36 protein-coding genes and 2 pseudogenes are annotated in these 44,377 nt (G+C 62.4%); 24 read left to right on the top strand and 14 right to left on the bottom strand.

Annotation, left to right across the window (positions count from 1 at the left end):
- Positions 1-273: 273 nt before the first annotated feature.
- From C8J30_RS16585 to C8J30_RS16565, 5 genes are all read left to right on the top strand, one after another.
- Positions 274-888, top strand: coding sequence for a plasmid pRiA4b ORF-3 family protein (locus tag C8J30_RS16585; protein ID WP_245909881.1), 615 nt, complete (start codon positions 274-276; stop codon positions 886-888).
- 476 nt (positions 889-1,364) lie between these two features.
- A complete protein-coding gene (locus C8J30_RS16580; RefSeq protein ID WP_146227945.1) occupies positions 1,365-2,342 on the top strand; it encodes an HD domain-containing protein in 978 nt (325 codons plus the stop codon).
- On the top strand, positions 2,339-4,129 hold the full coding sequence (locus C8J30_RS16575) for an ORC-CDC6 family AAA ATPase (protein WP_110806985.1): 1,791 nt from the start codon (positions 2,339-2,341) through the stop codon (positions 4,127-4,129). Before C8J30_RS16580 ends, C8J30_RS16575 begins: the two co-directional genes overlap by 4 nt.
- Positions 4,122-5,129 (top strand): hypothetical protein, encoded by a 1,008-nt coding sequence (locus C8J30_RS16570; RefSeq protein ID WP_110806983.1) that lies wholly within the window; start codon positions 4,122-4,124, stop codon positions 5,127-5,129. The genes C8J30_RS16575 and C8J30_RS16570 overlap by 8 nt, the downstream gene beginning before the upstream one ends.
- Positions 5,126-6,181, top strand: a complete 1,056-nt coding sequence (locus C8J30_RS16565) for a DNA cytosine methyltransferase (protein ID WP_110806981.1) — start codon at positions 5,126-5,128, stop codon at positions 6,179-6,181. Before C8J30_RS16570 ends, C8J30_RS16565 begins: the two co-directional genes overlap by 4 nt.
- Positions 6,182-6,291: 110 nt before the next feature.
- On the opposite strand, the gene C8J30_RS16560 is transcribed toward C8J30_RS16565, so the two are convergent.
- Positions 6,292-7,641 carry a hypothetical protein gene (locus C8J30_RS16560; protein ID WP_245909879.1) on the bottom strand — a complete coding sequence of 450 codons (1,350 nt, stop codon included), beginning with the start codon at positions 7,639-7,641 and terminating at the stop codon, positions 6,292-6,294.
- A gap of 278 nt (positions 7,642-7,919) precedes the next feature.
- Here C8J30_RS16560 and C8J30_RS16555 point away from each other — a divergent pair, with 278 nt between their 5' ends.
- The 4 genes and pseudogenes from C8J30_RS16555 to C8J30_RS16545 all read left to right on the top strand — a co-directional run bounded on the left by C8J30_RS16555 (position 7,920) and on the right by C8J30_RS16545 (position 10,603).
- Positions 7,920-9,266 carry an IS5 family transposase gene (locus tag C8J30_RS16555; RefSeq protein WP_110806977.1) on the top strand — a complete coding sequence of 449 codons (1,347 nt, stop codon included), beginning with the start codon at positions 7,920-7,922 and terminating at the stop codon, positions 9,264-9,266.
- A 145-nt stretch (positions 9,267-9,411) separates the two neighbouring features.
- The gene (locus C8J30_RS19485) at positions 9,412-9,693 is read left to right on the top strand and encodes a hypothetical protein (RefSeq protein ID WP_449421200.1); all 282 of its coding nucleotides are present in this window, start codon (positions 9,412-9,414) and stop codon (positions 9,691-9,693) included.
- Positions 9,626-10,069: pseudogene (locus tag C8J30_RS16550) on the top strand (IS5/IS1182 family transposase); the annotation flags it as partial. The gene C8J30_RS19485 and the pseudogene C8J30_RS16550, both read left to right, overlap by 68 nt.
- A 306-nt stretch (positions 10,070-10,375) precedes the next feature.
- Complete coding sequence (locus tag C8J30_RS16545) at positions 10,376-10,603, top strand: sulfurtransferase TusA family protein (protein WP_342767554.1); 228 nt, start codon at positions 10,376-10,378, stop codon at positions 10,601-10,603.
- A 5-nt stretch (positions 10,604-10,608) separates the two neighbouring features.
- Here the strand turns inward: C8J30_RS16545 and C8J30_RS16540 are convergent, their stop codons facing one another.
- The 5 genes from C8J30_RS16540 to C8J30_RS16520 all read right to left on the bottom strand — a co-directional run bounded on the left by C8J30_RS16540 (position 10,609) and on the right by C8J30_RS16520 (position 18,769).
- Positions 10,609-12,153, bottom strand: coding sequence for a DndE family protein (locus C8J30_RS16540; RefSeq protein WP_110806975.1), 1,545 nt, complete (start codon positions 12,151-12,153; stop codon positions 10,609-10,611).
- Positions 12,150-14,228, bottom strand: a complete 2,079-nt coding sequence (gene dndD / locus C8J30_RS16535; protein ID WP_110806973.1) for a DNA sulfur modification protein DndD — start codon at positions 14,226-14,228, stop codon at positions 12,150-12,152. The genes C8J30_RS16540 and dndD overlap by 4 nt, the downstream gene beginning before the upstream one ends.
- A gap of 4 nt (positions 14,229-14,232) precedes the next feature.
- Positions 14,233-14,433: a hypothetical protein gene (locus C8J30_RS16530; protein ID WP_110806971.1), complete on the bottom strand. Its 201-nt coding sequence runs from the start codon at positions 14,431-14,433 to the stop codon at positions 14,233-14,235.
- Positions 14,430-15,593 (bottom strand): DNA phosphorothioation system sulfurtransferase DndC, encoded by a 1,164-nt coding sequence (dndC, locus tag C8J30_RS16525; RefSeq protein WP_110806970.1) that lies wholly within the window; start codon positions 15,591-15,593, stop codon positions 14,430-14,432. Before dndC ends, C8J30_RS16530 begins: the two co-directional genes overlap by 4 nt.
- Positions 15,594-16,504: 911 nt before the next feature.
- On the bottom strand, positions 16,505-18,769 hold the full coding sequence (locus tag C8J30_RS16520; RefSeq protein ID WP_110806969.1) for an adenosylcobalamin-dependent ribonucleoside-diphosphate reductase: 2,265 nt from the start codon (positions 18,767-18,769) through the stop codon (positions 16,505-16,507).
- 126 nt (positions 18,770-18,895) lie between these two features.
- Here C8J30_RS16520 and C8J30_RS16515 point away from each other — a divergent pair, with 126 nt between their 5' ends.
- Entirely contained in the window at positions 18,896-19,318 is a 423-nt protein-coding gene (locus C8J30_RS16515) for a DUF1489 family protein (RefSeq protein ID WP_110806967.1), read from the top strand.
- A complete protein-coding gene (locus C8J30_RS16510; RefSeq protein WP_110806965.1) occupies positions 19,318-20,469 on the top strand; it encodes an amidohydrolase in 1,152 nt (383 codons plus the stop codon). Before C8J30_RS16515 ends, C8J30_RS16510 begins: the two co-directional genes overlap by 1 nt.
- Here the strand turns inward: C8J30_RS16510 and C8J30_RS16505 are convergent.
- From C8J30_RS16505 to C8J30_RS16490, 4 genes are read right to left on the bottom strand one after another with little or no spacing between them, the layout of a single operon-like run.
- Complete coding sequence (locus C8J30_RS16505; protein WP_110806963.1) at positions 20,466-22,556, bottom strand: hypothetical protein; 2,091 nt, start codon at positions 22,554-22,556, stop codon at positions 20,466-20,468. The genes C8J30_RS16510 and C8J30_RS16505 overlap by 4 nt on opposite strands.
- Positions 22,553-25,285: a DUF4159 domain-containing protein gene (locus C8J30_RS16500; RefSeq protein WP_110806961.1), complete on the bottom strand. Its 2,733-nt coding sequence runs from the start codon at positions 25,283-25,285 to the stop codon at positions 22,553-22,555. Before C8J30_RS16500 ends, C8J30_RS16505 begins: the two co-directional genes overlap by 4 nt.
- The gene (locus C8J30_RS16495) at positions 25,282-26,190 is read right to left on the bottom strand and encodes a DUF58 domain-containing protein (RefSeq protein ID WP_110806958.1); all 909 of its coding nucleotides are present in this window, start codon (positions 26,188-26,190) and stop codon (positions 25,282-25,284) included. Before C8J30_RS16495 ends, C8J30_RS16500 begins: the two co-directional genes overlap by 4 nt.
- The gene (locus C8J30_RS16490) at positions 26,187-27,200 is read right to left on the bottom strand and encodes an AAA family ATPase (protein ID WP_110806956.1); all 1,014 of its coding nucleotides are present in this window, start codon (positions 27,198-27,200) and stop codon (positions 26,187-26,189) included. The genes C8J30_RS16495 and C8J30_RS16490 overlap by 4 nt, the downstream gene beginning before the upstream one ends.
- Before the next feature lie 72 nt (positions 27,201-27,272).
- On the opposite strand from C8J30_RS16490, the gene C8J30_RS16485 reads away from it, so the two are divergent.
- Positions 27,273-27,860, top strand: a complete 588-nt coding sequence (locus C8J30_RS16485) for a DUF1285 domain-containing protein (RefSeq protein ID WP_110806954.1) — start codon at positions 27,273-27,275, stop codon at positions 27,858-27,860.
- On the top strand, positions 27,857-28,630 hold the full coding sequence (locus tag C8J30_RS16480; RefSeq protein WP_181420925.1) for a TIM barrel protein: 774 nt from the start codon (positions 27,857-27,859) through the stop codon (positions 28,628-28,630). Before C8J30_RS16485 ends, C8J30_RS16480 begins: the two co-directional genes overlap by 4 nt.
- Here the strand turns inward: C8J30_RS16480 and C8J30_RS16475 are convergent.
- Positions 28,627-29,904, bottom strand: coding sequence for an Nramp family divalent metal transporter (locus tag C8J30_RS16475; protein ID WP_245909877.1), 1,278 nt, complete (start codon positions 29,902-29,904; stop codon positions 28,627-28,629). The two genes, C8J30_RS16480 and C8J30_RS16475, sit on opposite strands and share 4 nt — an antisense overlap.
- 172 nt (positions 29,905-30,076) lie before the next feature.
- On the opposite strand from C8J30_RS16475, the gene mntR reads away from it, so the two are divergent.
- On the top strand, positions 30,077-30,505 hold the full coding sequence (mntR, locus tag C8J30_RS16470; RefSeq protein ID WP_110806948.1) for a manganese-binding transcriptional regulator MntR: 429 nt from the start codon (positions 30,077-30,079) through the stop codon (positions 30,503-30,505).
- Positions 30,506-30,738: 233 nt separating this feature from the next.
- Here mntR and C8J30_RS16465 read toward each other — a convergent pair whose 3' ends face one another.
- Together C8J30_RS16465 and C8J30_RS16460 are read right to left on the bottom strand one after the other, a co-directional pair.
- Positions 30,739-32,223 (bottom strand): alpha/beta hydrolase, encoded by a 1,485-nt coding sequence (locus C8J30_RS16465; protein ID WP_110806946.1) that lies wholly within the window; start codon positions 32,221-32,223, stop codon positions 30,739-30,741.
- A gap of 145 nt (positions 32,224-32,368) precedes the next feature.
- Positions 32,369-33,358: a TerC family protein gene (locus tag C8J30_RS16460; RefSeq protein ID WP_110806944.1), complete on the bottom strand. Its 990-nt coding sequence runs from the start codon at positions 33,356-33,358 to the stop codon at positions 32,369-32,371.
- Positions 33,359-33,698: 340 nt separating this feature from the next.
- Here C8J30_RS16460 and C8J30_RS16455 point away from each other — a divergent pair, with 340 nt between their 5' ends.
- Both C8J30_RS16455 and C8J30_RS16450 read left to right on the top strand, forming a co-directional pair.
- The gene (locus tag C8J30_RS16455; RefSeq protein ID WP_110806943.1) at positions 33,699-35,612 is read left to right on the top strand and encodes a potassium transporter Kup; all 1,914 of its coding nucleotides are present in this window, start codon (positions 33,699-33,701) and stop codon (positions 35,610-35,612) included.
- Between the two features lie 127 nt (positions 35,613-35,739).
- Positions 35,740-36,261, top strand: coding sequence for a hypothetical protein (locus C8J30_RS16450; protein WP_245909876.1), 522 nt, complete (start codon positions 35,740-35,742; stop codon positions 36,259-36,261).
- Positions 36,262-36,282: 21 nt separating this feature from the next.
- On the opposite strand, the gene cowN is transcribed toward C8J30_RS16450, so the two are convergent.
- Positions 36,283-36,561, bottom strand: a complete 279-nt coding sequence (cowN, locus tag C8J30_RS16445) for a N(2)-fixation sustaining protein CowN (protein ID WP_110806941.1) — start codon at positions 36,559-36,561, stop codon at positions 36,283-36,285.
- Positions 36,562-36,728: 167 nt separating this feature from the next.
- Here cowN and fdxD point away from each other — a divergent pair, with 167 nt between their 5' ends.
- The 8 genes and pseudogenes from fdxD to C8J30_RS16405 all read left to right on the top strand — a co-directional run.
- Positions 36,729-37,100: a ferredoxin FdxD gene (fdxD, locus tag C8J30_RS16440; protein WP_110806939.1), complete on the top strand. Its 372-nt coding sequence runs from the start codon at positions 36,729-36,731 to the stop codon at positions 37,098-37,100.
- Between the two features lie 281 nt (positions 37,101-37,381).
- On the top strand, positions 37,382-38,269 hold the full coding sequence (gene nifH / locus C8J30_RS16435) for a nitrogenase iron protein (RefSeq protein ID WP_110806937.1): 888 nt from the start codon (positions 37,382-37,384) through the stop codon (positions 38,267-38,269).
- A 70-nt stretch (positions 38,270-38,339) separates the two neighbouring features.
- Positions 38,340-39,845 (top strand): nitrogenase molybdenum-iron protein alpha chain, encoded by a 1,506-nt coding sequence (gene nifD / locus C8J30_RS16430; protein WP_110806936.1) that lies wholly within the window; start codon positions 38,340-38,342, stop codon positions 39,843-39,845.
- Between the two features lie 94 nt (positions 39,846-39,939).
- Positions 39,940-41,478, top strand: coding sequence for a nitrogenase molybdenum-iron protein subunit beta (gene nifK, locus C8J30_RS16425; RefSeq protein WP_110806934.1), 1,539 nt, complete (start codon positions 39,940-39,942; stop codon positions 41,476-41,478).
- Positions 41,479-41,707: 229 nt separating this feature from the next.
- Entirely contained in the window at positions 41,708-41,995 is a 288-nt protein-coding gene (locus C8J30_RS16420; RefSeq protein ID WP_110806932.1) for a HesB/IscA family protein, read from the top strand.
- Positions 41,996-42,005: 10 nt separating this feature from the next.
- A complete protein-coding gene (locus C8J30_RS16415) occupies positions 42,006-42,440 on the top strand; it encodes a NifU family protein (protein ID WP_110806930.1) in 435 nt (144 codons plus the stop codon).
- Positions 42,441-42,578: 138 nt separating this feature from the next.
- On the top strand, positions 42,579-43,865 hold the full coding sequence (rpoN, locus tag C8J30_RS16410) for an RNA polymerase factor sigma-54 (protein WP_110806928.1): 1,287 nt from the start codon (positions 42,579-42,581) through the stop codon (positions 43,863-43,865).
- 297 nt (positions 43,866-44,162) lie between these two features.
- Positions 44,163-44,377 (top strand): annotated as a pseudogene (locus C8J30_RS16405) (nif-specific transcriptional activator NifA); the annotation flags it as partial.

The raw sequence follows: 44,377 nt of genomic DNA, 5'->3' as shown, positions 1-44,377 counted from the left end.
CCAGCATTCCATGCACCGTCCATAAGGAGCCCATATGGACGGTCCACTAACCCCGCACCCGCCTCACTCAAAGACGGCCCTCGCCGCAGGCTTACAATGCGAAAATGTGGCGGCGCGATTCATGCCCGGGACATCCGCGATGCGAAAAGAGGCGTCGCGCGTGGCTGCTGGCCGGGCACCCGCCCCATGCCGCCCCCGCCCGGCGCCGAAACAGGTGACAACGCCGCCCCTCGCCGCCATGATCAGCACCGGGCATCGGGGAGGAGAGAGAAGGTGTTTTCGCAACGCAAGGTCGCGCAACTTCACGTCAGGCTGATCGAAATCGACCCGCCGATCTGGCGCCGATTGCTCGTCCCGTCGGACTGGACCCTTGCCAAGCTCCACCGCGTTCTGCAGGCGGCCTTCGGTTGGACCGATGCGCATCTGCACGAATTCCAGATTGGCGGTCTACGATATGGCGATCCGGATCTGCTGGATGATGGCTTCGACGGCCCTCGGGTTTTTGACTATGCCGATGTGCGCCTTCTCGATTTTCTGGGCCAGCCCGAGGCGGTCTTCGTCTACGTCTATGATTTCGGCGACAACTGGCAGCATGAAATTCGGATCGAAGCCTGGCCCGAGGTCGAGGCTGCTCCGAAACAGACGCAGTGCCTTGACGGTGCCCGGGCGCGCCCGCCCGAAGATGTCGGCGGACCTTGGTCCTACGGCGATTTTCTGGAAGTGATCCGCGATCCCGAACACGACGATCACGCGTCGAACCTCCGCTGGGCGGGCGGGCATTTCGACCCGGAGTGGTTCGATCTCGAGGTGATCAACAAGGACCTGCGCAACGCGATGCGATCCAACGCCGCGCGGCGCCTACATCAGCCGAAGCCGAAGAAGGGGTGAGGATGTGTGGCCGCGGCAGGCGCCCGGCTACAAAGAAATTGTGGGCTCAATGGGCAAGTTCAGCGAGCAAAGGCGGCCCGTGCGGTTGCGGCATTGCATCTGAAGGACCCTGGGAAAGCCGCCGTTCGCCAATTCTTCTCCGAGCGACGCGGTGCGCAGTTTGCGGACCTTGCGCTCAGGATCACACGCCTTGCGCGACCAACGCTGCTAACACCTTACGACGCATTCACCGAAACGGCTGCCAGTGACACGCGAGGCTCGACAGTTGCGATAAACGATTTAAGAAGGTCATCGCGATAACGGTGTGAAACATTCGACCGTAACGACATTATCCTTGTTGGCGAACGAAGCGCGTCGTCCTACAAAAGGGCTCCTTTGAGGGTGATAGACCAATGAATCTAGTTGGCAACGACATACTGCAGGAAATTACAGCAGAGTTCGCTCGCAAGAAGAACAGTTTTCCCCGGAGTGGAGCCTTGGATTACCCTACAGTAGTTCACGGTTGGATAGGGCAACTTGAGGCGTTTTTGCTTCCTTACGTGACCGCTGGCGCGATTGCCTTAGACGGCCGCGGCCATCTGACGATGCACGATCGCGAACATGTCGCGCGGGTTCGACAGGTCGCGTCGAATCTCATTGCCCAGTCCAGTTCGATCGATCTCACCCATTACGAACTCACTCTACTTTTGATCGCTATCTACTTGCATGACATAGGGAACATCCTTGGGCGGACTGGGCATGAGCGGCGAATCCACGAGGTGCTGACTGCAGCCGGAGCTAATCTACCAGTTGATCAGATCGAATATGCGACTGCTAAGCAGATTGCAGGTGTGCATGGCGGTCTTGTGAATGGGTCGAAGGACACTATCTCGACTCTTCAAGAAAAACCGGCAGTTTACGGCGAGCACGTGCGCCTCCGGTTGCTCTCCGCCATTCTGCGACTTGCCGATGAGTTGGCAGATGATCCCGCGCGTGCCAATCGCGTCCAATTAGCGGCAGGAGCGCTGCCTCCAGAATCGGAAATTTATCATGTCGTTGCCTCCGGCCTCCACTCGCAAATGCCGGACATTGGTTCTCGCGAAATAACGCTGAATTTCACGTTCCATGATCCCGACCTTTTTAAGCGGAAACTTGGAAAGGGGGAAGGACAGGTTTACCTACTTGAAGAAATTTTTGACCGATCGATGAAGACGTTCAACGAGGCGCGTTATTGCTCGCGGTTCATGCGCCCGTACCTTGAGTTCGAGCGGGTCAAGGTCGACATCATGATCTTCGACGACCGATTGGAGCCGCTCCACAACATTGTTTACACCATTGCGGAGCATGGTTACGGTGACCAGTGTTTGAGCATCTATGAGATGGCGCCAGAACTCTGCGCATATAATGGCAATGGAAAGCTGACTCCTGCGTACCTTGAGCGGCTCATAGTCACAGCGGAGAAGGAGCGGGCATGATCAACAATCCGTTCGCAGTCTTTACGCCCGAAGGCCTTACTGCCGATCGAGTGGTCGCGATCTTCTCTACCGAGATGCCGGGATTGGGGAATATCGAGAGCGCGGGTCATGCCTTCGTAATTGGCACGCGCGGTTCGGGAAAGAGCATCCTCCTTCGATACCTCGAGCCCGACTGTCAACGACTTGTCACGAATATGGCGTTGAACGAACTCCCATTCTTGTCTCTTTACGTTTCATTCCGGGAGACGCAGGCGCAGATCAGCGAGCTTGCACGCTTTGATAATCATCATGGCGAAGTCTTTTTCAATGAACATCTACTCGTCCTCGCCATCGGCGCGCAGGTCGTCCTGCGGTTGCTTCGGAACAATAACATTGCTACCGACAAGTTGAGCCCTTCGGCGAGAGAGCTACACGAAGAATTGTCCAAACTGCTTGGTGGAGACGTCTTTGACCCGTCTGTAAACGTTGGAGAAGCCCTTAAAGCGATGGCTTCCCGGCTTCAGGCTGCCTATCGTAGCGCAATCCAATATGTGCGCAAGCACGGCTTTATGTCGGAGACTCTGGCATACAATGGCGAACTCTACGGCTTCGATGACCTTCTGCTACCGCTAATCGACTTTCTTCGCGCCGCGCTCCGAATCCAAGAAACTTCGCCCATTCTGCTGCTGCTCGACGATGCCGACAGTCTGACAGAGACGCAGACTCGGATCATTAATTCTTGGGTGGCGCGCCGTCTATCCAGCCGTTGCAGCCTCAAGATTGCCGCACAGATCACCGCCTACAAGACGATGGTCACGGTGTACAATACCCGGATAGAGGCGCCCCATGATTATCAGGAGATCAACCTTTCCGATGCCACTAGCCGAGCAAGTGAAAAGGCTTACAAGAGCCGCATCGCAGGGATCGTGCAGCGGCGGTTGAACGCTGTAGGCGTCGTAAAATCGGCCGACAAGTACTTCCCTGAGGACAACCGGCAGCGCATCGCGATCGAGCGGGAGGAGCGCCGTCTCGTGGCGGAGTGGGAAGCCGGACATGGGCGGGGATATCGCGCGCGTGACGATGCCTATCGTTATGCGCGGCCAAACTACATCACGAAGTTAGGTGGAGATCGGAAAAGTCGCAGCACCTACAGCTATAGCGGTTTCGATCAGCTCGTTCACATTTCCTCGGGCGTAACCCGGTTCTTCTTGGAGGCTGCCGCCGACATGTATTCCAAGTCGGTGGTGCTAATGCCGCACGGGAATAAGGTCGTTGGGGAAATTGAGCCTCGCATACAGAACGAAGTCGTGCGAGAGCACGCGAACCGACAGATGATCGTGGACCTCAAGGATCTCGAGCGGGACGTTCAGCGGCTGAAAGGTGATCCACAGCAAGCCGTCCAACTCAGCAACCTGATCAAGGGATTGGGCTCGATCTTTGAGAGTGCTTTGATCAACGAGGATGCGGCTGAGCGCAAGCTGTTCAGCTTCGCATTATCAGAGGAACCAACGCGAGAGATTGAAGAGGTACTGCGGCTGGGCGTTCGCTACGGCTACCTTTTTCAAGGCGTGATCGGACGCAAAGAGGGGACGGGTAGAGCTCCGCTTTTCATCCTCAGCCGCCGGTTGGCGCCGCTTTACAATCTAGATCCTATGGGCTTCTCCGCCTACAAATTCCTCTCTAATCGCCATGTGAATCTGCTGATGAATAACCCGGAGGAAGCGCGGCTCGGTCTACGGCGCAGTCGCGCACGCCGTGATGAGCAACAGATGACGATTAACTTCCCTGACGGAGGTTCCGATGCGTGAAGTCACACGAGAGGCCCTCGCGGAGCAGATGCAACGACCTGTTGCCCTAATAAGCTGCATGAGTTTCGAAGATCGAAGTCTCACTGTAGCGGAGGCGATCCCGTCATTCAGGCTGAGTCGCTGGCTCATCATTGTCAACGAGGACATCGAGACTGACATCAGTTCCATTCGCGACAGGGCTGAGACTATTGCGGCCAAGGCAGGCGTCGCGATCGAGTACCTGAAGGCGTCGAAGCAGAATCCGCTGCTACTCGCGGATGCGTTCGTTGACCTAGCCAAAAAGGCCGCGCCAGATAATAGCTTCGACTGGATCGCCGACATCACCACCATGACCCACGAGATGCTGCTCATCCTAGTGGCAGCGGCCGACGAAATCATCACCCCTTGGCGCGACCTGAACCTCATCTACAACTTGGCAAGTGCCTATTCTGTTGACGAACTACCTGCAAACAAGTGGATCAGTCGCGGAATCCATCAGGTTCGGTCCGTGGTCGGCTTTCCCGGCGCATGGTCGCCAGGCGAACAGACCAAGCTTGTCGCGCTTCCTGGGTTCGATTCCGAGCGGATGCGCAGGATGGTCGAGGAGATCGAGCCAGACCAGTTGATCGTGGGGATCGCTTGCCCAGTCGGCGAACGGCACGCTTGGAGTGCAGAGAAGAACCGGGGCATCGCTCAGAAGCTCTTGGACACACGAAATGGTACAACTTTCGATTATCCCGCGCTTGACCCGTTTGGGGCGGTCGACGCATTGATCAACGTGCTGCAGGATACGACCAGCAACGTTCTCCTCGCGCCGCTGAATAGTAAGATTTCCACTGCAGCGATTGGTGTTCTGGCTCGCCTAAAGCCTGAGTGGCAGATTTGCTATGCGCCGGCTGTTATCTACAATCTGAAATATGCTACCCCTTCAGATTGCTTTTTGACTTTCACTTTGGGTACAATTCGCGCTCACACCGTGGCCCGGCTCGCTGCATTAGACAATGAGGGCCGATCGCAGTGATTGGCATTGATTTGTTCGCTGGGGCAGGCGGGATGTCTCTTGGCGCCAATATGGCGGGTGTGGATACGAAAATTGCCGTTGAGATGCACCACGCCGCGTTCGAAACCTATCGATACAATCATCCAGAATGCACCGTGCTTCAGATGGGGGTGGAACACCTACAGAATCTTGCGACGCCCTTTCCTGCGGACGATCTGATCGTATTCGGAGGCCCGCCCTGCCAAGGATTTTCCACTTCAAATCAGCGGACGCGGTCGGCGGACAACAAAAAAAACTGGATGTTTCGGGCTTTTGTCGCATTTGTAAAGCGGACGAAACCTGCTTGGGTCATATTCGAGAACGTGCGCGGGATCTTAGAAACGGAAGGTGGTCTTTTCGCCAGAGAGATTCGTAAGGACCTCGAGAAGCTTGGTTATCGTTGTGAAGAAGGAGTTCTGAACGCGGCGGATTTCGGTGTTCCGCAGTCGCGAAGCCGTTTTTTCATTATCGGGCGTCTCGGCGCGATCCCTCCGTCACTGCCGTCTGGCGGCGACTTACCCAAGGTATCTGTCGACGAGGCGATTCACGATCTTCCGGTGCTCACCAATGGCTCAAATGTTGATGTCTTGACTTACGCTTCCGAGGCGCGGTCCGATTATGCGCGCACCATGCGAAACGGGCTGAACGAATGTAGCGGTCACATCGTCACGCGCAATGCGGACCATATCGTCGATCGCTATCCCTTCATACCGAAAGGTGGAAACTGGGCCGACATCCCTGAGGAGATGATGGCAAGCTACAAGGATCGCACGCGGTGCCACACGGGCATCTATCGCCGTCTTGATCCTGAAAAGCCTTCCGTGGTGATCGGAAACTTCAGGAAAAACATGTTGATCCACCCGCATGAGCACCGGGGCCTCTCTGTGCGCGAGGCTGCGAGGCTCCAGTCGTTCCCGGACAACTTTGTGTTTAAAGGATCCATAGGGCTTCGCCAACAGCAGGTGGGGAACGCCGTTCCTCCGTTGCTCGCAAAAGCAGTATTTCAGGCGGTTATAGAGGCTCATTCGTCCTAGACAAATGAACAGCTAGTTTAGCGACATTGCATGTGCGGGCAAGCCGCCAGAAATCAATTTCATACACGTGAAAATACCCGAAGCGGAAACCATCAAGATATGGCTCGCCACTAGTTTATTCTCCCGAAACGAATCGCCGAACCTTCAAAATCTGCGAGCGCTTTAGCCACATTTACGCCGCCTAGTATTTTTGTACTCGATGCTAGAGGATGGAAGCGTGGAGCGGTTGTCGTCCAGTTGCCTTCCGCGTCGCAATGGTGATGCGCAGCCCCAGGTATGATATGTTCCGCAAGCGGAATGATGGCGCGCGGATTGTGATAGACATTGAGCCCTTCTACCCAACTCTCATGGTACCCTTTGGCGTTTACAATCGCCTCAAAGAGCAGCGGGCTCGTCGCTTCGGGGTCGATATCCACAAGAGTTCCAGTACGAATCATCAAAACGTCGCCCGCATCGAACCCGGCCAGAATCCCCATTCGATTGAATTTTGAAATCGTGCCCGCGGTGGTGGAGATAATGGCGCTAATATTTTCCGATTCCGGAATATTAAAGAAACCGGAAGGTATCACCTTGTCCCCCCATCGGTGCTCGATGATTTTTACGGGTTCCGCTACGGTTCTTCCTTGCTCGTCGCGCACCGCATCAAAGGAGTACCCGTAGAGATATCGCTCGAGCGCGGGTCGGGTATGGATCATGGAGCCGGGCGATGAGAAATCCGCTATTGCAAACACCAGTGGCATACCCGCGATCTGCTTCTTGTCCCAGTATTTGTTCCGCAGCTTGCTGAACAACGGGCTGCCGAACTTGATGGGCATATAATCTCGAAGATAAGCTTCCATCTGTTCCTCGGTCTCAACGGGCGGCGGCGGAACGAGTTCGGCACCTCGCCGGGTCGGCCCAACCGTCACCGCTTCAATGGCGATTGACCCGAACAAGCTTGTTCCAATGAAGTCTGGCACAGCATGCGTCGCGTCCAGGGAAAACCCGAGTTCTATGAGCATCGCAAAAAGGTAAAGCTCCCAAATCCGCTGATCGAAAGCGGTGGACTGGAATTGCTCTACAAAGTTTCCATCGAGATCTTCGTGCCACCGCATCATGTGTTCGATTATGCCCCGGGCAGGAAAAAATCCAAGCTCAGACGCGACCTGCTGGAAGTCTGGGTGCAAAACTTCTGGTGAGTGTACCGGAGTGAAGAAATCGACTGGCTCACCCTTTTCATCACCTTGGTGATGAAACTCGTCCGGTTCATCGAGTAAGCTGGTAATCAGTTTCTCCAAAGCGTCGTGTGCCAGCTCGCGGCTCTCGAAGAAATCAGTCATGGACGTCCACCGGAAGCGCAGTTTCGCGTCCGGGCCAAAGGCCATTCCCGCAAAATCACGGTCTGCTCGGTCCCTGATGAGCAGGCCGAGGATGCTCCCATCATCGGCCTCGTAGTAGGCTAATTCTTCCCCCGTCAGCACCGCCCTCGGGTGTCGGGCGTAGCCGGCAATTGCGTTGAACCGGGTTACAGAAATTTCCCTCACATCAAATCCCTTAGCCTTGTCAATGATGTTCCCGTACCATCTCAGATTGAACGCCGGTTGCCAAGGTCCGCTTTGGCTCGGCCTACTGCTCTCATTAGTTCGCCCTGAACAACCGCGAAGCCCTTGATTTGGCGCTTGGAATAGGCGGTTTTTCTCGCCATGTCCTGCAGGGTTTCCTATGATTCCGCTCGAAACCCTGCAATTCGGTCCGCCGCATGAAGCATCACTCCCGCCCGCCGGAACAAGACGACCTGTTGCGCCCGCGCCCGATCGACATGATCGACCCGCGCCACGAGTTGGTGAAACTCGCCGCGCTGATCGACTGGGAGGTGTTCGAGCGCCAATGGTCCGGGTTCTTCCCCTCGGGCACCGGCCGCCCGGCCACGCCGCCCCGGATGGTCGCCGGGCTGCTCTATCTGCAGCACGCGTTTCGACTCTCGGACGAGGCCGTCGTCGCGCGTTGGGTCGAAAACCCTTACTATCAGCACTTCACCGGCGAGACGTTCTTTCAGCATCGCCCGCCGATTGACCCTTCGTCGCTGACCCGTTGGCGGCAGCGGATTGGGGAGGAAGGGGTGGAATGGATGCTGACGCAGACGATCCTGGCCGGACAGAAAGCCGGGGCGATCGATGCGGGCAGCCTGAAGCGGGTGGCGGTCGACACCACCGTCATGGAAAAGACCATCGCGCATCCCACCGACGCCCGGCTTTACGAACGGGCGCGGGTGCAGCTGGTGGCGCTGGCCGCCGAGGCCGGGGTGGAGCTGCGCCAGAGCTATGCCCGCCTCGCCCCGCGTCTGGCAGTGCGCGTTGGCCGTTACGCCCATGCCAAGCAGTTCAAGCGCATGCGCAAGGCGTTGAGAACGTTGAAAGGTTATACCGGAAGGGTGCTGCGCGACCTGCGCCGCCAGCTTGACGATATCCCCGAAGGGGAGCTGCGCGAGCGCATCCTCGACCGGTTGGTCCTGGTCTCGAAACTGCTGAGCCAAGAGCCGAAAGGGCGCGACAAGATCTATGCCCTGCACGAACCCGAGGTCGACTGCATTTCCAAAGGCAAGGCGCGGGTGCGGTATGAATTCGGCTGCAAGGTCAGCATCGCCACGACGCTCGACGAGGGTTTTGTCGTCGGCATGCGCAGCTTTGCGGGCAATCCTTACGACGGTCACACGCTGGGCGCCGCGCTTGAACAGGTGGAAATCCTGACCGAGCGCCTGCCCGAACTGGTGGTTGTTGACCGCGGCTATCGCGGCCACGGCGTCGACAAAACCAAGGTGCTTATCAGCGGCACGAGGCGCGGTCTGACCCCGGCATTGGCGGCCGATCTGCGGAGGCGGGCGGCGATCGAGCCCGAAATTGGCCACATGAAGACCGACGGTCGTCTTGCCCGAAGCCCGCTGAAAGGCACGATCGGCGATGCGCTTTTCGCGGTGCTTTGCGGCTGCGGGCACAATATCCGCAAGATCCTGGCCTGGCTGCGGGCAGTATTGGTGCGCCTGATCGCGCTGTTCATCGCGGCGATGAGGGGCGAAGGAGGATGCAATCAGATCCCCGAGGTGGCGTGATCGGGTTGTTCAGGGCGAACTCATTAGTTCGCCCTGAACAACGGCGAAGCCCCTGATTTCCTGCGCAGAACTGGCGGTTTTTCTCGCCCTCGCCTGCAGGGTTTCCTATGATTTCGCTCGAAACCCTGCAAATTCGGTCCGTCGCATGAAGCATCGCTCCCGCCCGCCGGAACAAGACGACCTGCTGCGCCCGCGTCTGATCGACATGATCGACCCGCGCCACGAGTTGGTGAAACTCGCCGCGCTGATCGACTGGGACGTGTTCGAGCGCCAATGGTCCGGGTTCTTCCCCTCGGGCACCGGCCGTCCGGCCACGCCGCCCCGGATGGTCGCCGGGCTGCTCTATCTGCAGCACACGTTTCGTCGTTGGCATGCGCAGCTTTGCGGGCAATCCTTACGACGGTCACACCTTGGGCGCCGCGCTTGAGCAGGTTGAAATCCTGACCGAGCGACTGCCCGAACTGGTGGTGGTCGACCGCGGCTATCGCGGCCATGGCGTCGATAAGACCCAGGTTCTGATCAGCGGCACCCGGCGCGGTCTGACCCCGGCCTTGGCCGCCGACTTGCGGAGGCGGGCGGCGATAGAGCCTGAAATCGGCCACATGAAGACCGACGGCCGTCTTGCCCGAAGCCCGCTGAAAGGCACGATCGGCGACGCCCTCTTCGCGGTGTTGTGCGGCTGCGGGCACAATATCCGCAAGATCCTGGCCTGGCTGCGGGCTGTATTGGTGCGCCTGATCGCGCTGTTCATCGCGGCGATGAGGGGCGACGAGGGTCGCAATCAGATCGCCGAGCCGACGTGATCGGGTTGTTCAGGGCGAACTCATTAGAGGGACTTGCCGACGCTTCGCAAGTCTGCTCCCCGTGCCTTCTAGTATATCGTTGATCTAGTATATCTCTGATAGCGGGCTACCTGAAGCTTTGGGCTTCTCATTCGCATTGCCGTAGCGCGCTCTAATGGCCGTTTCGCGCATTACCGTCCGTCGATCTTGGGGGCGGCGCAATCTTGCATTGCGCGTTCAGTCGCTTACTCTTACAGGCACGAAAGGCTTCGCGAACCGTGGTGGCCTGCGGTATGGATGCAAGTCATCTGACTAGTAATCGGATACATGATGCCTCACGATTTTCGTCTCGATGTAAAGGGTACCCTTTGCCCCATTCCCGTGATCAAAGCGAAAAAGATGCTAGCGAAGATGTCGGCCGGCCAAAAGCTGCTTATCGAGACCACTGATCCGGTAGCACAAATCGACATCCCGCACATGTGTAACCAGTTAGGCTTTACGCTTCTTGAGACCGCCGCTGTTGACGGCGGCCACAAATTTCTGGTCCAGAAATAGTCCATCTACTTGGTCGACCATGACTGAACTTTGCGGGCAGCATTGTCGTTCCGCCTCTTGACGTAGGCCTGCCCCGTAGAAAGCGTTGCAAGGTTGGCGCCGCGTCCAAGAATTCGTGCAGCGGCCTTCGATGGCGCGTTCGTTGAGAATGCTGCGACAAGGCCCATCTCGCTCAGGAAGTCATCCTCTTCCCCGCTGAAATCATCGGGGCTCTGCGAAATCAGCATGACCGCACCGCCCTTTGACCGGCTCATGCGCACAAGGTTCGAAAGCGATGGCAGCCGAGATCCCAAGATCCTATGCGCCTCGTCAATCATCGCAACGATACGCATGCCGCGACTTCCGTCATCCGCCACAGCCGTGTCTGGCAAACTGTTCAGATACTGATCAAGCGCATCAAGGACGAGGTTCACGACGATAGACCGGCTCTCCTCCACAACATGCGGAGGAAGCTTGATGATCCAGGACCTTTTGAAGAACTCCTCAGGCGACAACTCTGGCGCAAAAAGCGGGAAACGGCAGACTTCCCGGGCGGCAGCGATCGCGCCGTCCTCTTTTATCTCACGTTCGGCATAAACATTGAGCAACTCGGACTGGAAGTCATCCAGTTCGCACGGGGTTCGCGTTCGCAATGCCCGCGAGGCGGCCTCGTAGACGGCGTCCCGCTGTTTGTCTCCCAGTCTGGCGCCCTTGAGGCGCGAGAACGACTCGCGGAAACGCGATGCGCCTTGAGAAAGATCAATCTCATCGCGAGAGCGCAGCGCCAGCACATCGAGCGGCACGGGCATGCGCGGCGGTTCAATAACCGTCGCATCGAAAAGTTGCTCCAAGTGATAGCCGCCGCCCGACTCATCCGTCGCGAGGTCGCCCTTGAAGTCAAAGGCGATTATCGGCAAAGGCGCGGACGCGCGGACGGCGCGGAGAATTGAGACGGCCGTTCTGGTCTTGCCAGATCCGACACCGCCCATGACGGCACTATGAGGCGAACAGCCCGGTCCGTTGAGGCTCCATTCGACCTCGGCACCGGTATTCACTTCCGTCGATATTTCGCCCACAGGAACAGCGATCAATCCAACACTCGAGAATGCATCGATTTTCTGCGGGCGATCCCGTAGCTTCATTCTGCCAGACAATGGCAGTTCGGCATGTTCAACAAGGGTGCGGACGAACTTGGAAATGTCTTCGCCGCTTTGTTTCCAATCCGCATCAAGGAGCCTGAGGCCGCGTCGCCAGTGTGCGGCAACTGCGGCCACGAGTGTCTTCAGATCGTATTCCTGATCTGGATTGTGCTGCACGACGAGTGCAATCCAAGACATCAGATCTGCGCCGGTCCCAAAAAAGGTGTCACCCTTAATCGTCTTTCCCCAATCAGCATCGGCAGCAATTGGCTCCGGAATCATGGGCACCCCAAGCGAGCGCGACAACGCAAGGCGGGCTGGCAAGTAGCGTTTCTTCATACCGAGGCGCTTCATGAACTCGGAGTTCAACTCGTCAGACGCTTCGTCTGTCCGGAAGTTGGCACCAGCGACATCTACGACAGAAATGGTCATGCGCGCGCCCCATTGCTGAAATACCCCTCACTGACGGACGAAACACCGATGTCACCAACCCTTTCGAAGGAGACAAGGTATTTTTTCTGCACATGCGGCTCTATCGCATCCAAGTACTCTCCGACCACTTCGGTGTTCGTGGTCAAAAGAATGATCTGATGACCGCGTTGAACGAGATGCCGCAGCACCCCGTTTCTATGTGCGACATCGAGGCGGCCAAGTGGCGTATCAATGACCATTGGGAAAGAACGTTGTGAGACTGATGCGACGGCGGAAATAAGCGCCTGTGTGAAGATCTGCTTTTCCCCCGCCGAAAGGTCGAAATTTCGAAGGTCGATACCCTGCGCGTTCAGAAGCCGAACTTCACACTCGTCCGTGATTTCTATGCGGCTGACCAGATCCTTCTTGTGCGCCATGGAGCGATGAGCGTCTGTCATTGCTTTTGCAACAGCATTGATCTGGCTCGGAACGGCTTGTCCGACGATGGTGTCCACCATCGACGCGACCTTCAGAGCGCGACTGGCGCGGCGCAACGAGGGCTTGGCCTGATCCCATTGGCCGGACAATTTGGAAAGCTCAGCGTTCTTCTTCGCGATGTCCGCGTCGTAAACGACCACCTCTCGGCGAAGAGCACCCAGTTCCTGATCGACTTCACTCAGGCGGCCATGCACTGCATTCAGATCGCTTTTCTTCTTGTCGATGTGTGGGGTGATCGTTTCTGTCCGTGTGATTTCTTGCTGCAGTTTATATTGTGCATCTTCATCTGCGGAAATCTGATCGAGTAACTCGACGACCTGAGGCGCACCGAGCATGTCCAATCCGTCGATCTTCTCTACCACTTTCACCCGGTCAATTTCATTCAAATAGGTATGAACGATTTCACCAGCCATTCCGTCTGGCGGCGGGCTCCAAAGAGACTCCCAAGCCTCTCGCGCAATGGAAACAACGGCATCCCGCTGCATAGGTTCGAGATGCGGCTGAACCCTATCCAAAGAGCTCCGTACGCTCTCCACATAGCGTTCGAGGTTGTTGTCACCCTGCTGGCGCCCGGCAACCCATTTTTCACGGATGATCTCGCCCTGAAGGGTTTTCATGAGCTGCTCCCGCAGGCCGCGCCCGGAAAGGGCAAGCGCGATGTCCTGAGCGAGCAGGGTTTCCAGTTGAGATTTCCCGTCTTCCACGCTGCGTTGCAGCCTGTTGAGCTTCTCGTATTGCTCCTGATATTGGGCTTGCGATCCGGCGCCGAAACCGGCGAGCTCGCGCGTCAGCCTCTCCCTCTGTTCTTTCAGCGTCAGGTGCTCTGGCTCGAGCTGCGAAATACGTTCGGATTTCTTCGCTTTCTGGAAATTCAGATGGTCGAGCTCAAGTTCGATGCGCTCAATCGTGTTGTCGCTGACGTTATTGACCTCGCTCTTTCTTACCCGGGCGTATGCCCTCAGGTCTTGTGCGAGTTCACGAAGAACGGGAATGCCGAGCAGACCTTCGATACCTGAGCGAACCTGCGCAGCCATTTCGCGCTCGGCAAAAGCACTAACTTGTTCACCATCAAACAAGAAGAATGCCGCAAGATAGTAAGGAAGAAACCTCTTGGCGATATAGTCGCGGTACCACTCAAGGTCATCAACATCTTCAGATGTCCGCGGCCCAACTACTTTCTTCGTTGAGCCCTCGTATATCCTAACTTCTTCATCCGTAGGCTTGAACTGGCCGCGTTCACTGAAATACCAGACGCGCTGGATTTCGATTTCTTCGCCATCGTCAACGAAGGTTAACTTCGCAGAACACGAACTCCGCCCTGCATCCAATGCCCCGCGATGCAGCGCTTTCTCGAGGAATGTCTTATAGGATGTGGCAAGGCGCTGCTTATCGTCACTTGCAAAAGGTGACCTGGCCACCAGCGGCAAGCCACTTTGTCCGAAAAGTCCAAGAACAATCGCCTCGAATAGAGAGGTTTTTCCGTATCCGTTTTGCGCACCTATAAGGATGATGTTCCGATCCTTGGTGGGGGCAGGAAAATCGAAGGAGGCGACAGCGTAGGCTTTCCAATCTCGCAATACAATGCTTTTCAAGTGCATTAAATCAGTCTCCGAACTCTATACGATCAAGAATGTCGTCGAACTGATCCCAAAGACCTTTTTTTCGCTGCTTTCCGGTCTGATCAACTTCGGCTTGTACTAGATCGACAAACTCTGGATAGATAATCTTGTTCGCGATGCACGCGTCGCGAACAAGGGATCTACCCTCGGGATTGTCCAGCAGTACGACTACGTTCTGAGTCATGCCCTATCCTTATTGATCGTATCGACAGTTGTGCTTGCGCGCCTGAACGCACTTGATGTCAGTTCTTCAGACCAGACCCGCTTAATCTCCTCGATTTCCTCATACGACACAAGTTCGGTGCCAAGATCGGACTGAACCCGAAGCAGCCGGTCAAGGATCTCATGTCGGGTGTCCATTGTGAACGGGCCAGGCACATAGGTTCCTGTGCTGGTGATTGTGATCGAGCCATTCCGTCGGCGTGCCTGACGTTTTTCCGGATCATTTCGGATCGAGACCAGCCAGTCCCTGAAGTCCAGTAGGGCGCCAAACTCGGCAAACCCCGATTCAACAAACCCCTCCAAGCTCCGGTCCTTATCCACGACCGTGCAAGTCCAGCACCCGAAGCGCGACGACGAACTCCCGCAGGAGGGGGCATCTGACTTCTGCGTCACCACCGGGCATTCGCCACCTCCAGCATCGCGATAGAGCTTCAGGAGTTTCCGGTGGTCTCCGCCCCATGGCGCGTCATACTCGCCAAGATACTCCCAGACGTCATCTGTCGTGAGTTCCACGATAGGCCGAAACACCAGACATCCGGCGAGATCGTTATGCCGGTTCAACCTTTCGCCGTTGTCATAACGCTTGACCGAGGCCGCTCGGGTTGCCGACTCGCTCCTCCGAACCCCGAGGAGCAGAATGACGTTCTGGGCCTCGTCGATGCGGGACTTGATGTATCCGCTGGTTGGCTGAATTTTCATCCGGTCTGTACACCAGCGGAACGTTCGGTTGGGCGAGGGATACCCGCGCCCGATCAGGTTGACCCAGAATGTCTGTGAGGTAGGGGGGCGTGTGATTGCGGTCTTGATGGGCAGTCGCAGCGCCTCGGCCGCCTCTTTGATCTGATCGAGGCTGTCGATGATGTGTTTGATCACCAGAGGGCTTTCGACGAGTGTATCGTTCGAAACGATATGCACCTCTCGCCGTCTCTGGCTCTTGGGAAGTCCCAAGAGGACGTTGAAAGCCAAGTGAACAACAAGTGTGCTGTCTTTGCCGCCAGAGTAACCGATGACCCACGGATATGCATGAGGTTGAAGGTATTCGTCACGCATTTCTGCTTCGATGGACCGGATTGCATCTTCGATTGATGCTTCCGCCGGATCATCAAGTCTGGGTTCGCACATTTGAGGGGGGCCTGTTTCGTTAGATTGGGCGACTCTCGCAAGTCGCGCTCGCAGGGTCAATCCTTCGCAGTCACAGATGGCGAACAGGCGCGCGAGCGATCGGAGGCTGCTTTCCCGAAGGAAGGTTCAGGTTCCTGCGTCCGGGATGAGGATCACTGGCCCAGCCCCGAGAAGAGCGACCGGAGCGGCTCGGGCCTGACCATGTCGACATCGCCAAGTTCACTCAAAAGCTTGCGCGAATGGCCGCTCTTTATTTCTGCAACAGCCGCGCCGCACCGCCGCAGGCCTGCTCCCCGCCCTTGACGTCGGCGCCAAGATTCGCGCTACGCTCCATACGATCAGGGATGAAGGGCTTCTCTCTCATTCACTGCGGCGCGTTCAGAGATAGCATCTGGAGGATTGCGTCGAGAGAGCCTGGAAGGTGGCTGGAGACACACCGTCACCTCATATCGAGCCGTTTCACCCGCCCAATCGAAGCATTTCCACCCGTTTTCCCTGAAAGGCCAGACGCTGCCTGTCGAAAGGAAAAATATGGGGTATAAAAAGGAAATATTTGGGCTGACAGGACATATCTACTTTTACGCCGTGCTCCGGGACGACAGACGGCAAAGGACTATGAGAGTGTCTTGCTGCATTACGTTCGAACGTCGGTTTCGATGAACCGCGCTTGCATTCTCAAAATATTGCTGGCGCATGCGATGATGCCGAAGACTCGGAACACGCCCTATCCGGCTTTCCGAACCATTCTCCGCCAAAGAGAAACCTCTGCCTGACGAACGGACGCACCAAGGTGGCAAAGGCACCAACGTGAGGCGCAGGAGACGCGTATAAAACCTCTTGACAGCCCTTGCGCAGGCTTATGGTTTCGCCTGCGCACTCATATGGTTTTTCTCAGTCGGCCTGCTAAGCCCTCAGCCGCACTTCGAATGGCCGCAATCCGCGCAGGTCAGGCACCCTTCCACTTTGCGCATCGCATAAGAGCCACACGACGGACAAGCCTCGCCCCGCGGCACCTCGCCCATCTCCATCACTTCTGCGCGGGGGTCGCTTTTCAGACCCATCCCCTCACCCGCAATGAAGCCTGTCGCCACCAGATGGCGCTCGATCACGCCGCCGATCGCAGCGAGGATCGAGGGGATGTATTGCCCCGCCATCCAGGCCCCGCCGCGCGGATCGAAGACCGCCTTCAGCTCGCCCACCACGAAGCTCACATCGCCACCACGCCGGAATACCGCCGAGATCATCCGCGTCAGCGCCACCGTCCAGGCGTAGTGCTCCATATTCTTGGAATTTATGAAAACCTCGAAAGGACGACGATGGCCGCCCTGCACGATGTCATTCACCGTGATGTAGATCGCATGCTCCGAGCCCGGCCATTTCAGCTTGTAGGTCGCCCCCTCAAGTGCCGCGGGCCGATCGAGCGGTTCAGTCAGATAGACCACCTCGGCGCCCTTGTCGGTCTCGGGCGTTTTTTCGGAAGTTTCGGAAACTGTCAAAACAGAACCGGTGACGTCATTCGGGCGGTAAGTGGTGCAGCCCTTGCAGCCGCTCTCGAAGGCCGCCATGTAGACGTCCTTGAAATCATCGAACGAAATGTCCACCGGGCAGTTGATCGTCTTCGAGATCGACGAGTCGATCCATTTCTGCGCCGCCGCCTGCATCTTGACGTGATCCATCGGCGCCAGCGTCTGGGCGTTGACGAAATACGCAGGCAGCGCCACGTCGCCCTTCATGTCGCGCCACAGCTTCACCGCGTAATCGACGACTTCTTCCTCGGTCCGCGAGCCATCCTTTTGCAGCACCTTGCGGGTATAGGCATAGGCAAAGACCGGCTCGATGCCCGAAGACACGTTGCCCGCATAAAGCGAGATCGTCCCGGTCGGCGCGATCGAGGTGAGCAGCGCGTTGCGGATGCCATGCGTGGCGATCGCCTGACGCACGTCCTCATCCATTTGCAGCATGTTGCCCGAGGCCAGATATTTCTCGGCCTCAAACAGCGGGAACGCGCCCTTTTCCTTCGCCAGATCGACCGAGGCGAGATAGGCCGCCCGCGCGATCGCCTTCATCCAGGCTTCGGTCTGCGCCGCCGCAGTGTCGTCGCCATAGCGCAGGCCCAGCATCAGAAGCGCATCGGCAAGCCCCGTCACCCCAAGACCGATCCGGCGCTTGTTCGTCGCCTCCGCCTCCTGCTGCGGCAGCGGGAAGCGGCTGGCATCGACGACATTGTCCATCATCCGCACCGAGGTGCGCACGAGTTCATCCAATGCCGCCAGATCGAGCGCCGCCTTGTCGGTGAAAGGCGCCGTGACCAGCCGGGCCAGGTTCACCGAGCCGAGCAGACAGGCGCCATAGGGCGGCAGCGGTTGCTCGCCACAGGGGTTCGTCGCCGCGATCTGTTCCAGATAGGCGAGGTTGTTCATCGCATTGATCCGGTCGATGAAGATCACGCCGGGTTCCGCGAAATCATAGGTCGCGCGCATGATCTTGTTCCACAGATCACGGGCGTTCAGCGTGTGATAGACCTTGCCCTCGAAGACCAGCTCCCAGGGCCCATCGGCCTTCACCGCGGCCATGAAGGCATCGGTGATCAGCACCGAAAGGTTGAACATCCGCAGCCGGGCCGAGTCCTGCTTGGCGGTGATGAAGGCCTCGATATCGGGGTGGTCGCAGCGCATCGTCGCCATCATTGCGCCGCGCCGCGATCCGGCCGACATGATCGTGCGGCACATCGCATCCCAGACATCCATGAACGAGAGCGGCCCCGAGGCATCGGCCGCCACCCCCTTCACCGCCGCGCCGCGCGGCCGGATCGTCGAGAAATCATAGCCGATGCCGCCGCCCTGCTGCATCGTCAGCGCGGCTTCCTTCAGCATGTCGAAGATGCCGCCCATCGAATCGGGGATCGTTCCCATGACGAAGCAGTTGAACAGCGTCACCGCCCGGCCGGTGCCCGCGCCCGCCAGAATCCGCCCCGCGGGCAGGAATTTGAAATCTTCGAGCGCGGCGTAAAAGCGCGGCTCCCAGTGCGCGGAGTCCGCCTCGACCGAGGCCAGATCGCGTGCCACCCGCCGCCAGCTATCTTCGACCGTCGCATCCAGAGGCGCGCCATTGCCGTCTTTCAGGCGGTATTTCATGTCCCAGATTTGTTCGGCGATAGGGGCGGCAAAACGGGTCATGGGCGTCCTCGGCAAGCTTTCGGATGGGGCGGAAAGGGGGTTAACGATACGTCGCACAGCGGGGCGGGTCAACTTGCCCCAGAGCGGGGCGCAATATAGTGTGGGCGGGTCAAAGGGAAGAACGAAATGACGGAAGCGCTGCATATTCTCAAGCTCTGTGTCGGCGCGGAAAGCGTCGAGGATCTGATCGACTGGCAGCGGGTGCATTACGGCACCGGCCCGGCGCAGCATGTCACGCGGATGTGGCCGAAACGGGCCGAGGAGGTGCTGGCTGGCGGTTCTTTGTATTGGGTTATCAAGGGCGTGATCCTGGCGCGGCAGAGGATTCTGGATCTGCGGCAGGTCACCGGCAGCGACGGGATTTCCCGTTGCGCGCTGGTGCTGGAGAATGCGGTGATCCGCACCGAGGCGATGCCGCGTCGGCCTTTTCAGGGCTGGCGCTACTTCGCCGCCGCCGATGTTCCGCGCGATCTGGTCGCCGGGCGCGAGCGCGAAGATCCCCTGCCCCGCGACCTGCAAGCTGCGCTCGCCGAGATCGGGTTGCGCTGATGCAGACGCGTCTGAGCAATGCCGATGTGATCGAGCTGACCGCCTGGCGGCAAGCGCTGCACCGCGCCCCCGAGGTTTCGGGCGCGGAGGCGCAGACGGCGCAGGCCGTCGTGAGCGAGCTGACAGCCTCCCGCCCCGATAAGCTGCTGACCGGCCTTGGCGGCCACGGCGTCGCCGCGATCTGGGAGGGGGCCGAGCCCGGGCCGACGGTGCTGATCCGCTGCGAACTCGACGCGCTGCCGATCCTCGAGACCGGGACTGTCGCGCATCGCTCGGAGGTGCCGGGCAAGGCGCATCTGTGCGGGCATGACGGCCATATGGCAATTCTGGCGGGTGTCGCCCGCGGGCTGGCGCGGCAAAAACCGCAGCGGGGCCGCGCGGTGTTGCTGTTTCAACCCGCCGAGGAAGACGGCTCCGGCGCGGCGGCGGTGATCGCCGATCCGCGCTTTGCCCAGATCCGCCCCGAGATCGCGCTGGCGCTGCACAATTATCCGGGCCTCGCGCTTGGCCACGGCGTCGTGCAGCCGGGGCCTGCCAATTGCGCCTCGCGCGGGATCAGGATCGGGCTGACCGGCCGCACCGCCCATGCCGCGCAGCCCGAGACGGGGCTCTCCCCCGCCCCCGCCCTTGCGCGGCTGATCGAGCGCCTGCCGCCTCTCGGCACAGGCGGCCCGGTCACCGACCCGGCGTTTTCGCTGGTGACCATCACCCATGCCCGGCTGGGTGAACCCGCCTTCGGCATAGCCCCCGCCGAGGCCGAGCTTTGGGCGACGCTGCGCACGCAGACCGATGCGGGCATGGCGGCGCTTGTGGCCGCGACCGAGGCCGCGGTGGCCGAGGCCGCCACGGGGCTTGGCGTCGCGATCAGCTATCACGACATCTTCACCGCCTGCACCAATGCGCCCGAAGCGGTGGCAATCCTGCGCGCGGCGATGGCGGCCGAGGCGATCCCCGAAGGCGAGACCGAAGTGCCGATGCGGGCCTCGGAAGATTTCGGCCGCTTCGGCGCGGTGGCCGCTTCGGCGATGCTGCTTCTGGGCGCGGGCGAGGATAGCCCCCGGCTGCACAATTCCGACTATGATTTCCCCGACAGCCTGATCCCGCTCGGCGCGGCCCTGTTCCTGCGCTGCCTTGCCGATCAACTCGGCTAAGAGCCCCGCCGCCGCCCCTCGATCAGCCAGGCGGCAAGGACCAGCACCGCGACGGCGAGAAGCCAGGCCCAGCCCGGCAAAAGCGCCGTGAGCCGGATGTCGGTCGTGGCCGAAACCTCGCGCGGGGTGACCCCGATCCAGCCGCGGCCCGCGGCCACACGGCCCGGGCGCACCTGGCGGATATCGGGGATACCGTCCTCCAGCGCCTGCTCCGACCCGCCCGAGGCGGCGATCACGGGTGCCAGAGCTTCGCCCGAGGCAACCGGGGTTTCATATTCGCGCGGGCTTGCAGGCCCCAGCGCCATCACACGCTCCAGATCGTCCTGTTTCAGCCGATAAAGCCCCTCGGCGGGCGCGGTCCAGCTTTGCGCGAACCGCCCCGGCTCGACCTGCGGCAGGGTCAGGCTCTCGACCGTGCCATCGGGCCGGGTGATCTGCACCGGGCTTGCCGTGTCCTTCATCGTGCGCCGGGTGATCGTGACCGACAGACTGCCCGGATCGACCTCGGCCTGCAGCGCCTCTTCTTCAAGGTCGGGTTCCTTCATCGCCCAATGCGCAATGCGGCGCAAAAGTTCGAGTTGCGGCCCGCCGCCCTCGTAGCCGCGATCCCAAAGCCAGGCATGATCCGAGGCCAGCAGCGCCACCCGCCCCTTGCCCGCCCGGTCCAACACCAGCAGCGGCGCGTTTTGCGCGCCTTTCATCACCACCTCGCCGCGCGCGCCGGTCAGTTCGATCTGCCGCAGCCAGCGCCCCCAATGGGTCACGCCCGCATCGCCCTCGGGCGGCGGCGCCCCCGTGAGCCCGGCGGTGACCGGATGGCGCAGGCCAAGCTCGGTCGGGCGCGGCAGATAGGCCTCGGACAGCACCCGCCCGGTTGGCCGCGCGGGCAGGATATCGCCGAGCGGCGTCTGCCACAGGCTTTCCACCGTGGCGAATTCCGGCCCGGCCGAGACCAGCACCGCGCCCCCGCGTTCGACATAATCGCGGATATTCTCGAAATACCCGCCCGGAAGAATGCCGCGCTCGGCATAGCGGTCGAAGATGATCAGATCGAATTCGTCGATCTTGTCGAGGAACAGTTCCTGCGTCGGAAAGGCGATCAGCGACAGTTCCGAAACCGGCGTACCATCCTGCTTTTCCGGCGGCCGCAGGATGGTGAAATGCACCAGATCCACCCCGGCATCGGATTTCAGCAGGTTCCGCCAGGTCCGCTCGCCCGCATGCGGCTGACCCGAGACCAGAAGCACCCGCAGCCGGTCGCGCACGCCGTTGATGCTGACGATGGCGCTGTCATTGCGGGCGGTCAGCTGCCCCGGCGCGGGGTCCAGACTGAACTGCACGACGTTCTGCCCGCCGTGTTCAAGCTTCAGCGGCAGCTCCAGATCCTGCCCGACCGTCACCGGATAGTCCTGCGGCGCCTCGCCATCGATCGAAATCGACAGCCGCGCCGTCGATCCCGCCGCGGCCGGAACGGCACCCGTATCCTCGACCTTCAGGCGGATCACCGTTTCCTCGCCGATGATGCCGAAGGCCGGGGCGGTCTCGATCAAAAGCCGCCGGTCCCAGTCGCGCGCATGGCCGGTGCGCAGAAGATGCAGCGGCGCGGGCAGATCGGGCAGCGCCTCGGGGTCGTGCAAGCGGCCATCCGAGAGCACGATCACCCCCGCCACACGCCCGCGCGGCTCGGCCGCCAGCGCCTCCGACAGCACGGCCCCCAGCTGCGTACCCGCGTTCTTCGCCCCATCCGGCACGGTGGCGCGGCGCAATTCGGTATTGGGCAGCGCGGTGATCTCGGTCGACAGCCGCATCAGCGCCGCGTCGGTCTGCGCGGCCCGGTCCGACAGCGTCTGCGAGGCAGATCGGTCATCGACCAGCAGCACGATATCCGAGAGCGGCGTCTTTTCCTCATGCTGGACCGAGGGTTGCGCGAGCCCCCCCAGCAGCGCCAAAGCCGCAAAGCCCCGCAGGGCCCAGCCCCGCAGCCCGCGCCAAAGCGCAACCGCGATCAGCAGAACTGCGAGCGCGGCCAAAAGAGCCAGCACCGGCCAGGGCAAGAGCGGCGCGAAAACAACCGAGACCCCGTTCATTGCCCGAGCCTTTCCAGAAGCGCAGGCACATGAACCTGATCGGATTTGTAATTCCCGGTCAGCACATGCATGACCAGATTGACCCCGAACCGGTCGGCAATCTCGCGCTGGCGCTCGCCCGCCTGACCGCGCCCGATCGGGAACATCGGCTGGCCGACGTCATCGACCGCCCAGGCACTGGCCCAGTCGTTGCCGCCGATCACCACCGGGGTCACGCCGTCATTGAGATTGCGAAACGGCATCCCCTCGGCCTGTTCGGCATCGGCGGGCGCGGCCTCGACCCAGATCGGGCCATCGTAGCGGCCGGGCATGGTCTGCAGCAGATAGAAGCTGCGCGTCAGCACATGATCGCGCGGCAAGGGTTCAAGCGGCGGAATATCAAGCGGCGCGGCCAGCGCCTGCAACCGCCGCCCGGTTTCCGTGGCCGCCCCCATGCCCGCCAGATCGGCATCGCGGGTGTCAAACAGGATCATGCCGCCGCCGCGCAGATAGCGGTTGAGCTTGACGTAAGCCGCGGGCGAGGGCGTGGGCGAAGTCTCGGTCACCGGCCAGTAGATCAGGGTGAAAAGCGCCAGATCATCGGTTTCCAGATCAAGCTGCATCGGCTCGGACGGCTCGACGGTGGTGCGGCGGGTCAAGGTCTGGCTCAGACCGCGCAGCCCGGCCATCGAGACCTGATCGATCGCCCCATCGCCCGTCGGCACATAGGCAAAGACGACGTTCGAGGCGGCCTCGATCGCCCGAGCTTCAGACATGGTCTCGGCCTGCGGCGGGCTCGGCATCAGGGCGACGGCCAGCGCAATCACCGCCGCCGCGCGTGGCCCGCGCAAGCGACCCGAAAGCGCGAGCGTCGCCAGAATGTCGAGCAGCAAAGCCACGAGCGCGGCAGCCAGCGCAAACCCGGCGAGCGGCATCTGCTTCGGCGCGGCCTCGCCCTCGATCGCCACGCCTGCGGGCCAGAGCGCCGGGGCCAACTGGCGCCCGCGCGGCAGGGTATTCAACGCCAGAACCTGATCTTCGGTGCCATAAAGCCCGGGCGGCAGATCGGGGCCGGGCGGGCCTTCGGCCAGATCCTCGCCCTTGACGCCCGCTTCCGCCTCGGTCGCGATCAAAAGGCCAAAGCCATCCAGGCGTTTCAAAGGCGTGAAGGTTTGCCCGGCCAGATCCTCGGCCGTGGGGGCGGCAGGACGGGCAGAGACGGAGAGCCGCTCCAGCATCTGCGGGAAAAGCCCCGACAGCGGCAGGTTCGACCATTCGGCATTCGCCGTGACGTGGAAAAGGACAACCGCCCCCTGCCCCATCGTCTTGCGGGTGACTAAGGGCGTGCCATCGGCCAGCGCCGCAATCGTGCGCGCGCCCAGATCGGGGTCTGGCTCGGCCAGAACCTGTTCGCGCACGGTGACCTCGTCGGGAACCGTCAGTCCGGCAAAGGGCGAGGTTTCGGCAAAAGGCGCCAGCTTGCGCGGCTCGCCCCAGCTCATCGTGCCACCGATCGAGCGGCCCCCCTGCCGCAGCCGCACTGGCAGCAGCGGATCGGCCGAAGTGTCGACCGCCGCCAGCCGCGGCCCGGCAAAGCGGATCAGCATGCCGCCCTTTTCGACCCAATCCTGCAGCTCAGTCCTTTCGGCGACCTCGCCCACATCGGCCAGAATGATCACATCGGGCTTCACCGGCAGGGCATCGGCCAGGGTCGCCTCTACCAGATCGGCCGAGGGGGCAAGCGCCTGATGCAGGTAATGGGTGGGGGCAAGGAGCTCGAGCCCCTCGCGCGCGGAGCTGGCGGAAATCAGCGCCACCTTGCGCCGCTTTTGCGCATCGTCGGTCAGGCTGACAGCACCCGCGGAACGCAGTCCGGCAATCTCGAAGCGGGTGATGCGGTTCCGCAATTCGGGCGGCAGATCGAAGATCGCCTCGGCCTGCGCGGCATCCTTGAGGGTGACGGGCTGACGGGCGAGTTCGCGTTCCAGCCCCGAGGGATCGGCGCCCAGCGCGGCGATTTCAAACGTGCGGCTGACGGGCGCCGAGGCGGAGAGCGGCAGCTTCAGCTTGGTTCCATCGACGCTGGCCGAGCCAAGCGCCAGCACCGGCACCGCGGGCTGCCAGACTTTCAACGTTCCATGCGCCTGCACCGCTTTTACCAGCGGCGCGCGGCTGGCTCGGTCAAGCCCATCGGAGAGCCACAGCGTGTCATAGCGCCCCGCAGGCAGAAGCTTCGCCGGATCAAGGTCGATCGAGGGCTCCCAGGGTTTCGGCTGCACCCCGGGCAGGGTGTCGATCAGATCGGCTGCCTCGGTAAAGGGCGGGGCCGCGGGCGGCGGATCGGCCAGCGAGATCAGCGCGACGGGACGGCCCGCGGCACTCGCCTCGGTCAGGGCGCGGGTGAGACGCTCGATCCGGCGCGGCCAATCGGCGGCCGAGGCCCAGCTGCCATCCTCGACGATCAGCAGCGGCCCGCGCCCGGGAACGACCGGTTCGGGGTGCAGGATCGGCCCGGCAAACCCAAGGATCGCAGCCGCGAGCACGAGCATTCGCAGGGCCAAGAGCCACCACGGCGTGCGCTCGGCCTGCACCATCTCATCGGCGAGGCCCAGAAGCAGCGCGACCCCGGGAAAGCGGCGCCGGATCGGTGCGGGCGGGGTGGCGCGGAGCAACCACCACAGCAGCGGCAGGGCGACGAGGCCAAGCAGCAACCACGGCGCGGTGAAGCCAAGTGGGCCAAGCATCGTCATCGCCAGCCCCCCGCAAGGGCGCCGTGCAGCCACAGCAGGGCGGTCTGCGCGGGGGCGCCGGTATGATGGCTGGAAAAGGCAAAGCCTGCGCGGTCTGCGATTCGGGCGATGCGATCGCGTCGTTCCGCCAGCCGGGCGCGGTAGCGGGCGCGCAGATCGCCCGCCTCGCGGGTTTCAAAGCGCAGCCCGCCCGCCATCGAGGTGAAGACGGTGCGGCCGTCATAGGGGAAGTCTTCCTCGGCCGGGTCGAGCACTTGCAGCAGCACGCCGCTGACGCCGCGCTCGGCCGCGCCGAGAAGCGCGGCTTCCAGCCCGGCCGGATCGGCGAAGAAATCGGAGAGCACCACCACCCGCGCTTGCGGCGCGACGGCGGTCAGATCGGGGGCGGCATAGTCCAGCCCCGAGGTCTCCGCCATCAGCGCCTGCGCCAGCGTCAGAAGTTGTGCCTTGCCCGGACGCGGCGGGGCGAGCGGGCTTGTCAGCCCCACCCGTTCCCCGGCCCGCAGCGCGGAAATGGCGAGCGCGAGCGCCAGAAGCCGGGCGCGGGCCAATTTCTCGGGCCGGGCCTTGCGGCCGGTCTCGGCGCCGGAAAAGCGCATCGAGGCCGCCGGATCGACCCAAAGGCACAGCGATTGTGCCAGCTGCGCCTCGCGGTCGCGGACGAATTGGCTGTCGGAGCGGGCCGAGCGGCGCCAGTCGACGAAGCGGGCCGCATCGCCGGAATGGGCCGGGCGGTATTGCCAGAATTCCTCGCCCGCGCCCGCGCGACGACGACCGTGGCCGCCCATCTGCACGGTGTTGGCGAGATGTTCGGCCGCGATCAAAAGCGCGGGCAGCGCCGCGGCTTCCGCCTCGGCCGCCCGGCGCAGATCGCGCGCCGCCTCGTCGGGAAGGGCTTCGCTCACGCGGCGGCCTCGGCATCCGTGCCGAGAACCTCGGTCACGGCGCGGGCGATGATCGCGGACAGGGTCTCGCCGCGGGCGCGCGCGGCGAAGGTCAGCGCCATGCGGTGGCTCAGCACCGGACGGGCGAGCGCTGCCACATCATCGATGCCGGGGGCAAGCCGACCATTGAGAAGCGCGCGGGCCCGCACCGTCAGCATCAGCGCCTGCGCCGCGCGCGGACCGGGACCCCAGGCCAGACTGTCGCGGACGACGGGCAGCGCCTCGGGCTCGCCGGGGCGGCAGGCGCGCACAAGATCAAGGATCGCCTCGACCACCCGATCGCCGACCGGCATGCGGCGGACAAGCTGTTGCGCCGCGATCAGCTCGGCCGGGGTGAAGACGGCGATGGCAGAGGCCGCCTCGATCCCGGTCGTCGCCAGAAGAATGTCGCGTTCCGTCGCGCGGGTCGGATACTCGACATCGACCTGCACAAGGAAGCGGTCCAGCTGCGCCTCGGGCAAAGGATAGGTCCCCTCCTGCTCGATCGGGTTTTGCGTCGCGAGCACATGGAAGGGCGGTCCAAGCGGGCGGTGCACGCCCGCCACCGTCACTTCGCGTTCCTGCATCGCCTGCAAGAGCGCCGATTGCGTGCGGGGGCTGGCGCGGTTGATTTCATCGGCCATCAGCAGCTGGCAGAAGATCGGCCCTTCGAGGAAGCGAAACGCCCGCGTGCCATCGGCGGCGGTTTCCAGCACCTCGGAGCCGAGGATATCGGCAGGCATCAGGTCCGGCGTGAACTGGATCCGCGCAGGCGCAAGGCCCATCACGGTCGCCAGCGTGTCAACCAGCATCGTCTTTCCCAGCCCCGGCAGGCCCACCAGCAGCGCATGCCCGCCCGACAAAAGCGCCGCCAAGGTCAGCTCCACCACGCGTTCCTGCCCGATGAAACGGCGGTTCACCGAGGCACGGGCCGCGCCCAGTTTCGTGCCCAGCCGCTCGATCTCGGTCAGCAGGGTGTCGGTCTCGATCATGACAGGGCTCCGGTTGCGCGTTATACTGTGAGAGAAACAGATAAACCGCCGCAGCCCAACCGCAAAGAGAAGATGACCGAGAAAGCCGCGCCACAAATCGCCGTGATGCCGACGACGGCCGAAGGGATCGCCGCGGCCGTGACCAAGGCCGGGGCCAAGGGGCTGCCGCCGGTGCATCTGTGGAACCCGCCGTTTTGCGGCGATCTGGACATCGAGATCCGCCGCGACGGGACGTGGTTTTATCTCGGCACGCCGATCGGGCGCGAGGCGCTGGTGCGGCTCTTCGCATCGGTGCTGAAGCTTGAAGACGGCAAGTTCTATCTGGTGACCCCGGTCGAGAAGGTGGGCATCCGCGTGCAGGATGCGCCCTTCCTCGCCGTCGATTGCACGGCCGAGGCGGGGGATCTGCGCTTTCTGACCAATGTGGGCGATCAGGTGGTTGCGGGGCCCGAGCATCCGATCCGGGTCGAGATCGCCGAAGATGGCGAGCCGCGCCCCTATCTGCATGTGCGTCGTGGCCTTGAAGCGCGGATCGATCGCAAGACCTTTTACCGGCTGGTCGATCTGGCCAAACCCGAGGCGCATGCGGGCGAAGCATGGCTCGGGCTGCGCTCGGGCGGGGTGTTCTTTCCGATCCAGCGGATGGCGGAGATTTCATGATCAAACTGGCCGCCGATCTGACCACGCTGTTTCAGGAACTGCCCTTTGCGGCACGGTTTTCGGCGGCGCAGGCGGCGGGCTTTGCGGGGGTGAGCCTAGCCTCGCCCTATGACGGGCCGGTGCAGGAGTTGCGCGACCGGCTGGTGCTGTCGGGGCTTGTTTTCGCGGCAATGGTGGCGCCGCCGCCGAATTACACTGGCGCGCCGCAGGGCTTTGCCGCGACGACCGGCGGCGAGGATCGGTTTCAGCGCGATTTCAAGCGCATGTTGCGCTACGCCGATGTGCTCAAGCCCGGGGCGATCGAAATTCTGACTGGCCCTGAGGGCGATACCGAGACCTTGCTGCGCAATCTGCGGTGGGCGACGGCCGAGGCGCCAAAACGCCTTTTCACCCTCGCCCCGCGACCCGAGGGCAGTTTTCTGCAAAGCTACGATCAGCTGGCCGAGGTGCTGGCGGAGGTCGGGGCGGGCAATCTGGGCATCTCACTCGATACGGCGCTGGCGGCGGCTTTGGGCAGCACGCCCGAAGCGGTGCTGGAGCGGTTCGGCACCGATCTGCGCCATGTCTCGCTCGCCTCGGCGCCGGATCGGGCGGAGCCGGGAGCAGATGGCTGGGATGTGGCCGGGTTCCTGAACCGCCTTGAGGCCGCGGGTTATGCGGGCTGGGTAAGTGCGGATTACACGCCGAAGCTGACGACGACAGCCGGGCTGGGCTGGATGCCGCCCGTGCCCGTGGCGGCCCCGAAGACGCGCAAGAAACGGGGCGGTTAGGACAGGAAGGGCATCTCGACCCCGAAGGCGCCGAGAAGCAGGACCATGTTGAGCGACAGCACGAGGCCCGCGCCGATGGCTGCGGCGGCCTGAGTGGTCTGGTTGGGGACGAAATCGCCCATCACCTCGGGTTTGCGGATCAGCCACAGCAGGGCGAGCATCGGCACCGGCAGCGCGATCGACAGCACGACCTGACTCATCACCAGCGCATCGGTGGCATTGGCGCCCATCGCAACGACGATGAAGGCGGGCGCCATCGTCACCGCGCGGCGCAGCCAGAGCGGCAGGCCGACGCGCAGGAAGCCCTGCATGATCATCTGCCCCGCCATCGTGCCGACGACCGAGGAAGAAATGCCGGAGGCGATCAGCGACAGCAGGAAAGCCGCCGCCGCGAAACCGCCCAGAAGCGGCGTCAGCGTGTGATAGGCGGTCTCGATTTCGGCCACCTCGGCATGGCCGTTGTGGAAGGCCGAGGCCGCCATCATCACCATCGCCATGTTGATCAGCCCCGCCCCCGCCAGCGCGATCACCACCTCGACGTTGGAAAACCGGACCATGCGCCGCCGTTCGGAATCGTTGCCAAGGATAGCGCGGTTCTGCGTCAGGCCGGAATGCAGGAAGATCGCATGGGGCATGACGGTGGCGCCGATGATACCGACGGCGATGGTCAGCGCCCCCTGATCGGGCAGGCTCGGGCTGGTGAGGCCGCCGACGGCCTGACCCCAGTCGATCGGCGCGATAAGGACTTCGGCCAGATAGCTCAGGCCGATGATGCCGACCATCGTACCGATCGCAAGCTCCATCGGCCGGAAGCCCTGCGCCTCGAACAGCAGGATCGCATAGGTGATCACCGCGGTCAGCGCCATGCCCCACATCAGCGGAATGCCCAGAAGCAGCGAGAGCCCGATGGCGCCGCCAAGGAATTCGGCGAGATCGGTGGCCATCGCGGCCACCTCGCTGACGGCCCACATGCAAAAGACCAGCGGGCGCGGAAGGTGATCGCGGCTCAGTTCCGCCAGATTGCGCCCGGTGACGATGCCAAGCCGCGCCGAGAGCGCCTGAAACAGCATCGCGATCAGGTTCGCGACGAGCACGACCCACAAGAGCGCATAGCCGTAGCCCGCCCCCGCCTGAATGTTCGTCGCGTAATTGCCCGGGTCCATGTAGGCGACCGAGGCGATCACCGCGGGGCCGACGAAAGCCAGCATCGCCAGCGGGCCGCGCCGCTCGCCGCCGATCACCGCCGCCATCGTGGCGCGCGTCCGCCCCGACATGGAATTTTCCTGGATCATGCCCTGTCCTCGGAACATCTTGCTGCAAAGTGTAGCCGTGGCTACACTTCTGTCAAGCGGCTTGCCGACAAAGTGAAGCAGGCTTGGCTGCGCGCGCTGCGGGGCGTTTCCAAATCTGGCCCAAGGCGCTAAATTGTCGGCAAAAGGACCCTCGATGCCCGAAGACACCGCCCCTGCCGATCTGACGACGATGCGCTTTTCCCGGGCGAGGGAGGCGCAGAGCATGGCGGTGCTCGAAGATTACGCCGAGATGATCGACGATCTGGCGAAGCAGATGGGCGAGGCGCGGATCACCGACATTGCGGCGCGGATGGGGGTGACGCATCCGACGGCGACAAAAGCGGTGGCGCGGCTCAAGCGCGAGGGGCTGGCGGTGTCGCGCCCCTATCGCGGCGTGTTCCTGACCGAGCTTGGCGCCGAGATGGCGGCGCGGGTGCGGATGCGCCACCGGGTCGTGGTCGATCTGCTGATCGCCGTGGGGGTGCCGCCCGAAACCGCCGAGATCGACGCCGAGGGGCTGGAACATCATGTGTCCGAGGCGACGCTGAAGGCGTTCGAGGCCTATCTGGCGAAGCGGGGCTGAGCGTTACGAGGTTCGGGCGGAGAAGGAAAGGCATTGCCTTTCCCCGCCCGCTTGGGCAACGCCCGCACCAAGACCGTCTGCCCCAAGCACAGCAGAGGCCATCGCCCTGCCCCGGCGGCGCGAAAGCGCCCGCCATGGGCGGGGCGGGCGCTGGCCGAGTGCCTTTGGGCCCTCGGCGGTCACGGGGCCAATGTGTCGCGTGACCTCGGCAATGGCCTCGGCCAAGGATGGCATCACGGGCTGAACAGCGGGAAGCACACGCCCAGCACCCAGGCGAGGCAAAGGCCAAGGCCAAGGCCCGCCACCGTCGCCCCGGACCGCCGCGCGATCCAGCGGCCCATCAGCCCGTGGACCGAGAAGAACAGCAACAAGAGCGGCAGTGCGATCAGGAGGAACATCAGCCGGTCGAAATCGAGCGCCGCGGCCAGAGCGAACGACCCGAACAGGAAGAACCGCCCCACCACCCGACGCCAGAGCTTCGCGTGCCCGGCCTCGGTCAGCTGCGCGTCGGCGATCAGCGCGGGCACGGTGCCAAGGGCAAGGACGGCGATCAGAACGAGACGCTCGGGCGAGGGCCAGTAGCTGGCAGCGTAACGGTCGAGGGCGATCCCGAAAGCGCCTAGCCCCCAGATCAGGAACAGCACCACCGGCGTCAGCGACAGCCCGGCCCGCAGGCTGCGCCAGCCACGCAGCAGCGTGATCTGCAACAGCCCGTAACAGGCCAGATGCACCATCAGGTAATCGGCGACCAGCACCGGCAGGAAGTCGATGCGAAACCGCGTCAGGACGACCGGCACGATCACCGCGGGCAGGATCGAGGCGAGCAGGAACCGCCCGACCGGCACTGGCGCGGGATCGGCGCGTTTCGGTTGCAGCACCGCGAGCGGATGCACCGCCAGCACGATGCCGATCAGCAGCACCAGAATCCAGACGCCCATCGACGAGACCGCACCGCCCGAGGCACGGTGATAGGTGGCATCGAGCCAATCGCGCGCGGCCACGACCGCGGTCGGGCTGTAAAGCACGCCGACGTGTTCGACATGCGGGGCCACGACCGCCATGCGCGCGACCGGCCCGGCCTTGGCCAACTCGCCCTCGCCCTTCGTCGGATCGACCTGATGCAGATAGTTGAGCGCGAAGCCGCGCAGGCCGCCCTCCCATTCGCCGGAAATCACCAGCAGTCGCGGCGGCTCGGTGGCGGTGACCGCCTGCGAGAACATCGAGATCGCCACGACGGCATCGACCGGATGCCCGGCCGCGGCCTCCTGATTGGCGGCGCGCACCAGAATGTCGGTCGCCATCGAATGCCCCAGAAGCGAGACGCCGGTCACTCCGGGAAGCGCGCGGGCGGCCGCGATCACCCGGCGCACTTCGGCCACCAGAAACACCGTCGTGCCGTCGATCTTCGTCACGTCGCCCCGCATCGGCTGCGGATTGCGGCCATGCCCCTCGCAGTCGAAGGCGAGCACGCGATAGCCCGCCTGCGCCAGACGCAGCGAATAGGCCTGCATGATCTGCCGCGATCCGGCAAAACCATGCGCGATGACGACGGCAGGGCCGGTCGCCCCGGGCTGTTCATAGAGCGTCACCGGGGTCACGCCGACGCTGAAATCGCGGATGACAAGCCCCGCCCGGTCGCGCTCCAGCATGAAGACCGAGGTCAGGATCAGCAACAGGGCAAGGGCGAAGGTGGCAAGATGGCGGCGGGGATGGCGCAACGGGAACCTCGGGAAAACCTGATGCCCCTCTATGTGCGGCAAGACCCGGCCGGATCAAGGCGACGGATGGCCCCGAAAGTGCGATGCCCCGACCGGAGGATCGGGGCATCGCGTTCTCAGTTTTGGAGGATTGACGGGGACGTCTTCATTCAGCCGGATGAGCCGGCCCCCCCGCTGTGCCCGTCTTCCACAGCGAGAAAAGGATACCTGCGGCAAGGATGGCAAAGGTGATGCCAAGCGACCAGGCCGGAGGAAACTTGTCCCAATCCATCGCCTCGGCCACGAAGACCTTGGAGCCGATGAACACCAGAAGCACCGAAAGCGCGTATTTCAGATAGGCGAAGCGGGCGAGGATCGCGGAAAGCGCGAAGTAGAGCGCCCGCAGGCCGAGGATCGCGAAGATGTTCGAGGTGTAGACGATGTAGGGATCGGTGGTGATGGTGAAGACCGCAGGCACGGAGTCGACCGCAAAGACGAGGTCGGCCAGTTCGATCATCACCAGCGCAAGGAAAAGCGGCGTCGCATGGCGCACCAGACGGCCGGATTTGGTGTCGGGTTCCGCGACGAAGAAGGCATGACCGCGCGGACCATCGGTGACGCGCAGGGCGCGACGGAGGAACCGGATCAGGCCGTTTTCGGTGATCTCATGTTCCTTGTCGGCCGAAAACAGCATCTTGATGCCGGTCACGATCAGGAAGGCGGCGAAGACGTAAAGCAGCCAGTGGTATTCGGCGACCAGCGTCGCGCCAAGGCCGATCATCAGCCCGCGCAGCACGATCACGCCCAGAATGCCCCAGAACAGCACCCGGCGCTGATATTGCCGCGGCACGGCGAAGAAGCCGAAGATCAGCGCGATGACGAAGATGTTGTCGATCGAGAGCGATTTCTCGACCACGAAGGCGGTCAGATATTGCGCGGTCGCCGTGGCACCCATCTGCCAGAAGACGAAGCCCGCAAAGCCGAGCCCGAGCGCAATATACATCGCCGAGAGCTTCAGGCTCTCGGCGATGCCGATCTCATGATCGTCCTTGTTGAGCACGCCCAGATCGAGCGCGAGGAGGGTCAGGACGAGACCGATGAAGACAAGCCACATCCACAGCGGCTGGCCAAGAAAGGAGAGAAGAAGCAGTTCCACGGGCGACCTCTTGCGGTTTGCCGCTGTCTGGTCGCCCGGCTGACTACAGACCGTCTGCCGGGCATGACCATCGAGCGGGTGTCGATGCGGTCCGACATCACGTGGAAGCTTGGAGGAACTTCCGACGCCAGAGGGGCCCGGCCCGCTCCTCATACTTTGGGTATGGCAAGCGAGAGTTCAAGCCCCCGGGTGCGACATTTTTTCCATTTTTTCGCGGGCCGGTTTCGGGCGAGGTGAGGGCCGATACGAATGCCGATACGAATCCGGTGGCGCATGCCGCCGTGCAGCGTTAATAAGCCTAGGCCGGAGATCACGTTCCGGTGACCCGAGTCACAACTGCATGACCAAAAACGAATCCGAGATCCCCGAGCAGGGAGATCAGCATCAGGGCCACGCCAAGACCGGCCTTGCCATGACCTCTCTTGCCGCGATCGGTGTCGTCTATGGCGATATCGGCACCTCTCCGCTTTACGCCTATCGCGAAGCGATGGTGGCGGCTGGGGGACACCGTGGCGGCGTCGACCCGGAGCACATCCTTGGTGTGCTCTCCGTCATCACATGGGCGCTGATCATCGTCGTCACGATCAAATATGTGATCATCCTTCTGCGCGCCGACAATGACGGCGAGGGCGGGACCTTCTCGCTGCTTGCGCTCGTGCAGCGTGCGATGGGGCGTCCGACGCCGATCGTGCTGGCGCTTGGCATGCTCGGCGCAGGCCTCTTCTACGGCGACGCGGCCGTGACGCCAGCGATCTCGGTGCTTTCGGCCATCGAGGGTCTGAAGCTCGTCACGCCAGCGGTCGAGCCATTCCTCGTGCCCATAGCGGTGATCATCATCGTTGTCCTGTTCGTGTTCCAGAGCAAGGGCACGGCATCGGTGGCGAAATTCTTCGGCCCGATCATGATGGTCTGGTTCACGCTTCTGGCGGCGGGCGGGGTGATGAACCTCATTCAGGCGCCGATGGTGTTGCAGGCGCTGAACCCGATCCGGGCGGCGGAACTGGTGACATCGAACGGCGCGCTTGGCTTCACCATCCTCGGTGCCGCCTTCCTGGCCGTCACCGGCGCCGAGGCGCTTTATGCCGACCTTGGCCATTTCGGGCGCATGCCGATCCGGATTTCGTGGCTCGCGGTGGTGATGCCCTCGCTTTTGCTGAACTACTACGGTCAGGGCGCACTGCTGATGACCCATCCGGAAGCGATCGAAAACCCGTTCTTCCGGCTTTACCCCGAATGGGCGGTGCTGCCGATGATCGTACTGGCCGGGATGGCCACCGTCATCGCCTCGCAAGCGGTGATTTCGGGCGCCTATTCGCTGACGCAACAAGGCGTGCAGTTGCGGCTGATCCCGCGGCTGCGGATCCGTCAGACCTCGGAAACGCAGCAAGGGCAGATCTACATGCCCGAGGTGAACTTCTGGCTGATGCTGGGCGTTCTGATGCTGATCGTCATCTTCGGCTCGTCCTCGGCGCTGGCGGCTGCCTACGGGATCTCGGTCACCGGCGAGATGTGCATCACCTCGATCCTTGTCATGGTGGTGGCGAACAGGCTCTGGAAGATGCCGCTGATCCTGTCGATCGCGATGATGCTGCCGTTCCTTGCGCTTGATCTGACCTTCTTCGGGGCGAACTCGATGAAGATCTTCTCGGGCGGTTATGTCTCGCTGGCGATTGCCGCGGGCATGATCATCCTGATGTGGACCTGGCGGCGCGGCGCGGCGATCATCCTCAAGCTCGAGCGCGAGAATGACGTGCCGCTCGACATGATCTTCCGGCAGATGGATTCGAAATCGATCTCGACCGTCCCCGGCACGGCGATCTATCTGACCGGCACGCCCGACATGGTTCCGGCCGCGATGTTGCACAGCCTGAAGCACTTCAAGGCGCTGCACGAGCATATCGTGATCCTGACCATCGTCACCGAGGACGTGCCGCGGGTGCCGAACGAGAGCCGGGTGAACATGGAAGAGCTGAACGAGCGCTTCCGCAAGGTCGAGCTGCGCTTCGGCTATGCCGAGGAACCCGACGTGCCGAAGGCACTGCTTCAGTGCCGCAAGCTGGGCTGGAAATTCGACATCATGGCGACCTCGTTCATCCTGTCGCAGCGCTCGCTCAAGCTCTCGGGTCAGCGCCGGATGCCGGCCTGGCAAAGCCTGTTCTTCTTCTACCTTGCCCGCAACGCCACCCGGTCGTCGGATTACTTCCGCATCCCGGCCTCGCGCGTGGTGGAACTGGGCACGCTCGTCAACGTGTGATCGTGCCAGACCGTCGGCCCGGCAGATGCCGGGTTGACGGCTGCAGCCAAATCCATTCTAAAGCGCGCGGCCGGTGATGGTGCCGAACTGCATCGGTCAGCCCGGTGCTTCGACTGCCCGCCTTGCGATGGAAGACCAGACCGCTGCGCAGCCTCACCTGCCCTGCCGGTCGCTCGCCTCTGGAGTGAACCTCGTGACCTCGCGCCTCGTGCTCGCCCTTCTCGCCACTGCCGCCCTGACCGCTTGCGGTGCAGACAACACGTTCCGGCTTTATCCTCTGAGCGGGCCGATCGCCGATCAGAACCCGGCGCAGTCGATTCCGATCTCGATCACGGAAGACAGCGAGACCTCGGGCCAGATCTGGTTCAAGCTGCCCAAGCCCAACAAGACGAAATGCAGCGGCACCTGGTCGAGCCTGCAGCCGCGCGAGAAAACGCATGAGCGCGGTCTGTCGCTCAAGCTGCGCGACCTTGGTGGCAGTTACAAGAATTCGACCAAGGACGTGGGCGGCGTGAACACCGGCGAAGTCTATGCCGTGTGCAAGGATGGCACCCGTCTGCAAGGCACGTTCATCATGGGCTCGGGCACGCAAAGCGGCACCGGCACCGTGACGGACACGCATGGCAACAGCTACAAGCTGCTGTTCTGAGCTGAGGCGACCGAAGCGGCGTCAGAGGCAGTGGTGCTCGATGTGCCACAGCAGCGCGAGCGCCTCTTCATCTTCTTCTTCCTCGAAGAACGACATCAGCGCATTGACCTGCGCGCCGATGAAGCGCAGCCGGTCATGGCCCATCTGCGCATTCTCGGCCAGTTTCTTGTCGAAATAGGCAACCCAGCGCGAGTCATTGCCCGCCATCCGCGCCGCCAGCATCTCGCACAGGCGGTCGGCATTGGTGTCGCAGGCGATGCCCATGAAGGTCACGTAACGGTCGGGGGTCTGGTCGTTCATCGCGGCTGTCCTGTTGTCGGAAGCGTCAAGATAGGGGCGTTGCGCAGCCCCCGCAACCGGCCGGGCCGCGCTGGCACGGCCCTTGCGGCAGGCCTTCCTGGGCGCTGGCATGGCCCTTGCTGGGCGGTTCGCGGGACCTTTCCCTCCCTGAAACCAAGAGGACAGCGATGCCGAATATCACCTTCACTTCGCCCATCATGAAGAAAGACAAGACGATCTATGCGGTGGCGGGCAACACCGCGACGATCCTCGCTCTCGCCAAGGAGCACAGCATTCCGATCCCGTTCGAATGCGGCGACGGCGATTGCGCCTCCTGCCTGATCGAGGTGACCCATCTCGACAGCAAGCCCGCGATGGCGATGACCCTGACCGAGAAGGAGAAGGCGCGTCTGAAAGAGCTGCAGATGATCACCGCCGAAGAGATCGAAGCGGCCGAAGTCAGTGACGTGCCGCCGAAGTTCCGTCTCGCCTGCCAGTTCATCCCGCGCGACGAGGACGTGATGGTGCATTTCACCGGCACCCCGGGCGGCTCGGTCTGACCTTGCCCGCATGAAACGAAGCCCCGCCGCTGGTCGGCGGGGTTTTTTCATGCCCGCCTGACGTGCCGCCCCGACAATGCGACCCCGACAAAACCACGCCCCGCGCCGGGGGCCCTACAATTTGTCGGGAGTGTTCCATTTCGGACAAAATTCGCAAGTTTATGTTTTAGAATGATTATTTGTGAAAACGGCAGTTGGCACGAAGGCTGCTGTAGAAGCTGTGAGCCCGGTTACGAACCGTCTCGATATTCGTGAAGCACCAACCCCCAAGGGAGCCACACATGGGCAAACTCCGTCAGATCGCCTTCTACGGCAAAGGTGGTATCGGCAAGTCGACCACCTCGCAGAACACCCTGGCCGCGCTGGTCGAGATGGGTCAGAAGATCCTCATCGTCGGCTGCGACCCGAAAGCTGACAGCACCCGCCTGATCCTGAACACCAAGCTGCAGGACACCGTGCTGCACCTCGCCGCCGAAGCCGGTTCGGTCGAGGATCTGGAAGTCGAAGACGTCGTGAAGATCGGCTACAAGGGCATCAAATGCACCGAAGCCGGTGGTCCGGAGCCGGGGGTTGGCTGCGCCGGCCGTGGCGTCATCACCGCGATCAACTTCCTTGAAGAAAACGGCGCCTATGACGACGTGGACTATGTGTCCTACGACGTGCTCGGCGACGTGGTCTGCGGCGGCTTCGCGATGCCGATCCGTGAAAACAAGGCGCAGGAAATCTACATCGTCATGTCGGGCGAGATGATGGCGCTTTACGCCGCCAACAACATCGCCAAGGGCATCCTGAAATATGCGAACTCGGGCGGCGTGCGTCTGGGCGGGCTGATCTGCAACGAGCGCAAGACCGACCGCGAACTGGAACTGGCCGAAGCGCTGGCCGCCAAGCTCGGCTGCAAGATGATCCACTTCGTGCCGCGCAACAACGTCGTGCAACACGCCGAACTGCGCCGCGAAACCGTGATCCAATACGATCCGAACTGCAGCCAGGCGCAGGAATACCGTGAACTGGCCCGCAAGATCCACGAGAACTCGGGCAAGGGCGTGATCCCGACCCCGATCACGATGGAAGAGCTGGAAGAGATGCTGATGGACTTCGGCATCATGCAATCGGAAGAAGATCGCGAAAAGCAGATCGCCGAGATGGAAGCCGCGATGAAGGCCTGAGGCCTTCCGAACTTGCGGGTGGGCAGCTTGCCCACCTTGATCCAAACGCTGAAGTGAGGGAGCCAAAAGAATGGCCAAAGATCACGCGGGCGGTCCGGAAGACCTCGAGAACATCATCAAGGAAGTTCTTGAAGCCTATCCGGCGAAAGCTCAGAAGAAGCGCGTCAAGCACCTGTCGGTGGCCGGTGCCACCGAGGATGACGCGGATGCGGTCACCGGCATCGCGTCGAAATGCGACACCGTCAAATCGAACATCAAGTCGGTCCCGGGCGTCATGACCATCCGTGGTTGCGCCTATGCCGGTTCGAAAGGCGTGGTCTGGGGTCCGATCAAGGACATGGTGCACATCTCGCACGGTCCGGTCGGCTGCGGCCACTACTCGTGGAGCCAGCGCCGCAACTACTACACCGGGAAAACCGGCGTGGACAGCTTCGTGACGATGCAGTTCACCACCGACTTCCAGGAAAAGGACATCGTCTTCGGCGGCGACAAGAAGCTGGAAAAGACGATCGACGAGATCAACACGCTCTTCCCGCTGGCGAACGGCATCACCATCCAGTCGGAATGCCCGATCGGTCTGATCGGTGACGACATCGAAGCCGTCTCGAAGAAGAAGAACAAGGAAATCAACAAGACCATCGTTCCGGTGCGGTGCGAAGGGTTCCGCGGCGTGTCGCAGTCGCTCGGCCACCACATCGCCAACGACGCCGTGCGCGACTGGATCTTCGAACAGCCGGAAAGCGAAAACACCAAGGCCTTCGAGCCCGGCCCCTATGATGTCAACATCATCGGCGACTACAATATCGGTGGCGACGCCTGGGCTTCGCGCATCCTGCTGGAAGAAATCGGTCTGAACGTGATCGGCTGCTGGTCGGGCGACGCGACGCTGGCCGAGATGGAGCGCGCTCCGAAAGCCAAGCTGAACCTGATCCACTGCTACCGGTCGATGAACTACATCTGCCGCTACATGGAAGAAAAGTATTCGATCGGCTGGATGGAATACAACTTCTTCGGGCCGACGCAGATCGAAGCCTCGCTGCGCGCGATCGGGGCGAAGTTCGACGAGACCATTCAGGCCAATGTCGAAAAGGTCATCGCCAAATATCGTCCGCTGGTCGATGGCGTGCTGGCCAAATACAAGCCGCGGCTCGAAGGCAAGCGCGTGATGCTCTACGTCGGCGGGCTGCGTCCGCGCCACGTCGTCACCGCCTATGACGATCTGGGCATGGAAATCGCCGGGACGGGCTACGAATTCGCCCATAACGACGACTACAAACGCACCGGCCATTACGTCAAGGAAGGCACGCTGATCTACGACGACGTCACCGGCTACGAGCTGGAGAAGTTCATCGAGAAGATCCGTCCCGACCTCGTCGGCTCGGGCATCAAGGAGAAGTATCCGGTGCAGAAGATGGGCATTCCGTTCCGTCAGATGCACAGCTGGGACTACTCGGGCCCCTATCACGGCTACGACGGCTTCGCGATCTTCGCGCGCGACATGGACATGGCGATCAACAACCCCGTCTGGGGCCTGTTCGACGCGCCCTGGGAAAAAGCCCCCATCGCCGCCGAGTGAGTCCTCCGGGGGCGGTGCGCTGCCGCCCCCAACCTCCCCTTCCCCCCGTCGGTGCGTCCCGGAATGCGGACGGCCTATGACAAGGATTTGACCCATGCCCCAGTCGGCTGACAAGGTGCTCGACCACTCCAAGCTGTTCTTCGAGCCCGAATACAAGGAAATGCTCGCGAACAAGAAGGCCACTTTCGAATGCGGCCATTCTGCCGAAACCCTCGCCCAGATCGGCGACTGGACGGCCTCGTGGGACTATCGCGAAAAGAACCTCGCCCGCGAAGCCCTGACCGTGAACCCGGCGAAAGCCTGCCAGCCCGTCGGCGCCGTTTTTGCCGCGCAAGGCTATGAAGGCACCCTGCCCTTCGTGCACGGCTCGCAAGGCTGCGTCGCCTATTACCGTTCGCACCTGTCGCGTCACTTCAAGGAGCCTTCGGCGGCGGTTTCCTCCTCGATGACCGAAGATGCGGCCGTGTTCGGCGGTCTGACCAACATGGTCGAGGGCCTTGCCAACGCCTATGCGCTTTACAAGCCGAAGATGATCGCCGTCTCGACCACCTGCATGGCCGAAGTCATCGGCGACGACCTCAGCTCGTTCATCATCAAGGCGAAAGAGGCAGAAAGCGTTCCGGTCGATTTCCCGGTGCCGTTTGCCCACACCCCGGCCTTTGTCGGCTCGCACGTGGACGGCTACGACAACACGCAAAAAGGCATCCTGTCGCTGTTCTGGGCCGGTGCCGAGCGCGTGGCCAACGAGAGCCTGAACATCATCCCGGGCTTCGACGGCTATGCCGTGGCGAACAACCGCGAAATCAAGCGCCTGCTCGACACGATGGGCGTCGGCTTCACCTTCCTGTCGGATGTGTCGGACGTCTATGACACCCCCTCGGATGGCCATTACCGCATGTATGCGGGCGGCACCAAGCTCGAAGACGCGAAAGCCGCGGTGAACGCCAAGGCGACGCTCTCGATGCAGGAATACTGCACGCCGAAAACGCTGGAATATGTTGAAACGACCGGTCAGGAAACCGCCGTCTTCAACTACCCGATGGGCGTTGGCGCCACCGACAGCTTCCTGATGAAAGTCTCGGAACTGACCGGCAAGGCGATCCCGGACAGCATCAAGCTGGAACGCGGCCGTCTGGTCGACGCCATCGCCGACAGCCAAGCTTACCTGCACGGCAAAACCTTCTCGATCTTCGGCGACCCGGACTTCGTGCTCGGCATGGCGAAGTTCATCATGGAGATGGGCGGCGAGCCGGTGCACTGCCTCGCCACCAACGGCTCGAAGAAATGGGCCAAGCAGATGGAAGAAGTTCTGGCCGCCTCGCCGTTTGGCAAGCAAGGCCAGGTCTGGGCGGGCAAGGACCTGTGGCACATGCGCTCGTTCCTGATGACCGAACCGACCGATTTCCTGATCGGCTCGTCCTACGGCAAATATCTGGAACGCGACACCGGCATCCCGCTGATCCGTCTGACCTTCCCGATCTTCGACCGTCACCACCACCACCGCTTCCCGACCTGGGGCTATCAGGGCGGCCTGACGGTTCTGGTGAAGATCCTCGACGCGATCTTCGTCAAGGCCGACACCCGCGCCGGGGAATGGGGCAAGACCGACATCAGCTTCGACCTCACCCGCTGAGGCAAAGACACTCCCTCGACCTGGGCCGGCAGCTTTGGCTGCCGGCTTTTTTGCATTCTGGACGTCGCAACCGGGTCTCGACCTGTCGGAACAGGGCAAATCCACCATTTACAACAATGTCTGTCGCAAATCCCCCAATGTCGGCCCGAAGCTTGCAGGAAGCGGTCGAAACACTTGGCACGCTTCTTGCTGGGACATTCATGAAGCCTCAACCAAGCAGGAGAGCGTCATGATCGAGATCACCCAGCCCGCCAAGGACGCGATCCGGTCCGCCATCGCCAAGGCCGGGCAGCCGGTGGCCGGTCTGCGGCTGCTGGTCGAAACGGGCGGTCGTGCCGGGCCGAGCTACGGCATGCTGGTCGAGCGCAAGGCCGATCCCGCGGACGAAACCCTGACCTTCGGCGACGTGACCCTGCTGATCGACCCCGAGACCCGCCCCCATCTCGCGGGCACCAAGGTCGATTTCGTCGCCTCGGTCGCCGGGGCACGCTTCGTCTTCGAAAAGTCATTCTGCTGAGGGGGATGCGATGAAGGATCTGCTCGACGAAACCCGCGCGCGCGCCACCGCGCCTACGCCGCAACGCCCCGCCGCGCCCCCGGCCGCCGCTGCCCTTGCTGCCCGGAAGGCCGCGGGCGGCACCGCCCCCGACACCGCGGCCTTTCTGGCCAACTTCGTCAAGATCGGCGAAATCGCCGCGCCGAAAACCCCGGCCAAACCGCTGTTTTCACCCGAGGAAGAACCCGAGGTGGTCGCCGATCTGATCGCCGAGATGCGCCCGATGTTTCAGCGCGACGGCGGCGACATCGAATTGGTCGGCATCACCGGCAACGCCGTTCAGGTGCGGCTTTCGGGCAGCTGCGCGGGCTGCATGATGTCGGCGCGCACGCTCTCGACGGTGCAGCACCAGCTCATCGAAACCCTTGGCCGCCCGGTCCGGGTGGTCCCCGAGATCCGGCACTGACATGAACGCCCGCTGCTCCGCCCAAAAACACGGCACAACCCAGGGTGGCGCGGCGCAGATTTCGGCACCGACCCCTTTTTCGCCCTGCGGCGCCCTGCCGCCCCACGCAATGACCCGAGTTTGAGATAGGTTGTCCCCATGGAACTCGCGCAGACGCTTTCCCAAAGACAGACGATGCAGATGGCGGGGCAGATGCTCCATTCCCTCGCCATCCTTGGAATGTCGTCGCAGGATCTGTCCGAGCATCTGACCGAACAGGCCACGTCGAACCCGTTCCTGACCTATCGCGCCCCGCCCGCCTTCATCGCCCGCGGCGGCGAGGATTTCGACGCCGTGGCCGCGGTCGCCGCGCACAAGCCGAGCCTGATGGCCCATGTCATCGATCAGATCGAGATGGCATTCGCCGAAAACACCGACCGCCTGCTGGCGCTGCGCTTTGCCGAAGCTCTGGAGCCGAGCGGTTGGCTGGGTCAGACCGTCGAGAGCATCGCGCTGGCGGCGGGCGTGAACATGTCCCGCGCCGAAACGGTGCTCGCCGTCCTGCAGGGCTTCGATCCCACGGGCCTTTTCGCCCGCGATCTGTCGGATTGTCTGATCCTGCAGGCGCGCGAGGCCGACATCCTGACCTGGGAAGTCGAGACGCTGATCCGCAACATTCCGCTGATCGCCGAAAACCGGCTCGCGGATCTGGCGGAGTTGTGCGATTGCGACGTCACCGACATTCCAGATATTCTCAAGCAGATCCGGCACTTGAACCCGAAGCCGGGTCTTGCTTTCGATCATCAGCCGACGCCGGTTTTCCCGCCCGATCTGATCGCCGTGCGGGGCGCCGAGGGCTGGACGGTGGAACTCAACCGCGCCACCTCGCCCACGATCACCGTGCGCGAAGACCGTTTCGCCGATGGCACCGCCGATGCGAAGGCCCGCGCGGAACGGCGCAAGGCATTGGCCGAGGCCCGCGCGCTGGCGCAGGCGCTCGAACGCCGCGGGGATACGCTCTTGCGCACCGCCGCCGTGCTCGTCGCCCGGCAATCCGCCTTCCTCGACAAGGGGCCGGCCCATCTGGTGCCGCTGACGCTCGAAGATGTCGCTTCGGAATTGGGCCTGCATGCTTCGACGATCTCGCGCGCGGTGTCCGGGCGGATGATCCAGACCCAGACCCGCGCCCTGCCGCTGCGCGCCTTCTTCTCGCGGGCGGTCTCGACGCAGGGCGGCGGCGAGGCGGTCTCGCGCGACAGCGCCCTTGATTTCGTGCAGCGCACGGTGGGCGGCGAAGATCCGCAAAACCCGCTCTCGGACGATGCGATCGTCTCGCTGGCCGAACGCGCCGGGCTGCGCATTGCCCGCCGGACGGTGGCCAAATATCGCTCGACGCTCGGCCTCGCCTCCTCCTACGAGCGTCGCCGCGCCGCTGCCGCGCGCTGAGTCTCCCGGAAACGACAGGAACCAGACCGAAAGCGCCATTTTTTTCGGCGCTCCGGCCGATTTCGCCCCAAAGTTGCGCTTAACACTTCCTCAATCATCCCAGAGTCGCGACATATTGGCACTTGCGGCTGTTTGCGCCGTGCATCCGGGCGCAAGCTTGACCAAGTCTCGAAGTGTCCGCCACGGCCCCCACTTGCGCCCAAGACGATCCACGCAGCGAAGACTGCGACACCCCATGGGAGGGGGTGAATGTCGTTTTTGACGCCCCGGGGCCTCGGCCAGCGAGGGAGAACAGTGATGATCGACATCCGGGAACGTCTCGTCCCCAAACCACAGGAAAAGCATCGTTCGGCACGGGCTGCGGCCGACCGTCTGGCTTTGGACGCGCTTTACGAGATCGCGAAGACGTTTGCGTCTGCGCCCGATCCGGTGGCGGAGGTGCCGCAGATTTTCAACGTGCTCTCGTCCTTCCTCGACCTGCGGCACGGGGTGCTGGCGCTGCTCGCCGAACC

Origin of the sequence: Rhodobacter viridis (assembly GCF_003217355.1) — a bacterium.
Classification (GTDB): domain Bacteria; phylum Pseudomonadota; class Alphaproteobacteria; order Rhodobacterales; family Rhodobacteraceae; genus Rhodobacter; species Rhodobacter viridis.
Note: the sequence above shows the minus strand (reverse complement) of the source record. Positions and strands in the feature narration are given on the sequence as shown.

Coding starts and splice junctions, on each gene's coding strand:
- C8J30_RS16490 (WP_110806956.1), bottom strand. CDS start 27,200: ATGATCGAGACCGACACCCTGCTGACCGAGATCGAGCGGCTGGGCACG.
- rpoN (WP_110806928.1), top strand. CDS start 42,579: ATGGAACTCGCGCAGACGCTTTCCCAAAGACAGACGATGCAGATGGCG.
- nifD (WP_110806936.1), top strand. CDS start 38,340: ATGGCCAAAGATCACGCGGGCGGTCCGGAAGACCTCGAGAACATCATC.
- C8J30_RS16475 (WP_245909877.1), bottom strand. CDS start 29,904: ATGTCGGGGCGGACGCGCGCCACGATGGCGGCGGTGATCGGCGGCGAG.
- C8J30_RS16520 (WP_110806969.1), bottom strand. CDS start 18,769: ATGACCCGTTTTGCCGCCCCTATCGCCGAACAAATCTGGGACATGAAA.
- dndD (WP_110806973.1), bottom strand. CDS start 14,228: ATGCACTTGAAAAGCATTGTATTGCGAGATTGGAAAGCCTACGCTGTC.
- C8J30_RS16455 (WP_110806943.1), top strand. CDS start 33,699: ATGACCAAAAACGAATCCGAGATCCCCGAGCAGGGAGATCAGCATCAG.
- C8J30_RS16545 (WP_342767554.1), top strand. CDS start 10,376: ATGATGCCTCACGATTTTCGTCTCGATGTAAAGGGTACCCTTTGCCCC.
- C8J30_RS16485 (WP_110806954.1), top strand. CDS start 27,273: ATGACCGAGAAAGCCGCGCCACAAATCGCCGTGATGCCGACGACGGCC.
- C8J30_RS16570 (WP_110806983.1), top strand. CDS start 4,122: ATGCGTGAAGTCACACGAGAGGCCCTCGCGGAGCAGATGCAACGACCT.
- C8J30_RS16420 (WP_110806932.1), top strand. CDS start 41,708: ATGATCGAGATCACCCAGCCCGCCAAGGACGCGATCCGGTCCGCCATC.
- C8J30_RS19485 (WP_449421200.1), top strand. CDS start 9,412: ATGAAGCATCGCTCCCGCCCGCCGGAACAAGACGACCTGCTGCGCCCG.
- C8J30_RS16510 (WP_110806965.1), top strand. CDS start 19,318: ATGCAGACGCGTCTGAGCAATGCCGATGTGATCGAGCTGACCGCCTGG.
- nifK (WP_110806934.1), top strand. CDS start 39,940: ATGCCCCAGTCGGCTGACAAGGTGCTCGACCACTCCAAGCTGTTCTTC.
- C8J30_RS16500 (WP_110806961.1), bottom strand. CDS start 25,285: ATGACGATGCTTGGCCCACTTGGCTTCACCGCGCCGTGGTTGCTGCTT.
- C8J30_RS16505 (WP_110806963.1), bottom strand. CDS start 22,556: ATGAACGGGGTCTCGGTTGTTTTCGCGCCGCTCTTGCCCTGGCCGGTG.
- fdxD (WP_110806939.1), top strand. CDS start 36,729: ATGCCGAATATCACCTTCACTTCGCCCATCATGAAGAAAGACAAGACG.
- C8J30_RS16480 (WP_181420925.1), top strand. CDS start 27,857: ATGATCAAACTGGCCGCCGATCTGACCACGCTGTTTCAGGAACTGCCC.
- C8J30_RS16515 (WP_110806967.1), top strand. CDS start 18,896: ATGACGGAAGCGCTGCATATTCTCAAGCTCTGTGTCGGCGCGGAAAGC.
- C8J30_RS16415 (WP_110806930.1), top strand. CDS start 42,006: ATGAAGGATCTGCTCGACGAAACCCGCGCGCGCGCCACCGCGCCTACG.
- C8J30_RS16575 (WP_110806985.1), top strand. CDS start 2,339: ATGATCAACAATCCGTTCGCAGTCTTTACGCCCGAAGGCCTTACTGCC.
- C8J30_RS16540 (WP_110806975.1), bottom strand. CDS start 12,153: ATGACCATTTCTGTCGTAGATGTCGCTGGTGCCAACTTCCGGACAGAC.
- nifH (WP_110806937.1), top strand. CDS start 37,382: ATGGGCAAACTCCGTCAGATCGCCTTCTACGGCAAAGGTGGTATCGGC.
- C8J30_RS16555 (WP_110806977.1), top strand. CDS start 7,920: ATGAAGCATCACTCCCGCCCGCCGGAACAAGACGACCTGTTGCGCCCG.
- dndC (WP_110806970.1), bottom strand. CDS start 15,593: ATGTGCGAACCCAGACTTGATGATCCGGCGGAAGCATCAATCGAAGAT.
- C8J30_RS16450 (WP_245909876.1), top strand. CDS start 35,740: ATGGAAGACCAGACCGCTGCGCAGCCTCACCTGCCCTGCCGGTCGCTC.
- cowN (WP_110806941.1), bottom strand. CDS start 36,561: ATGAACGACCAGACCCCCGACCGTTACGTGACCTTCATGGGCATCGCC.
- mntR (WP_110806948.1), top strand. CDS start 30,077: ATGCCCGAAGACACCGCCCCTGCCGATCTGACGACGATGCGCTTTTCC.
- C8J30_RS16530 (WP_110806971.1), bottom strand. CDS start 14,433: ATGACTCAGAACGTAGTCGTACTGCTGGACAATCCCGAGGGTAGATCC.